The sequence below is a fragment of the Thioclava sp. JE_KL1 genome, from assembly GCF_009296265.1.
Classification (GTDB): Bacteria; Pseudomonadota; Alphaproteobacteria; order Rhodobacterales; family Rhodobacteraceae; genus Thioclava.
Map to the genome: position 1 here is coordinate 1 of NZ_WBJS01000011.1, position 56,566 is coordinate 56,566.

At 64.5% G+C, this 56,566-nt stretch carries 55 protein-coding genes (1 of these 55 cut by a window edge); 34 read left to right on the plus strand and 21 right to left on the minus strand.

From position 1 onward, the window contains the following. Positions 1-42 precede the first annotated feature (42 nt). On the minus strand, positions 43-228 hold the full coding sequence (locus tag F8R15_RS17490; RefSeq protein WP_083078016.1) for a DUF1674 domain-containing protein: 186 nt from the start codon (positions 226-228) through the stop codon (positions 43-45). 80 nt (positions 229-308) lie between these two features. On the opposite strand from F8R15_RS17490, the gene F8R15_RS17495 reads away from it, so the two are divergent. From F8R15_RS17495 to F8R15_RS17550, 12 genes are all read left to right on the plus strand, one after another. Continuing rightward, positions 309-1,580, plus strand: coding sequence for an RsmB/NOP family class I SAM-dependent RNA methyltransferase (locus F8R15_RS17495; RefSeq protein ID WP_152845436.1), 1,272 nt, complete (start codon positions 309-311; stop codon positions 1,578-1,580). Between the two features lie 86 nt (positions 1,581-1,666). Further along, positions 1,667-3,388: a heparinase II/III family protein gene (locus F8R15_RS17500; RefSeq protein WP_152845437.1), complete on the plus strand. Its 1,722-nt coding sequence runs from the start codon at positions 1,667-1,669 to the stop codon at positions 3,386-3,388. Positions 3,389-3,452: 64 nt separating this feature from the next. Continuing rightward, positions 3,453-5,039: a bifunctional phosphoribosylaminoimidazolecarboxamide formyltransferase/IMP cyclohydrolase gene (purH, locus tag F8R15_RS17505; RefSeq protein ID WP_368731090.1), complete on the plus strand. Its 1,587-nt coding sequence runs from the start codon at positions 3,453-3,455 to the stop codon at positions 5,037-5,039. 84 nt (positions 5,040-5,123) lie between these two features. Next, positions 5,124-5,603, plus strand: a complete 480-nt coding sequence (gene lspA / locus F8R15_RS17510) for a signal peptidase II (RefSeq protein ID WP_152845439.1) — start codon at positions 5,124-5,126, stop codon at positions 5,601-5,603. 71 nt (positions 5,604-5,674) lie between these two features. Then, the gene (locus tag F8R15_RS17515; protein ID WP_078542514.1) at positions 5,675-6,226 is read left to right on the plus strand and encodes a DUF3035 domain-containing protein; all 552 of its coding nucleotides are present in this window, start codon (positions 5,675-5,677) and stop codon (positions 6,224-6,226) included. Positions 6,227-6,319: 93 nt separating this feature from the next. Continuing rightward, the gene (locus tag F8R15_RS17520) at positions 6,320-7,702 is read left to right on the plus strand and encodes a pitrilysin family protein (protein WP_152845440.1); all 1,383 of its coding nucleotides are present in this window, start codon (positions 6,320-6,322) and stop codon (positions 7,700-7,702) included. Further along, positions 7,699-9,024, plus strand: coding sequence for a pitrilysin family protein (locus F8R15_RS17525; protein WP_152845441.1), 1,326 nt, complete (start codon positions 7,699-7,701; stop codon positions 9,022-9,024). Before F8R15_RS17520 ends, F8R15_RS17525 begins: the two co-directional genes overlap by 4 nt. Before the next feature lie 65 nt (positions 9,025-9,089). Then, on the plus strand, positions 9,090-10,988 hold the full coding sequence (mutL, locus tag F8R15_RS17530; RefSeq protein WP_152845442.1) for a DNA mismatch repair endonuclease MutL: 1,899 nt from the start codon (positions 9,090-9,092) through the stop codon (positions 10,986-10,988). After that, positions 10,985-12,163, plus strand: a complete 1,179-nt coding sequence (locus F8R15_RS17535) for a DNA recombination protein RmuC (RefSeq protein ID WP_152845443.1) — start codon at positions 10,985-10,987, stop codon at positions 12,161-12,163. The genes mutL and F8R15_RS17535 overlap by 4 nt, the downstream gene beginning before the upstream one ends. Positions 12,164-12,224: 61 nt before the next feature. Continuing rightward, positions 12,225-13,337 carry an aminodeoxychorismate synthase component I gene (locus tag F8R15_RS17540; protein ID WP_152845444.1) on the plus strand — a complete coding sequence of 371 codons (1,113 nt, stop codon included), beginning with the start codon at positions 12,225-12,227 and terminating at the stop codon, positions 13,335-13,337. Next, on the plus strand, positions 13,310-13,927 hold the full coding sequence (locus tag F8R15_RS17545; RefSeq protein WP_152845445.1) for an aminotransferase class IV family protein: 618 nt from the start codon (positions 13,310-13,312) through the stop codon (positions 13,925-13,927). The genes F8R15_RS17540 and F8R15_RS17545 overlap by 28 nt, the downstream gene beginning before the upstream one ends. Positions 13,928-13,994: 67 nt before the next feature. Beyond that, the gene (locus F8R15_RS17550) at positions 13,995-14,339 is read left to right on the plus strand and encodes a DUF3775 domain-containing protein (RefSeq protein ID WP_078549499.1); all 345 of its coding nucleotides are present in this window, start codon (positions 13,995-13,997) and stop codon (positions 14,337-14,339) included. Positions 14,340-14,449: 110 nt separating this feature from the next. On the opposite strand, the gene F8R15_RS17555 is transcribed toward F8R15_RS17550, so the two are convergent. Then, complete coding sequence (locus F8R15_RS17555) at positions 14,450-15,136, minus strand: response regulator transcription factor (RefSeq protein ID WP_078521549.1); 687 nt, start codon at positions 15,134-15,136, stop codon at positions 14,450-14,452. Positions 15,137-15,278: 142 nt separating this feature from the next. Between F8R15_RS17555 and ribA the strand changes: the two genes are divergently transcribed. Continuing rightward, entirely contained in the window at positions 15,279-16,355 is a 1,077-nt protein-coding gene (gene ribA, locus F8R15_RS17560) for a GTP cyclohydrolase II (RefSeq protein WP_152845446.1), read from the plus strand. Continuing rightward, positions 16,355-16,909 (plus strand): L,D-transpeptidase, encoded by a 555-nt coding sequence (locus F8R15_RS17565; protein WP_152845447.1) that lies wholly within the window; start codon positions 16,355-16,357, stop codon positions 16,907-16,909. Before ribA ends, F8R15_RS17565 begins: the two co-directional genes overlap by 1 nt. Here the strand turns inward: F8R15_RS17565 and F8R15_RS17570 are convergent. Both F8R15_RS17570 and F8R15_RS17575 read right to left on the minus strand, forming a co-directional pair. Continuing rightward, on the minus strand, positions 16,906-17,559 hold the full coding sequence (locus tag F8R15_RS17570; RefSeq protein WP_152845448.1) for a YggS family pyridoxal phosphate-dependent enzyme: 654 nt from the start codon (positions 17,557-17,559) through the stop codon (positions 16,906-16,908). The two genes, F8R15_RS17565 and F8R15_RS17570, sit on opposite strands and share 4 nt — an antisense overlap. Before the next feature lie 99 nt (positions 17,560-17,658). After that, positions 17,659-18,681, minus strand: a complete 1,023-nt coding sequence (locus tag F8R15_RS17575) for a porin (RefSeq protein ID WP_078600935.1) — start codon at positions 18,679-18,681, stop codon at positions 17,659-17,661. Between the two features lie 350 nt (positions 18,682-19,031). Here F8R15_RS17575 and F8R15_RS17580 point away from each other — a divergent pair, with 350 nt between their 5' ends. The 7 genes from F8R15_RS17580 (at position 19,032) to F8R15_RS17610 (ending at position 28,245) form a co-directional block, all read left to right on the plus strand. After that, positions 19,032-19,580, plus strand: coding sequence for a DUF3576 domain-containing protein (locus tag F8R15_RS17580; RefSeq protein ID WP_078549509.1), 549 nt, complete (start codon positions 19,032-19,034; stop codon positions 19,578-19,580). Between the two features lie 153 nt (positions 19,581-19,733). Then, positions 19,734-22,292, plus strand: coding sequence for a leucine--tRNA ligase (gene leuS / locus F8R15_RS17585; RefSeq protein WP_152845449.1), 2,559 nt, complete (start codon positions 19,734-19,736; stop codon positions 22,290-22,292). Next, positions 22,279-22,776, plus strand: coding sequence for an LPS assembly lipoprotein LptE (gene lptE, locus F8R15_RS17590; RefSeq protein WP_078549513.1), 498 nt, complete (start codon positions 22,279-22,281; stop codon positions 22,774-22,776). Before leuS ends, lptE begins: the two co-directional genes overlap by 14 nt. Beyond that, the gene (holA, locus tag F8R15_RS17595; protein ID WP_152845450.1) at positions 22,773-23,795 is read left to right on the plus strand and encodes a DNA polymerase III subunit delta; all 1,023 of its coding nucleotides are present in this window, start codon (positions 22,773-22,775) and stop codon (positions 23,793-23,795) included. The genes lptE and holA overlap by 4 nt, the downstream gene beginning before the upstream one ends. After that, positions 23,792-24,979, plus strand: coding sequence for a TIGR03862 family flavoprotein (locus tag F8R15_RS17600; protein ID WP_368731091.1), 1,188 nt, complete (start codon positions 23,792-23,794; stop codon positions 24,977-24,979). The genes holA and F8R15_RS17600 overlap by 4 nt, the downstream gene beginning before the upstream one ends. 247 nt (positions 24,980-25,226) lie before the next feature. Beyond that, entirely contained in the window at positions 25,227-26,861 is a 1,635-nt protein-coding gene (locus F8R15_RS17605; protein WP_152845451.1) for a phospholipase C, read from the plus strand. Between the two features lie 4 nt (positions 26,862-26,865). Then, complete coding sequence (locus F8R15_RS17610; RefSeq protein ID WP_152845452.1) at positions 26,866-28,245, plus strand: cytochrome c peroxidase; 1,380 nt, start codon at positions 26,866-26,868, stop codon at positions 28,243-28,245. Positions 28,246-28,297: 52 nt separating this feature from the next. On the opposite strand, the gene F8R15_RS17615 is transcribed toward F8R15_RS17610, so the two are convergent. Next, entirely contained in the window at positions 28,298-28,894 is a 597-nt protein-coding gene (locus F8R15_RS17615) for a glutathione S-transferase family protein (protein WP_078571154.1), read from the minus strand. Between the two features lie 172 nt (positions 28,895-29,066). Here F8R15_RS17615 and F8R15_RS17620 point away from each other — a divergent pair, with 172 nt between their 5' ends. Further along, on the plus strand, positions 29,067-30,302 hold the full coding sequence (locus F8R15_RS17620) for an MFS transporter (protein ID WP_152845453.1): 1,236 nt from the start codon (positions 29,067-29,069) through the stop codon (positions 30,300-30,302). Here F8R15_RS17620 and F8R15_RS17625 read toward each other — a convergent pair. Continuing rightward, on the minus strand, positions 30,290-31,141 hold the full coding sequence (locus F8R15_RS17625) for an SDR family oxidoreductase (protein WP_152845454.1): 852 nt from the start codon (positions 31,139-31,141) through the stop codon (positions 30,290-30,292). The genes F8R15_RS17620 and F8R15_RS17625 overlap by 13 nt on opposite strands. A gap of 101 nt (positions 31,142-31,242) precedes the next feature. Between F8R15_RS17625 and ade the strand changes: the two genes are divergently transcribed. The 4 genes from ade (at position 31,243) to F8R15_RS17645 (ending at position 35,899) form a co-directional block, all read left to right on the plus strand. Beyond that, a complete protein-coding gene (gene ade / locus F8R15_RS17630; RefSeq protein ID WP_152845455.1) occupies positions 31,243-33,045 on the plus strand; it encodes an adenine deaminase in 1,803 nt (600 codons plus the stop codon). Next, positions 33,042-34,517: an AMP nucleosidase gene (locus F8R15_RS17635; RefSeq protein ID WP_083078040.1), complete on the plus strand. Its 1,476-nt coding sequence runs from the start codon at positions 33,042-33,044 to the stop codon at positions 34,515-34,517. The genes ade and F8R15_RS17635 overlap by 4 nt, the downstream gene beginning before the upstream one ends. Positions 34,518-34,648: 131 nt before the next feature. Further along, positions 34,649-34,936 (plus strand): HU family DNA-binding protein, encoded by a 288-nt coding sequence (locus F8R15_RS17640; protein ID WP_075776797.1) that lies wholly within the window; start codon positions 34,649-34,651, stop codon positions 34,934-34,936. Between the two features lie 87 nt (positions 34,937-35,023). Then, positions 35,024-35,899 (plus strand): DMT family transporter, encoded by an 876-nt coding sequence (locus tag F8R15_RS17645; RefSeq protein ID WP_152845456.1) that lies wholly within the window; start codon positions 35,024-35,026, stop codon positions 35,897-35,899. 33 nt (positions 35,900-35,932) lie between these two features. Here the strand turns inward: F8R15_RS17645 and F8R15_RS17650 are convergent, their stop codons facing one another. From F8R15_RS17650 to dapD, 3 genes are all read right to left on the minus strand, one after another. After that, on the minus strand, positions 35,933-37,093 hold the full coding sequence (locus tag F8R15_RS17650) for a lytic murein transglycosylase (protein ID WP_368731092.1): 1,161 nt from the start codon (positions 37,091-37,093) through the stop codon (positions 35,933-35,935). A 198-nt stretch (positions 37,094-37,291) separates the two neighbouring features. Beyond that, positions 37,292-37,657: a hypothetical protein gene (locus F8R15_RS17655; protein ID WP_078605036.1), complete on the minus strand. Its 366-nt coding sequence runs from the start codon at positions 37,655-37,657 to the stop codon at positions 37,292-37,294. Continuing rightward, on the minus strand, positions 37,650-38,477 hold the full coding sequence (gene dapD / locus F8R15_RS17660; RefSeq protein WP_078521584.1) for a 2,3,4,5-tetrahydropyridine-2,6-dicarboxylate N-succinyltransferase: 828 nt from the start codon (positions 38,475-38,477) through the stop codon (positions 37,650-37,652). The genes F8R15_RS17655 and dapD overlap by 8 nt, the downstream gene beginning before the upstream one ends. Positions 38,478-38,558: 81 nt before the next feature. Here dapD and F8R15_RS17665 point away from each other — a divergent pair, with 81 nt between their 5' ends. Beyond that, a complete protein-coding gene (locus F8R15_RS17665) occupies positions 38,559-39,380 on the plus strand; it encodes an LOG family protein (protein WP_078521586.1) in 822 nt (273 codons plus the stop codon). Between the two features lie 10 nt (positions 39,381-39,390). Here the strand turns inward: F8R15_RS17665 and F8R15_RS17670 are convergent, their stop codons facing one another. From F8R15_RS17670 to F8R15_RS17685, 4 genes are all read right to left on the minus strand, one after another. Beyond that, positions 39,391-40,101, minus strand: a complete 711-nt coding sequence (locus tag F8R15_RS17670; RefSeq protein WP_152845458.1) for a gamma-glutamyl-gamma-aminobutyrate hydrolase family protein — start codon at positions 40,099-40,101, stop codon at positions 39,391-39,393. Beyond that, positions 40,098-41,057, minus strand: a complete 960-nt coding sequence (locus tag F8R15_RS17675; RefSeq protein ID WP_152845459.1) for an amidoligase family protein — start codon at positions 41,055-41,057, stop codon at positions 40,098-40,100. The genes F8R15_RS17670 and F8R15_RS17675 overlap by 4 nt, the downstream gene beginning before the upstream one ends. A gap of 59 nt (positions 41,058-41,116) precedes the next feature. Further along, complete coding sequence (rlmN, locus tag F8R15_RS17680) at positions 41,117-42,298, minus strand: 23S rRNA (adenine(2503)-C(2))-methyltransferase RlmN (protein ID WP_152845460.1); 1,182 nt, start codon at positions 42,296-42,298, stop codon at positions 41,117-41,119. 133 nt (positions 42,299-42,431) lie between these two features. After that, entirely contained in the window at positions 42,432-42,947 is a 516-nt protein-coding gene (locus F8R15_RS17685) for an invasion associated locus B family protein (RefSeq protein WP_078521682.1), read from the minus strand. 166 nt (positions 42,948-43,113) lie between these two features. On the opposite strand from F8R15_RS17685, the gene F8R15_RS17690 reads away from it, so the two are divergent. Further along, the gene (locus F8R15_RS17690) at positions 43,114-44,106 is read left to right on the plus strand and encodes an asparaginase (RefSeq protein WP_152845461.1); all 993 of its coding nucleotides are present in this window, start codon (positions 43,114-43,116) and stop codon (positions 44,104-44,106) included. Between the two features lie 3 nt (positions 44,107-44,109). Here F8R15_RS17690 and F8R15_RS17695 read toward each other — a convergent pair whose 3' ends face one another. The 6 genes from F8R15_RS17695 to F8R15_RS17720 form a co-directional block, all read right to left on the minus strand. Further along, complete coding sequence (locus F8R15_RS17695; protein ID WP_152845462.1) at positions 44,110-44,928, minus strand: DUF1217 domain-containing protein; 819 nt, start codon at positions 44,926-44,928, stop codon at positions 44,110-44,112. Further along, complete coding sequence (gene flbT / locus F8R15_RS17700; RefSeq protein WP_078542484.1) at positions 44,925-45,329, minus strand: flagellar biosynthesis repressor FlbT; 405 nt, start codon at positions 45,327-45,329, stop codon at positions 44,925-44,927. Before flbT ends, F8R15_RS17695 begins: the two co-directional genes overlap by 4 nt. Next, entirely contained in the window at positions 45,326-45,700 is a 375-nt protein-coding gene (flaF, locus tag F8R15_RS17705; protein ID WP_078521597.1) for a flagellar biosynthesis regulator FlaF, read from the minus strand. The genes flbT and flaF overlap by 4 nt, the downstream gene beginning before the upstream one ends. Positions 45,701-45,787: 87 nt before the next feature. Continuing rightward, positions 45,788-46,987: a flagellin gene (locus F8R15_RS17710; RefSeq protein WP_152845464.1), complete on the minus strand. Its 1,200-nt coding sequence runs from the start codon at positions 46,985-46,987 to the stop codon at positions 45,788-45,790. Between the two features lie 238 nt (positions 46,988-47,225). Continuing rightward, the gene (gene flgN, locus F8R15_RS17715; RefSeq protein WP_152845465.1) at positions 47,226-47,564 is read right to left on the minus strand and encodes a flagellar export chaperone FlgN; all 339 of its coding nucleotides are present in this window, start codon (positions 47,562-47,564) and stop codon (positions 47,226-47,228) included. Next, positions 47,557-47,841 (minus strand): rod-binding protein, encoded by a 285-nt coding sequence (locus tag F8R15_RS17720; protein WP_152845489.1) that lies wholly within the window; start codon positions 47,839-47,841, stop codon positions 47,557-47,559. The genes flgN and F8R15_RS17720 overlap by 8 nt, the downstream gene beginning before the upstream one ends. A gap of 1,480 nt (positions 47,842-49,321) precedes the next feature. On the opposite strand from F8R15_RS17720, the gene F8R15_RS21520 reads away from it, so the two are divergent. Further along, positions 49,322-50,068 (plus strand): flagellar hook-length control protein FliK, encoded by a 747-nt coding sequence (locus F8R15_RS21520; RefSeq protein WP_172976250.1) that lies wholly within the window; start codon positions 49,322-49,324, stop codon positions 50,066-50,068. Positions 50,069-50,077: 9 nt separating this feature from the next. Then, positions 50,078-50,761, plus strand: coding sequence for a flagellar hook capping FlgD N-terminal domain-containing protein (locus tag F8R15_RS17730; protein WP_152845467.1), 684 nt, complete (start codon positions 50,078-50,080; stop codon positions 50,759-50,761). Here the strand turns inward: F8R15_RS17730 and ubiB are convergent. Together ubiB and ubiE are read right to left on the minus strand one after the other, a co-directional pair. Further along, positions 50,758-52,287 carry a 2-polyprenylphenol 6-hydroxylase gene (gene ubiB / locus F8R15_RS17735; protein WP_152845468.1) on the minus strand — a complete coding sequence of 510 codons (1,530 nt, stop codon included), beginning with the start codon at positions 52,285-52,287 and terminating at the stop codon, positions 50,758-50,760. The two genes, F8R15_RS17730 and ubiB, sit on opposite strands and share 4 nt — an antisense overlap. 3 nt (positions 52,288-52,290) lie before the next feature. After that, positions 52,291-53,043, minus strand: coding sequence for a bifunctional demethylmenaquinone methyltransferase/2-methoxy-6-polyprenyl-1,4-benzoquinol methylase UbiE (gene ubiE / locus F8R15_RS17740; RefSeq protein ID WP_152845469.1), 753 nt, complete (start codon positions 53,041-53,043; stop codon positions 52,291-52,293). 76 nt (positions 53,044-53,119) lie between these two features. Here ubiE and mutM point away from each other — a divergent pair, with 76 nt between their 5' ends. From mutM to dnaA, 4 genes are all read left to right on the plus strand, one after another. Beyond that, the gene (gene mutM, locus F8R15_RS17745; RefSeq protein ID WP_152845470.1) at positions 53,120-53,965 is read left to right on the plus strand and encodes a bifunctional DNA-formamidopyrimidine glycosylase/DNA-(apurinic or apyrimidinic site) lyase; all 846 of its coding nucleotides are present in this window, start codon (positions 53,120-53,122) and stop codon (positions 53,963-53,965) included. A gap of 86 nt (positions 53,966-54,051) precedes the next feature. Further along, complete coding sequence (locus F8R15_RS17750; protein WP_075776776.1) at positions 54,052-54,828, plus strand: enoyl-CoA hydratase; 777 nt, start codon at positions 54,052-54,054, stop codon at positions 54,826-54,828. A gap of 209 nt (positions 54,829-55,037) precedes the next feature. Then, positions 55,038-55,304, plus strand: coding sequence for a 30S ribosomal protein S20 (gene rpsT / locus F8R15_RS17755; RefSeq protein WP_078521610.1), 267 nt, complete (start codon positions 55,038-55,040; stop codon positions 55,302-55,304). 497 nt (positions 55,305-55,801) lie between these two features. Continuing rightward, positions 55,802-56,566: the 5' portion of a chromosomal replication initiator protein DnaA gene (dnaA, locus tag F8R15_RS17760; protein ID WP_078521686.1), read on the plus strand. The gene runs 627 nt beyond the window's last position; the window shows 765 of its 1,392 coding nt (coding positions 1-765); its start codon is at positions 55,802-55,804; the stop codon falls past the right edge of the window.

The following is a 56,566-nucleotide window of genomic DNA, read 5'->3' on the forward strand; positions in this document are numbered from 1 at the left end:
GGTCCGGGGGCAGCGCCCCCGGCCTCTGAGACCGCGCCGCGATCAGAAGTCGATCGCGAGGCCCTTCTTCTCCCAATCGCCGTAGCGCACGGGCTCGGGTCCGTCGCGACCGCCAAGCTCGGTCGGCAGCTCCGCCGCCTGCGCAGTCTTGCGGCGTTCTTCGGCTTCGGCGAGCGCGCGGATCGCGGCGGGCGGCAGGTCGCGGGTCTCTTCGGGCTGATCGGACATGGCGCGTCCTTTCTTGTCTGTGGATCGGGGCATGATATAGGCCCGTGCTTAAGCCGCAACAAGCCAGGAAGCCGCAGCCCATGTCCAGACCCGACCCCGCGCGCCGCGCAGCCCTTGGCCTGATCGTGGGCGTTCTCGAGGATCGCGAGAGCCTCGCCGAACAGATCGGCGCGGAGGCGCTCGACGGGCTGGAGCCGTCGCAACGCGCTCGCGCCCAGCGCCTCGCGACGACGACGCTGCGCCATCTGGGCCGCGCCGACCGGATCATCAAACCGCATCTGCGCCGCCGCACGCCAACGGATGTGATGGCGATCCTGCGGCTGGCCACGGTCGAGCTGCTGGAAGAAAAGCAAGCCCCGCATGGCGTGGTCGATGCTGCCGTGACGCTGGTGAAATCGGCCGGACCGAAGCTGCAAAGCTTCTCGGGGCTGGTGAATGCCGTGCTGCGCAAGGTCTCCGAGGAAGGCGAGAAATGGGCCGCGACGCCCGCGCCGGAAATGCCGGGCTGGCTGCGCGGGCGCGTCATGTCGTCCTTTGGCAAGAAGGCCGCGCAGGCGATGGAGGTTGCGCATCTGGCGGGCGCGCCGCTCGATCTGAGCGTGAAAGACGATGCCGCAGGCTGGGCCGAGACGCTGGGGGCGACGCTTCTACCGACGGGCTCGCTGCGACTGACCGATCCGGGCAAAGTGTCCGAGCTGGCCGGTTTCGAAGACGGCGCTTGGTGGGTGCAGGATGCTGCCGCCGCGCTGCCCGCGAAGCTGCTGGCCCCGGCATCTGGCGCACGCGTGCTCGACCTGTGTGCAGCCCCCGGCGGCAAGACGCTGCAACTCGCTGCGATGGGCGCCGATGTCACCGCGCTGGACATTTCCGAGGCGCGGCTGGAACGGCTGGCGGAAAACCTCGACCGGACGCAGATGGAGGCCGAGATCGTCGCGGCCGACGCGCTCGAATGGGAGCCTGACGCGCCCTTCGATGCGATCCTGCTCGATGCGCCCTGCTCGGCCACCGGCACGATCCGCCGCCATCCCGACCTGCCCTTCATCAAGGACGGCGCGTCGATCAAGCCGCTTTTCGCGTTGCAGGAACAGCTTCTGGATCGCGCTTTGCAATGGCTCAAGCCCGGCGGCACGCTGGTCTATGCGACCTGCTCGCTTCTGCCCGAAGAGGGCGAGGCGCAGATCAAGGCCGCGCTTGCCCGGCATCCGGACCTTACCGTGATCTGTCCCGACCTGCCCGGCATAGAGCCAGACTGGATCACCGAGGAGGGCGGGCTGCGGCTGCGGCCCGATTTCTGGCCTGATCTCGGGGGGATGGACGGCTTCTACATGGCGCGACTGCAACGCTCTGCGTGAACCGACCGCCGAGGCGGTGACAGCGCGCCTGCCTCCCAGTAACGTGACCGCATTCCCCGACAGAAGGGCATGCAAGCGGCAACGGAATGGGTAAGGACAGAACCCGATCATCGGCAAAATTCGGCACGGCGCTGAACCGCCTTGCTGCTGCGCGCGCAGGCCGTGCGCAGACGGCGACCGGATTCGTCAGCCAGCCCGAGCCGCGCACGATCGGCTCTTACGCCAAGGGGCGGCAACTCGTGCAGGGCAACTTCCTGTTTGCGGGCTCTCTGATCGAAGGTCCCGGGGTCAACATCTGGGACCTGCCGATCCCCGGCCCGGCTTTCGAGGATGCGCTGCAGGGCTGCGGCTGGCTCGACGACCTTGCGGCGCTGGGCACCCGCGAGGCGCGCCTGCGCGCACAGGACTGGGTCTTCGGCTGGATCGACCGCTTCGGCGACGGCAGCGGGCCGGGCTGGACGCCCGACCTGACGGGCCGCCGCCTGATCCGCTGGATCAACCATGCGATCCTGCTTCTGAACGGACGCGAGCGCGAGGATGCCGACCGCTTCTTCCGCGCGCTGGGGCAACAGACGATCTTCCTGTCGAAACGCTGGGCGGGCGCGGCCTGCGGGCTGCCCCGTTTCGAAGCGCTAACCGGGCTTGTCTATGCGGGGCTCGCGCTGACCGGGATGGAGCGCCATGCCGACCCCGCGCTGGAGGCCCTGTCGCGCGATTGCGCGGCGGAGATCGACCCCGAGGGCGGGATCGCGACCCGAAATCCCGAGGAATTGCTGGAAATTCTGACGCTGCTGAACTGGGCAGCAGAGGCGCTGGAAACGGCAGGACGCACGCCGCCCGGTCCGATCCTCGATGCGATCGCGCGGATCGCGCCGACCCTGCGCGCGCTGCGCCACTCCGATGGGGCGCTCGCGCGATTTCACGGTGGCGGGCGCGGACCCGAAGGGCGACTCGAAACGGCGCTTTCGGCGACCGGTATCCGCAGCGTCCGGCGCGAGCCGATCGCGATGGGTTTCGTGCGGATGCAGGGCGGGCGCGGCTCGCTGATCATCGACGCAGCGCGACCGCCGCAGGGCGAGGCCTCGGCCAATGCCCATGCTTCGACGCTGGCCTTCGAACTGACCTCGGGCCGCCGCCCGCTGATCGTCAATTGCGGCTCGGGTGCGCAATTCGGCTCGGACTGGCACCGCGCAGGCCGCGCCACCGCCAGCCATTCGACCCTCTCGATCTACGGCTATTCCTCGTCCCGCCTCGGCCCCGAGCGTCTCTTCGGACGGGCCCCGCGCGCCTATCTCGACAAGACGCCGAAAACCGTCTGGTTCAAGCCCGACGATCTGTCCGAGACGGGGATGATCTTCGGCCATGACGGCTATGCCGAGACCCATGGCATGTCGCATATCCGCGAGCTGGACCTGTCCGTCGACGGGCGCGAATTGCGCGGCCGCGACACGCTCGGTGCGATGACCCCTGACGACATCGAGCGCTTCGACCAGATTTTCGAGCGTGAAGGCCTGCGCGGCATTCCCTTCGACATCCGCTTCCACCTGCATCCCGATTGCGACGCGGCGCTCGATCTGGGTGGCACCGCCGTCTCAGTTGCGCTGCGCACCGGGGAAATCTGGATTTTCCGCCATGACGGGGTCGCCGATCTGGCGCTGGAACCCTCGGTCTACCTCGAAAAAGGGCGCATTCGCCCGCGTCCTGCGCAACAGATCGTGCTTTCCAGCAAGGTTCTGGACCGGGCTTGCCAGATTGGCTGGACCTTTTCGCAAGCACGCGATAACTCCACGGCCATCGACGCGCCCTGACCTTGGGGCAGATCCCGAGGATGGCCCTGGGCGCCCCTGACCTGAGCCTTGCGAGGAGCTGCCCGTGACCCGCCCGATCCCCCTGACCCGTGCGCTGATTTCCGTTTCCGACAAGACCGGACTGGTCGACTTCGCCCAGGCGCTTGCCGCGCGCGGCGTCGAACTTCTCTCGACCGGCGGCACCGCCAAGACCCTGCGCGAAGCCGGTCTCAGCGTGCGCGACGTCGCCGATTTGACGGGCTTCCCGGAGATGATGGACGGCCGCGTGAAGACGCTGCACCCGAAGGTGCATGGCGGCCTGCTGGCGCTGCGCGACAACGAAGAACACCTCGCCGCGATGGAAGCGCATCAGATCGAGGCGATCGACCTGCTGGTGGTGAACCTCTACCCGTTCGAGGAAACGGTCGCGAAGGGCGCCGATTACGACACCTGCATCGAGAATATCGATATCGGTGGCCCGGCGATGATCCGGGCAGCGGCGAAGAACCACGCCTTTGTTTCGACCGTGGTGGATGTCGAAGATTACGCCGCCGTTCTGGAAGAGCTCGACGCGAATGACGGCGCGACCTCCTACCCGTTCCGCCAACGCCTCGCCCAGATCGCCTATGCGCGCACCGCGGCCTATGACGCCGCCGTCTCGACCTGGATGGCAGGCGCCATCGGCGAAGAGACCCCGCGCCGCCGCGCTTTCGCTGGTACGCTCGCGCAGACCCTGCGCTATGGCGAGAACCCGCATCAGTCGGCGGCCTTCTACCTCGACGGCACGAACCGTCCGGGCGTCGCGACCGCCAAGCAGCTTCAGGGCAAGGAACTGAGCTACAACAACATCAACGACACCGATGCCGCCTACGAGCTCGTCTCGGAATTCGGCACCGAGAAACCCGCCGTCGCGATCATCAAGCACGCCAACCCCTGCGGCGTTGCGACCGGCGAGACCGTGATCGAGGCCTATAAGCGCGCCTTCGACTGCGACCGCACCTCGGCCTTCGGCGGCATCATCGCGCTGAACCAGACGCTGGATGCGGCGACCGCCGAAGAGATCACCAAGATCTTCTCGGAAGTCATCATCGCGCCCTCGGTCGACGAGGCCGCCAAGGAAGTCATCGCGAAGAAGAAGAACGTGCGCCTGCTGGAAACCGGCGGCCTTCCCGACATCACCGCACCGATCACGACCTATCGTCAGGTCGCGGGCGGCTTCCTCGTGCAGGACAAGGACAATGGCGTGATCACGCTGGACGATCTGAAAGTCGTGACCGAGCGCCAGCCCTCCGAGCAGGAGCTCAAGGACCTGCTTTTCGCGTGGAAAGTCGCGAAACACGTCAAGTCGAACGCGATCATCTACGTCAAGGACGGCGCGACCGTCGGCGTCGGCGCGGGCCAGATGAGCCGTGTCGACTCGACCCGGATCGCGGCGCGAAAGGCTGAAGACATGATGGAAGCCGCTGGCCTGACCGAGACGCCCACCAAGGGATCGGTCGTGGCTTCGGACGCCTTCTTCCCCTTCGCTGACGGTCTGATCACCGCGGCTGAGGCCGGCGCCACCGCGATCATCCAGCCCGGCGGCTCGATGCGCGATCAGGAAGTGATCGACGCGGCGAACGAGCGCGGCCTCGCGATGGTCTTCACCGGAATGCGCCATTTCCGCCACTGATCTGCCGGTATCTTTGCGTAGCCCGGTAGATACCGGGCTGCGCTTTCTGGCATGAAGACGTGACGAGAAACAAACGAGGGCCAGATGCGGCTAGCAGCGAAAGTGACAGCGGGCGTCCTGCTCCTCGACCAGGTGTCGAAATATATCGTCGTACAGGGGATGCATCTCGATCAGCGCGGCGCGATCGACGTGGTGCCGCCCTATCTCAACTTTCGCATGGCATGGAATCGCGGCGTGAATTTCGGCCTGTTCTCCGGCGAAACCGACTGGATGCGCTGGGTGCTGATCGTCGTGGCGCTGGTGATTTCGCTCTGGGTCTGGGTCTGGATCGCGCGTGAGCCGCATTCGCGCCGGGTGAATATCTCGGCCGGGCTGCTAGTCGGTGGTGCGCTTGGCAACGTGGTCGACCGGCTCGTCTATGGCGCGGTGGCGGACTTTCTGAACATGTCGCTACCGGGTTGGCAGAACCCCTATTCTTTCAACGTCGCCGATGTGGCGATTTTCCTCGGCGCGGTCGGTCTGGTGCTGTTCACCGGCAAGGACCATCGCGCCAACGACGGCTAGCCTGTTTTTCGCAGGTGACGACGCTCCAATGTTGCGTTAAGACGGGGGCGGAACTGGCAAGGGAGTGGTTCATGCAGGCGAAGATCGGCACGCTCGGACTCGCGTTTACAGCGGTACTGACGCTGGCTGCCTGCGGCAATTCCCGCGACCCCAGCCTTATGAATCTGCGCTCTTCGCACCAAGGCCCGGACGAATTCGGCGTGATTCCGACGAAACCGTTGGAGATGCCGGAGAACCTCGATGCGCTGCCGCCGCCCACGCCGGGCGGCAAGAACATCACCGATCCCACGCCCGAAGCCGATGCCGTTGCAGCCCTTGGTGGCAATCCGCGCCGCCTCGACGAGACCGGTCAGGTCCCGACGTCGGATCGCGCGCTGGTCTCCGCCGCATCGCGCTACGGCAGCCAGTCGGGCATCCGCCAGACCCTCGCCGCCGAGGATTACCAGTGGCGCAAGGATCACGACGGCCGCCTGCTGGAGCGTCTGTTCCAGGTTTCGGTCTATTACAAAGCCTACAAGCCGATGGAGCTCGACCAGTCGGCAGAGCTCGAGCGCTGGCGTCGCCTCGGCGTCGTCACGCCCGGTGCCCCGCCCTCGGGCGAAGCGCAGCGCGCGGTCAAGTAATCCGAAAAATCATCACGAGAACGTCACCGGCGTTTGCACGTCGGGCGAGAGTGCTTATCTTCGCCCAAACTGTGTCTTGTGAGGAGTTGGGCATTGCGTGCATTTCTGTTCGCCCTGCTAACATTGGCAGGTCTGAGCCCGGCGGTGGCCGGTGACGTCTCTACCTTCGAGTTGGAAAATGGCCTGAAAGGCGTCGTGATCGAAGATCACCGTGCCCCGGTCGTGGTCCATATGGTCTGGTACAAGGCCGGATCGGCCGACGAGAAGCGCGGTAAATCCGGCATCGCCCATTACCTCGAACACCTGATGTTCAAGGGCACCGACACGATGGCGCCCGGTGAGCTGTCGAAGACGGTCGCGGCCAATGGCGGCTCGGACAACGCCTTCACCAGCTACGACTACACCGCCTATTTCCAGCGCATCGCGGCCGACCGGCTGCCGCTGGTGATGAAGATGGAAGCGGACCGGATGCGCAATCTGCGGATCTCGCCCGATGACGCGAAGACCGAGCTGCAGGTGATCCTCGAAGAACGCGCGCAGCGCACCGATTCCAACCCGCGGGCGCTGTTCAACGAACAGGAGCGCGCCGCCCAGTTCCTCAACTCGCCCTACGGCACGCCGGTCATCGGCTGGCGCAAGGAGATGGAAGGGCTGACCCGGCAGGACGCGCTCAACTGGTATCACGAATATTACGCACCCAATAACGCGATCCTCGTGGTCGCGGGCGATGTGAAGCCCGACGAGGTAAAGGCGCTCGCCGAGAAGTATTACGGCAAGCTGAAACCGACCGAGGACCTCAGCCCCCGCGCCCGACCGCAGGAGCCGCCGCAACGCGCCTCGCGGCACCTGACCTTCGAGGACCCGCAGATCGCCCAGCCCTATCTGGTACGCAGCTACCTCGCCCCCGAACGCAATCCGGGCGACCAGAAGCGCGCCGCCGCCCTGACAGTGCTGTCGGAGATTCTCGGCGGCAATCAGGCGACCTCCGTGCTGGGCCGCAAGCTGATCTATGGCGACGGCACCGCGATCTATGCGTCGAGCTATTATGACGGCATGTCGATCGATGCGACGACCTTCAACCTCTCGGTGATGCCCGCCAAGGATGTGAGCCTCCCCGAGGCCGAAAAGGCGCTCGATACGGCGCTTAAGCAATTCCTGAAGGAAGGCATCGACTCCGAGCAATTCGCCCGCATCAAGACGCAGGTGAAAGCCGCCGAAATCTATTCGCGCGACAACACGCAGGGCCTCGCGCGGCGCTATGGCGAGGCGCTGGCCTCAGGCTTCTCGGTAAAGGATGTGGAGGATTGGCCGGACGTGCTGACCTCGGTGACCGAAGAGGACGTGATGGCCGCGGCCCGCGACCTGTTCCAGAACAAATCCTCGGTGACGGGCTATGCCAAGCGTCCCGATGACGCCCCCGCCGAGGCTGCGGCCCCCGCCGCGCCGCCCGTGCCTGCGCAGGAGATCACGCAATGATCCACACCCGTTTCCCGATCACCGCGCGCCTCGTGATGGCGTCGCTCTTCGCCTGCATCCTGGCCCTGCCCGCTCGTGCGATCGACATTCAGCAGGTCACGTCGCCCGGCGGCATCAAGGCTTGGCTGGTGGAGAATCACGACATCCCCTTCACCGCGCTCGACATCGCCTTCCGCGGCGGGGCGAGCCTCGATGCGACCGGCAAACGCGGCGCGATCAACCTGATGACCGCCACGCTCGAAGAGGGCGCGGGCGAGAAGAATTCGCAGCAATTCGCCGAGGCCGAGGAAGCGCTGGCCGCGCAATTCGGCTTCGACGTGGGCGACGACTCGCTCGATATCTCGGCCCGGATGCTGACCGAGAACCGCGACAAATCCGTCGATCTGCTGCGCGAGGCGCTGGTCAATCCGCGCTTCGATCAAAGCGCGATCGAACGCGTCCGCCAGCAGGTGCTGGCCGTGATCGCATCGAGCAAGCAGGATCCGAACGACATCGCAGGCGAGAAATTCCGCGAGATCACCTATGGCGATCATCCCTATGGCAGCTCGCTCAACGGCACCGTCGAGAGCGTGAAGGGCCTCACGCGCGAGGACCTGTTCGAGGCCAAGGACCGCGTGATGAGCCGCGATCACTTGATAGTCTCCGCCGTGGGCGACATCACCCCGGAAGAGCTCGGGCCGATGCTCGACAAGCTGCTGGGCGATCTGCCCGCCAAGGGCGCCGACATGCCGCCCCCCGCCGACCCCAGCTTCAAGGGCGGCGTGACCACGGTCGATTTCGACAGCCCGCAATCGGTGGTGATGTTCGGCCAGAAGGGGATCGGCCTGAAAGACCCCGATTTCTTCGCGGCCTATGTGCTCAACCAGATCGTCGGCGCGGGCGGGTTCTCGTCGCGCCTGATGGACGAGGTACGCGAGAAGCGCGGCCTGACCTATGGCATCGCCTCCTATATCGTCGACAAGGATCTGGCAAAGACGTGGCAGGGCAGCTTCGCTTCCGCCAATGAGAAGGTCGCCGAGGCGATCTCGGTCGTCAAAGAGCAGTGGAAGAAAGCGGCGACCGGCCAGGTCACCGACAAGGAGCTGGAGGACGCCAAGACCTACCTCACCGGCGCCTATCCGCTGCGCTTCGACGGCAATGGCACGATCGCGGGCATCCTGACGGGCATGCAGCTCAACGACATGGCCCCGAGCTATATCGACACCCGCAACGACAAGGTGAACGCGGTCACGAAAGAAGATGTCCAGCGCGTGGCCAAGCGGATCCTGAACCCCGACAACCTGACCTTCGTGGTCGTCGGACGCCCGCAGGGCCTGAACTGATTTCGCTGGGGATAGCTGGCGCGAATCTCTTTAGATGAGCGCCGCGCCATGCTATCCCTAGTGGAATGAACCAGCACAACCGCAATATCGGCGCGTCTGAGCGCCCCGTGATCCGGCAGCTCGATGACGCTGCGGCAAACCGCATCGCAGCGGGCGAAGTGGTCGAACGTCCTGCCTCGGCGGTAAAAGAGCTGGTGGAGAACGCGCTGGATGCGGGCGCCGCGCGGGTCGCGGTGGAATATTGCGATGGCGGCAAGACGCTGATCCGCGTGACCGATGACGGCTGCGGGATGACCGCCGAGGATCTGCCGCTGGCGCTCTCGCGCCATGCCACTTCGAAGATCGACGGTTCGGACCTTCTGAACATCCACACTTTCGGCTTTCGCGGCGAGGCGCTGCCCTCGCTCGGCGCGGTCGGACGTCTGACGATCACCTCGCGCGTCGACGGTCTCGATGCCTTCCAGATCGGCGTGGCGGGCGGCCAGATCGGTCCGGTCAAACCGGCGGCGCTGAACCGCGGCACCGTGGTCGAGCTGCGCGACCTGTTCTTCGCCACGCCCGCGCGGCTGAAATTCATGCGCACCGATCGGGCCGAGGCGCAGGCAATCGCCGATGTGATGAAGCGGTTGGCGATGGCAGAGCCCTATGTCAGCTTCACACTCACCGATGTGTCCAACGGCAAATCGCGCGAGATCTTCCGCGCCGATGGTGAGCAAGGCGAGCTGTTCGACGCGCTCTCGGAACGTCTCGCCCGGGTGATCGGGCGCGCCTTTTCCGACAACGCGGTGCGGATCGAGGCCGAGCGCGAAGATATCCGCCTGACCGGCTACGCGGCGCTTCCCACCTATTCGCGCGGCGCGGCGGTGGAGCAGTTCCTGTTCGTCAATGGTCGCCCCGTGCGCGACAAGCAGCTGACCGGAGCGCTGCGCGCGGCTTACATGGATTTCCTCAGCCGCGAGCGTCACCCCGCCGCCTGCCTGTTCCTGACCTGCGAGCCCGAGCGCGTCGACGTCAACGTCCACCCCGCCAAGGCCGAGGTCCGCTTCCGCGAGGCCGCGACCGTGCGCGGGTTGATCGTGACCGGGCTGCGCCACGCGCTGGCGCAAGCCGGGCATCGGGCCTCCTCGACCGTCTCGGATGCGACGCTTGGCGCGATGCGCCCCGAACCCACCGCCGATCAGCCGCCGCGCATCTATCAGATGGATCGCCCGAGCCTCGGCGCGATGCGGTCGTCCTACTCCGCGCAGGCGCCGCTGCCCGATCCGGGCTATCAGCCCCTCTCCTACCAGCAGCCGTCCTTCCAGGAGGCCCCCGCGCCCAGCTTCGACTATGCGCCCTCGGCCCGCGCCGAGGCCCCCGCCCCGGCCGAACCTGCGCTGACCGAGAAGCCCTTGGGCGCGGCGCGCGCGCAGGTGCATGAGAATTACATCATCGCCCAGACCGAGCGCGGCATCGTCATCGTCGATCAGCACGCCGCGCATGAGCGGCTCGTCTATGAGAAGCTGAAAGGCCAGATGGCCGAGAATGGGGTGCCCGCGCAGGCGCTGCTGATCCCCGAGATCGTCGAACTCAGCCAAGGCGACGCCGCGCTGCTTTTGGAACATGCCGACGCGCTCGCCCGCCTTGGCCTCACCATCGAACCCTTCGGCGGCAGCGCGATCGCGGTGCGCGAAACCCCCGCCGTTCTGGGCGAGATCAATGCCGAAGGGCTGCTGCGCGACGTGCTCGACGAGCTGTCCGATCTCGGCGACAGCCAGTTGGTGCAGGCCAAGATCGAAGCGGTGCTCAGCCGCATGGCCTGCCACGGCTCGATCCGCTCGGGCCGCCAGATGCGCGCCGACGAAATGAACGCGCTGCTGCGCCAGATGGAGGCCACGCCCCATTCCGGCCAGTGCAACCATGGGCGTCCGACGTATGTCGAATTGAAGCTCAGCGATATTGAAAGACTGTTTGGCCGCACATGATCCAGCTTGGCGATATGACCCTGACCCTGAACGACCCGCTGACGCTCGGCCTTCTGCTCGGCAGCGCGGCACTTGTTATCCTGCTGATCCTGATGGTCGCCATGCTGCGCGCTGCGGGCCGTCAGACCCGTGCGATGGACCCGATGGTCGGCCAGATGAACCTTCTCGCTCAGCGGGTGCAAAACCTCTCGGACGGGCAGCAACAGCTGTCCGGCGGCCTGCATCACGTCTCCGAGGCGCAGGCCGCGAGCCAGACCAAGGTGCTCGCCCTGATGGAAAGGCGTCTGGCCGAGGTTTCTCGCGGCATGTCGGAAAGCCTGCATGGCACCGCGACCCGCACGGCGCGCTCGCTGGGAGACCTGCATCAGCGACTGGAGGCGATCGACAAGGCGCAGGCCAATATCGAGAAGCTTTCCGGCAATGTGCTGGGCCTGCAGGACATCCTGTCGAACAAGCAGACCCGTGGTGCTTTCGGGGAGATTCAGCTGCACGATATCGTCGGCAAGGCGCTGCCCTCGGACAGTTTCACGATGCAGGCGACCCTTTCGAACGGGAAGCGCGCGGATTGCCTGATCCATCTGCCGAACCCGCCCGGACCCATCGTGATCGATAGCAAATTCCCGCTGGAAGCCTATGAGGCGCTGCGCCGCGCCGACACGCAATGGGAGCGCCAGGAGGCCAGCCGCGCGATGAAAACCGCCGTGCGCGCCCATATCAAGGCGATCTCGGAGAAATACATCCTCGAAGGCGAGACCGCCGACGGCGCGCTGATGTTCCTGCCCTCCGAGGCGGTCTATGCCGAGCTGCACGCGAATTTCCCGGAACTGGTGCGCGAAGGCTTTGCCGCGAAGGTCTGGATCGTCTCACCCACGACCTGCATGGCGACGCTGAACACGATGCGCGCCGTGTTGAAAGATGCACGGATGCGCGAACAGGCGGGCGCGATCCGCAAGGAACTGGCCGCGCTTTATTCCGATGTCGACCGGCTCGGCACCCGTGTCGAAAACCTCGACCGGCATTTCGGGCAAGCTGCGAAAGACATCTCCGAGATCAAGATCTCTGCCGAGAAGGCCGGGAAACGCGCGCGGCGCCTCGACAATTTCGATTTCGAGGAACTGGCCCCCGATACGGCCGCACAGCCGCTGCTTGTCTCGACCGCCGAAAAGAAGGCCTAAGCGGCGCCAAGCGTCGCTTTTCGGCTGCGCGCCCCTTCGGAGATTGGCATAGAGTGCGCCCATGAGTGACGAGGTCCGTTTCGACAGGGGGCCGGACGGTCGGCCCTGCCGCTTCCGCGACCCCCATGAGGTCATCCGCGCCGATGCGCCGGAGGATCTGCCCGCAGCTTTCGCGGCGATCACGCGCGCGCAGGCCGAGGGGCGATGGCTGGCGGGGTTCGCGTCCTACGAGCTGGGCTATTGTCTGAGCGAACGCCTAGCACCGCTCCTGCCCGAGAACCGCGATTTGCCGCTGCTGGCCTTCGGGGTTTTCGACGCGCCCGAGGATGTCCCGCCGCCGGTCTCGGAGAACGCGCCGCAGATCGAGCTGGCCGAGCCGCGCTGGTCGGAGGCACGCTATGCCGAGGCCTTCCAGACGGTCCACGATTATATCGGCGCGGGTGATTGCTATCAGGTGAACCTGACCTTCCCGATCCCCGTGACGAGCGGTGCCGCGCCCGAGGCGCTATATGCGGCCCTGTCCAGCGCGGGCCAAGTGCCGCACGGGGCCGATGTCGCGCTTGCCGGGGTGCGCTTGCTGTCGCGCTCGCCCGAACTGTTTTTCCGGGTCGAAGGCGGCAAGATCGTCACCCGGCCGATGAAAGGCACCCGCCCGCGCGGGGCGACGCCCGATGAGGACGCCGCTCTGAAATCCGATCTGATGGGGGCCGAGAAAGACCGCGCCGAAAACCTGATGATCGTCGATCTGCTGCGCAACGACATCTCGCGGATCTGCACGCCGGGCTCGGTCAAGGTGCCGCGCCTTTTCGAGGTCGAGACCTATCGCTCGGTTCACCAGATGGTCTCGGAGATCGAGGGCGAACTGGTCCCCGGCACCGACCTGCCCGAGATCCTGCGCGCGATGTTCCCCTGCGGCTCTGTCACCGGCGCGCCGAAGATCCGCGCGATGGAGATCATCCATGAGCTGGAACCCGACCCGCGCGGCATCTATTGCGGCGCGATCGGCTGGGCGGCGCCCGATGGCCGGATGGAGTTCAACGTCGCGATCCGCACGCTGATGCAGACGGGCCCCGGCCAATGGCGGGTGAATGTCGGCGGCGGGCTGGTCTATGATTCCACCGCCCATGGTGAATATGAGGAAGCGCTTTGGAAAACCCGGTTCCTGCAGATCTGAAACTGATCGAGACCTTCGGCTGGCAGCCCGGCGAAGGCATCCGCCGCCGCGCCCGCCATGTCGCCCGGCTGACCCGCGGCGCCGAACAGCTTGGCTATCCGCTCGACGGAGAGAAACTGACGGCGGCCCTCGCGACAGTTTCCGGCGACAGCCCGCTGCGGGTACGCCTGACCCTCGACGCGAAGGGCACGATCGAGATCACCTCCGCGCCCCTGACCCCGACAACCGCGTGGCGCCTCCATATCTCGGGCATCACCCTCGACAGCAACGACCCGATGCTGCGCCTCAAGACCACGGCGCGCGCGCCCTATGATGCCGCCCGCGCCGCCCTGCCCGAGGGCGTGGACGAGGCGATCCTGCTCAACGAGCGCGGCGAGATCTGCGAAGGAACGATCACCAATCTCTTCCTGAAACGCGACGGCATCTACCTGACCCCGCCACGCGCCTGCGGCTTGCTGCCGGGCATCCTGCGCGAGGAGATGCTGGAGACAGGGGCCGCCCGCGAAGCCGTCCTTCGGCCCGAAGATCTGGCGCAAGGCGAGGTCTTCATGGGCAACTCCCTGCGCGGCCTGATCCCCGCGCAGTTGTGATGCGACACGCAAACGCTTGCGCAGGTCGTGCAATGGCGAGATGATGAACCCAAGAACGGAGGCAGCCATGCTCACCATCAGCCCGGCGAAAATCGCCCATGTCATCATCCGCGCGCGCAAGTTCGACGCGGACGTGCCCGGCTCCGGTCAAGCCCGCGAGCTGCGCGCCTTCATCGCGGCGCTGAACGAGGATGAAAAGGCATCGCTGACCGCGGTGATGTGGATCGGGCGCGACACCTATGACGCGTCGGAACTCGACGAGGCGATCGCCACCGCCAAAGCCGAGGCTACCGCGCCGACCGAGGATTACCTGCTGGGCAATCCGATGCTGGCCGATCATCTCGAAGACGGGCTGAATGCGCTCGGCATCTCGCTCGAAGAGGCCGAGGAAGACATCTACCCCACGGTCTGAGCCGCGCTCCGACCATCGGAAACGACAAAGGCGGCCCCCGCAGGAGCCGCCTTCCTCATTTCCAACCTTGGCGCGCGTCACGCGGCACATGCCGCGCGAAACGCCTCGGATCAGGCCACCAGACGATAGCCGCCCGATTCCGTCACCAGCAGGCGCGCATTCGAGGGATCGGGCTCGATTTTCTGACGCAGGCGATAGATATGCGTCTCGAGCGTATGGGTGGTGACGCCCGCATTGTAGCCCCAGACCTCGTGCAGCAGCACATCGCGCGGCACGACGCCGTCGGTCGCACGATAGAGGAACTTGAGGATGTTGGTTTCCTTCTCGGTCAGGCGAACCTTGCGGTCCTTGTCGTCCACCAGCATCTTCATCGCGGGCTTGAACGTATACGGGCCGAGCTGGAAGACGGCGTCTTCGGACTGTTCATGCGTGCGCAGCTGGGCGCGCAGACGGGCCAGAAGCACCGGGAACTTGAAGGGTTTGGTAACGTAGTCGTTGGCGCCGGAGTCGAGGCCAAGGATCGTGTCGGCATCGGTGTCATGGCCGGTCAGCATCACGACCGGGCATTTCACGCCGCTCTTGCGCAGCTTCTTGCACAGCTCGCGGCCATCGGTATCGGGAAGGCCCACATCCAGAACGACAAGGTCGTAAAGCGTCGATTTCGCCTTATCTACCGCTTCGTGACCATTGCTGGCCTCGAAGACCTCGAAATCGTCGGTCGCGACGAGCTGCTCGGCGAGCGCCTCGCGCAGATCGTTGTCATCGTCAACCAAAAGGACCTTCTTCAATGATGCCATGTCCTGAGCCTCCATTTACATTTGACGAATAGCTGTTGTCCTTTCACAGCGATGGCAAGGGTGGTGAAACCTATCTCACGCTGACGTGTCGAATCACCGGCAGATATTTCAATTTGTTACAGTCGAGGCTATCTCAGAGCGCATGACCGGTACCTATTCCCTCGGGCCGAGCCCGGCTGAACGACTGAATCGCGCCCGCGCCGATCTGCGCATGGGGCTGCCCGTTTTGCTGTCCGATCACCTCACGGTGGCGGTCGAGACGCTCTCGCCCGAGCGGTTGGCCGCGTTGCGCGCGCTGGGGCCGCTGACGCTGGTCCTGACCGCGCGCCGGGCCGAGACGCTCAAAGCGCGCGTCTATGACGCCGATATCGCCCGGATCGAGGTTCCCGCTGACGCGGATCTGCTATGGCTGCGTGCGCTCGCCGATCCGGCAGACGATTTGCGCGTGCCGATGAAAGGCCCGCTCAAAGCACTGCGCGGCGGAGATGCGGATCTCGCCCGTGCCGCGATCCGGCTGGCGAAATCCGCGCAGCTTCTGCCCGCAGCGCTGATGGTCGCAGCGCCCGACCCTGCGCCGACGGAGCTGACCTGCATCACCGCCGAGGAGGCGCTTGCCGCCGCCGACATCCCGCAGGCGTTCGCCCCGGTCTCCGCCGCGCGCGTGCCGATGCGCGCCGCCGAAGCCGGTCGGCTGCACATCTTCCGCCCCGACAATGGCGCGGAGGAGCATTACGCGATCGAGATCGGCCGTCCGGATCGCTCCAAACCCGTTCTCGCGCGGCTGCATTCGGCCTGCTTTACCGGCGACGTGCTGGGCTCGCTGAAATGCGATTGCGGCCCGCAGCTGGACGCGGCGCTGACGCTGATGGGACATGAGGGCGCGGGCATCCTGCTCTATCTCAATCAGGAAGGGCGCGGGATCGGGCTTGCCAACAAGATGCGCGCCTATTCGCTGCAGGATCAGGGATTCGACACGGTGGAGGCGAACCACCGCCTCGGTTTCGAGGATGACGAACGCGATTTCCGCATCGGCGCGGCGCTACTGCGCAAGCTCGGGTTTTCGCAGGTGCGGCTGTTGACCAACAACCCCGCCAAAGTCGCCATGCTGGAGGCCAACGGCATCGACGTGACCGAGCGCGTGCCGCTGAAGGTCGGCATGAGCCGCCATAACGAGGGCTACCTCGCCACCAAGGCCGCGAAATCGGGGCATATCCTGTGATGCGCCTCACGCCCTCCGGGCTGCTATTTCGCGGCCGCCGCTTTCCGGTCGAGATCGGCCGCGGCGGCATCACCGGCACCAAGCAGGAGGGCGACGGCGCGACTCCTTCGGGGCGGCTGCATATCCTGCGGATGTTCTACCGCGCGGATCGGATCGTCGCGCCTCAGGACTGGGCCGAGCCGATCGGCCCACGCGATCTGTGGTGCGATGCGTCCGGGGATTCGGCCTATAATCATCTGGTCCGCGCGCCCTACCCCGCATCGCATGAGGCGATGCGGCGCGCCGATCCCCTCTATGACATCGTGCTGGTAACCGACTGGAATTATCCGCAGGCAGAGCCAGGCAAAGGCTCAGCCATCTTCCTGCATCAGCGCCGCCGCGCGGGCTACCCGACTGCGGGTTGCCTCGCCTTGCGCCGCGATCACCTGATCTGGATTGCACAGCGCATCGCACCGGGCGAGCCGCTGGAGATTCCCCTTCGGCTTGGCGGAAATATCCTCCGGGGGTCCGGAGGCGGAAAGCCCCCGGCGCTCAACGCCCGCGACAAAGCCTAGGAATAGTCGCGCGCACCGAAGATCGCCGAGCCTACGCGCACATGGGTCGCACCGGCGGCAATCGCTTTCTCGAAATCGGAACTCATCCCCATCGACAGACCCTCGAGCCCGTTGCGCGCGGCCATCTCACCCAGCATCGCGAAATGCGGGGCGGGGTCTTCGGATTCGGGGGGAATGCACATCAACCCGACCACGGGCAGGTCTTTGCCGCGCATATCCGCGACGAAAGCGTCGAGATCATCGGGCAGCACGCCCGCCTTTTGCGGCTCGCACCCGGTATTGACCTGAATGAAGAGATCGGGCGAGGCCCCGCGGGCCTGTGCCAGATTGGCGAGCTTCTTGCCCAGCGAGGGCCGGTCGAGGGTGTGAATCGCCTCGAACAGATCCACGGCGAGCTTCGCCTTGTTCGATTGCAGCGGTCCGATCATATGGACCTCGCAGCCGGGAAACTCCTCGCGCCAGGCGGGCCATTTGCCCTGCGCTTCCTGCACGTAGTTCTCGCCGAACAGCCGATGGCCTTCGCGCAGAACCGCCTCGACTCGCTCGGCGGGCTGAACTTTCGACACGGCGATCAGCTTCACCGATCCCTGCTCGCGCCCTGCCTCTGCTTCCGCTTTCGCGATCCGCGCCTGAATCTCGCTCAGTCCCATCTGGCCCTCCCTCGTCAGCGCGCCCAAGAAACACCGAAGGGCCCAAAAAGAAAAGAGCGGGCGCAAGGCCCGCTCTTCCCATCGTTCTGTCCCGAAGGATTAGAACGAGAACTTCACGCCGAGGTCAGCAACCGCGTCCGAACCCGAAACGTCGGAGTCAGCGATACCGCCTTTGATCGACGCGCCGCCGCCGAGGTCGTACTCAGCGCCGAGACCGTACCAGGTCACGTCGGTGTTGGCGTTGTTGTCTTCAGCGTACTGGATGTAGCCGCCAACGGTGGTTGCGCCGAAGACCGACGAAGCACCGATGCCGTACCAATCAACGTCAGCATCCTGACCGCGGTGAGCGATCACGGCTTTGACCGAGGTGTTGCCGAACTGACCGACGCCAGCGAGCGAGATCATGTCGACGTCCATGTCGGTGCCCGAGAGCTGGTTGCGGCCGTTCGAGTACTCGTAGCCCATGCCAACGGTGTAGTTGCCGAAGGTGTAAGCGCCAGCGATGGCGTACTCTTGGGTGACCGAGGTCTCGGTGGTGAGCGTAGCAACGGTGCTGTTGCCGACCGCGACCGGAACGCCGAGACCGCCGATGGTTGCGCCGTTCAGCTTGCCGTCCGACATCGAGGCTGCGACCGAGAACGCACCGAAGGTGCCGGTGTACAGCAGGTTCGGGCCGGAGTTGGCGCAAGCGCTGATGCCCGGACCAACGCTGGTGCAGTCGACGTTGCCGCCGTTGTCAGCCGTCAGGTAGCCGATGTCGTTCGAACCGCCAGCCGACGACAGGTCGGTGTAGCCAACTTCGTAGAAGTCGCCGAACAGAGCTTCCGGAGCGCCGACAACGTCGCCCATCGAGAGCTTGCCGAACGCGCCCGAGATGTAGACCGAAGCCGAGGTGCCGCGGGTAGCAGCGATAGCTTGGTCAGCACGGACGGAGCCGCCGAACTCGAGGCCACCGTCGGTGGTGCCCGAAGCGGTGAACGAGACGCGGATGCGGCTCGAGAAATTCCAGTCGTCGCCGTTGTAGACGACACCCATGCGGCCGTCGCCGCCAACCGAGACCTCAGCGGCAGCGATGCCAGCCGAGAACACGAGCGCGGTCGTCGCGAAGAGAACCTTTTTCATCGTTTTCCCTCATTGTCTTACAGGTAACCCCCAACCTGGGGAATCCGAAGTTGGGTATGACGGTGTTTTCTCTCCCCACCCCTTTCATTGCAACTCAAAGCGCCCGCCCGGGTCGAATAGGGTGTTTGATGGTGCAGACATGTCACAGTAACGTCAGCGTGCAATTGCGGTTGGCCTCTGACACCGCCCTACAGAGCCCCTTACACGCGCGTATAGCGGCATCGGGTGGCATTCCCCCGAGGTGCCGGTCGGTCGAAATCCGGGGGCAAAGGGGAAAAACCTTGTCGGGCTGGGGGCCATGAGCTAGAGAAAAGGCAATCAATGACGCAGGCCGACGGGGACAGCTTCGCATGACTTCCAGAACCCTTTTGAAACGCACGGCAATTCTGGGCGTGTGCCTCGTGCTCGCAGGCTGCGGCAAGGGTATCTCGAGCGGCAACATCTTCTCGGGTGGCAGCGGGGCTACCGCTTCACAGCGCGAAGCCAATCAGCTCGACCACACCCCCGGCTCGAACGAAGCCGTGATCGACGGCCCGACGCGCCGCGTTCAGAAGAAATCGACCGTTTGGGATATTTTCGGCGGAAATGGCGATCCGAACATCACCGTCGAGGTAAACAAGTATCTCTGGCAGGCTTCGCTCGAAGTGCTCGACTTCCTGCCGATTCAAGAGGTTGACCCCTTCTCCGGCGTCATCGTGACCGGCTACGGCACCCCGCCGGGCGGCGGTCGCGCCTATAAGGCCACGGTTTACGTGACCGACCCGGCGCTCGATGCGCGTTCGCTCAAGGTGTCGATCCGCACGCAGGGTGGCGCGGTCTCCGCCGATACGCAGCGCGCCGTGGAGAACGCGATTCTCACCCGTGCACGTCAGCTGCGGGTCCGCGACTCGCAACTCTGATTCCCGCAAGGCGACCGCAGGACGCATTCAGATCCCAGCCCGAGCCAGCCTCCGGCGGGGATATTTCTGTCCAAATGAGCGCGGCGGCTGGACCTCGCCCCCAAGGCCAGTGTAGCAAGCTCGCGCAGAATTCGACGTGATGAGGGGCCCGACATGGCACGCTACGAACCGAGCCAGAGCGAGACGAAATGGCAAGAGGCTTGGAACAAGGCGGATCTCTTCGCCGCGCGCCGTGATCCGGCCAAACCGAAATATTACGTCCTCGAGATGTTCCCCTACCCGTCGGGCCGCATCCATATGGGCCATGTGCGCAACTACACGATGGGCGACGTCGTCGCGCGCTATAAGATGGCCAAGGGCTTTTCCGTGCTGCATCCGATGGGCTGGGATGCCTTCGGGATGCCCGCCGAAAACGCCGCGATGGACAATAACGGCCACCCGAAGGACTGGACCTACGGCAATATCGCCGTGATGAAGGACCAAATGAAGCCGCTGGGCCTCTCGATCGACTGGTCGCGCGAATTCGCGACCTGCGACCCGGACTATTACGGCCAGCAGCAGGCGATGTTCATCGACATGCTCGAGGCCGGTCTCGTCTATCGCAAGAATGCGGTGGTGAACTGGGACCCGGTCGACATGACCGTGCTCGCCAATGAGCAGGTGATCGACGGCAAGGGCTGGCGCTCGGGTGCGGAAGTCGAACGCCGAGAGCTGACGCAGTGGTTCTTCAAGATCTCCGACTATGCCGAGGAACTGCTCGACGCGCTCGACAACCTGAAAGACTGGCCCGAGAAGGTGCGCCTGATGCAGGCCAACTGGATCGGCAAGTCGCGCGGCCTGCAATTCGCCTTCTCGACCGTCGATGCGCCGGAAGGCTTCGACCGGCTCGAGGTCTACACGACCCGCCCCGACACGCTGCGCGGCGCGAGCTTCGCGGCGATCTCGCCCGATCATCCGCTTGCCAAGCATCTGGAGCGGCACGATCCCAAGGTTGTGGAATTCGTCGCGAAATGCCGCGCAGGCGGCACGACCGAGGAAGCCATCGAGACCGCCGAGAAGCTGGGGATGGATACCGGCATCAAGGTCCGCCACCCGCTCGACACGAGCTGGGAACTGCCGGTCTATATCGCGAACTTCATCCTGATGGATTACGGCACTGGCGCGATCTTCGGCTGCCCGGCGCATGACGCGCGCGACTTCGAATTCGCGACGAAATACGAGCTGCCGATCACGCCCGTCTTCGAGCCGGTCGAGGGCGACTATCCCGAGGCCGAATACGTTCCTCTGAAATCCGAAAAAGTCCGCTACATCCGTGGCTTCGCGGGCGACGAGGTGCAGACCGGCGAAGAGGGCGTCGCGAGTGCCATCGCCTTCTGCGAGGAAAACGGCATCGGTCAGGGCGTGACCAAGTTCCGCCTGCGCGACTGGGGCCTGAGCCGCCAGCGCTATTGGGGCTGCCCGATCCCGGTCGTCCATTGCGAGACCTGCGGCGTCGTCCCCGAAAAGAAGGAAAACCTCCCCGTCGAGCTGCCTTACGACGAGGACGGCCAGAAGATCGACTTCTCGATCCCCGGCAATCCGCTGGATCGTCATCCCAGCTGGCGCGACTGCACCTGCCCGAACTGCGGCGGGCCGGGTCAGCGCGAGACCGACACGATGGATACTTTCGTCGATTCGAGCTGGTATTACGCCCGCTTCACCTCGCCCGGTGCCGCCACGCCGACCGATCCGGCCGAGGCCGAGTACTGGATGAATGTCGATCAATATATCGGCGGCATCGAGCACGCGATTCTGCACCTGCTCTATTCGCGCTTCTATGCCCGCGCGATGCACAAGACCGGCCACCTGCCCGCGAAAGCGATTGAACCTTTCGACGCGCTGTTTACCCAAGGCATGGTGACGCACGAGATCTACCTCACGCGTGACGCGAAGAACCGCCCCGTCTACCACCTCCCCGAAGAGGTCGAGGACGGCAAGCTGAAGGCCACCGGCGAAGCGGTCGAGACCATCCCCTCGGCCAAAATGTCGAAATCGAAGAAGAACGTCGTCGATCCGATGAACATCATCGCCGAGTTCGGGGCCGATACCGCGCGCTTCTTCGTGATGTCCGACAGCCCGCCCGAGCGCGACGTCGAGTGGACCGCCGCCGGCGCCGAAGCGACCTCGAAATTCCTCGCCCGCGTGCACCGCATTGCCGACGATATCGCCAATTCAGATTCGCCCGCGAATGAGGCCGAGGACACGGCGCTGCTGAAGGCCACCCATAAGGCGATCGACGAAGTCACCAAGTCGATCGAGGGCTTCACCTTCAACAAGGCGGTCGCCACGCTTTACGGCCTGACCAACACGATGTCGAAATCGAAGGCCGGGGCCGAGACCAAGCGCGACGCGATGAAGCTGATGGCGCAGTTGCTGGCGCCGATGGTGCCGCACCTCTCCGAAGAGGTCTGGTCGATGCTGGGCGGCGAGGGCTTCGTGATCGCGGCGCGTTGGCCCGAGGCGGACCCGGCGCTGCTGGTCGAAGATTCGGTCACCCTGCCGATCCAGATCAACGGCAAGCGCCGCGCCGAGATTTCGGTGCCCAAGGACATGCCGAAGGAAGAGGTTGAAAAGCTGGTTCTGGCCGACGAAGCTGTCGTGAAGGCGCTGGCCGGTGGCCAGCCCAAGAAGCTGATCGTTGTGCCGGGGCGGATCGTCAATGTGGTCATCTGACAGACGCGGATTTCTGGGGCTCGCGGGGGCAGCTGGCCTGCTCGCAGGCTGCGGCTTCACCCCGGCCTACGGGCCTCAGGGTGGGGCTGCGAAACTGCTCGAAGGGGTCGAACCGGCTGCGCCCACGACACGCGACGCCTTCGCCCTCGTGCAGCAGCTGAACGCCCGGTTGGGGGCCTCGCAGGTCACCCGCTACCGGCTCGACTACAAGATCGACACCGAGTCGCTGGGTCAGGGCATCTCGCCCGACAATGCGACGACGCGCTACCAGCTCAACGGCACGGTGGATTACACGCTGCGCGATGCGGCGGATAACGCCGTGCTGCTGACCGGGCGCGTGACCTCCTTCACCTCGTGGTCCGCGACCGGCACCGTTGTCGCCTCGCAGGCCGCGCAGGAAGACGCCCATCGCCGCCTGATGGTGATCCTCGCCGATCAGATCGTGACGCGACTTCTGTCACAAGCGCCGGGTCTGCCGGAATGAAGCTGACCGGCGTAGCAGCGACCCGCTATTTCGCCAAACCCGAGCCCGAGCGCACCGGCCTGCTGATCTTCGGCGGCGATGCGATGCGCGTGGCCCTGCGGCGGCAGGAAGTCATCGCCGCGCTGATCGGCCCGAAGGGCGAAGAAGAGATGCGCCTGAGCCGGATCGCGGGCGGCGATCTGCGCAAGCAACCCTCGCTGCTGCTCGATGCGATCAAGGAGGTCGGCTTCTTCCCCGGCCCGCGCGTGGCCTTCGTCGAGGATGCGACCGATGCGGTCTCGGACGCGGTGAAGACCGCGCTCGACGCATGGCGCGAGGGCGACGCGCAGATCGTGATCACCGCAGGCTCGCTCGCCGCGAAATCGAAGCTGCGCAAGGCGTTCGAGGGCCACAACAACGCCTATTCCGTCGGGATTTACGACGACCCGCCGAGCCGCGAGGAGATCGAGGATATCCTGCGTCGCGCCGGTCTGCGCGATATCTCGAACGATGCGATGACCGATCTCGTGGCGCTATCGCGGGCACTCGATCCGGGCGATTTCCGCCAGACCGTCGAGAAGATCGCGCTCTACAAATTCGGCGACACCACGCCACTTGGCCCCGCCGATGTGGCCGCCTGCGCGCCGTCTTCGGTCGAGGCGGGCGTCGATGACGTGCTCTCCATCGTGGCCGAGGGCCGCGCGCCCGAGCTTGGACCGGTGATGCGGCGGCTGGAGAGCCAAGGGGTGCAGCCCGTGCAGCTCGCCATCGCCGCGATGCGCCATTTCCGCGCACTGCATGCCGCGGCCTCCGACCCGCAAGGCCCCGGTGCAGGCATCGCGCGGATGCGCCCGCCGATCTTCGGGCCGCGCCGCGACCGGATGCAGCGGCAGGCGCAAAGCTGGGGCATGTTCAAGCTGGAGACCGCGCTGAAGGAACTGGTCGAGACCGATCTGACCCTGCGCTCCGCCAGCCGCGCGCCGCAAATGGCGGTGATGGAGCGCGCGCTGATGCGGCTCGCGATGCTGGCCCGGCGGTGAGCGCGGCGGCGAAATCCGCGCTCGTCATCGGTGGCGGCCCGGCGGGGCTGATGGCAGCCGAGGAACTGGCGCGGGCCGGCGTCTCCGTGACATTGGCAGAGGCCAAGCCGACGCTTGCGCGCAAATTCCTGATGGCGGGAAAATCCGGGCTGAACCTGACGAGGGACGAACCGCTCGACAGCTTCCTGTCCCACTATTCCCACCCGCAGATCGCCGCGATCACCCGCGAATTCGGCCCAGAAGCCGCCCAGAGTTTCGCCCGCGATCTGGGTGTCGAGCTGTTCACCGGCTCCACCGGTCGGGTCTTCCCGACCGTGATGAAAGCCTCGCCGATGCTGCGCGCCTGGATCGCGCGGCTCGAATCTCTTGGCGTCACGATCCGCACGCGCTGGCGCTGGCAGGGCTTCGACGGCGACGCGCTGATCTTTGACACGCCCGAAGGCCGTCAGAGCCTGAGGCCCCACGCCACGGTCCTCGCGCTTGGCGGCGCAAGCTGGCCGCGGCTTGGCTCGGATGCGGCCTGGGTGCCGTGGCTGAGCGCGAAAGGCGTGGAGATCGCCCCCTTCGCCCCCGCCAATATGGGGTTCGAGATCGACTGGTCGGCGCATATGGCGAACCAGCTTGGCCAGCCCGTGAAAGGTGCAGCGCTGATTACGCCGACGCGGCGCACGCGCGGCGAATTCGTAATCTCGGAGCGCGGGCTCGAAGGCGGCGGCATCTATGAACTCTCCGCCGAGTTGCGCGAGGGCGCGCCGCTGAACCTCGATCTCGCCCCGGATCAAAGCACCGAAGACCTCGCCGCGCGGCTCTCGAAAATCCCGCCGAAACAGAGCCTGACGAACCGCCTGCGCAAAGGCGCAAAGCTGGACCCGGTGAAGCTCGCGCTCGCGCTGGAATGGGGGCGCCTGCTGCCCAAGGACCCGGCGCAGCTTGCAGCGACGCTCAAATCCCTGCCCGTCCCGCTCGGCCCACAGCGCCCGATCGCCGAGGCGATCTCCAGCGCAGGCGGCATCGCGTGGAGCAGTCTCACCGACGATCTGGAACTGACCGCCCTGCCCGGCGTCTTCGCCGCAGGCGAGATGCTCGACTGGGAGGCCCCGACGGGCGGCTATCTGCTGACCGCCTGCCTCGCCTCCGGCCGCCATGCCGGACGCGCCTCGGCCCAACGGCTCTCTTCCCCTTGATGTAAATATCCCGGGGGAGGTCCGTAGGACCAGGGGCAGAGCCCCCTCACCCGTCGCGCATCGCCACCGCCCAGGCCGATCACCGAACGCTCACGCTGCATCCCATCCGCGTGCATCCGCGGGGGTCTCACCCAGTGGTGATGGTGCGTGAGCGGGACTGTCACCAAATTGCCAAACGCCGTTCCTAGCGAGATGCCACGCGCCCCGTAGCTCACGGGGAAGCTGCCATTTGAATGAGGGACTTTAGATGACCGACACGCTCCGCCTCACCGGTGCCGTCAGCGTACTCGCGCTGACTTGCGCCGCCGCGACCGCCCAAGCGGGCACCACCGCCGCCGCCGACACCCAGACCGCCACCCCGATCAAGCATCTCGTGGTAATCTTTCAGGAGAACGTCTCCTTCGACCACTACTTCGCGACCTACCCGAAGGCCGCGAACCCCAAAGGCGAGCCGCAATTCACCGCCGCGAAGGACACCCCCAAGGCCGATACGCTCGCAAGCGCCGGTCTGCTGAAGAACAACCCCAACAAGACCAATTCCGCCAATGGCGCGAATGCCGCCGCCCCGTTCCGGCTCGACCGGACGCAGGCCGCGACTGCGGACCAGAACCACGGCTACACCGCCGAGCAGGCCGCGTTCCACGGCGGCAAGATGGATGCCTTCCCGGCCAATACCGGCAAGGGCACCAAGGGCGGCACGGGCGCCTTCGGCACCAAGGGTCAGGTGATGGGCTATTATGACGGCAACACCGTCACCGCGCTGTGGAACTACGCGCAGGCCTACGCGATGAACGACAACGCCTTCTCGAGCACTTTCGGCCCCTCGACGCCGGGCGCGATCAACCTCGTCTCGGGGCAGACCAATGGCGCGGTACTGCCCAAGGGCTACAAACTCGCGGCCGATGGCACCTATGACAAGGGGCGCGTCGTGCCCGACGGCAATGGCGGCTGGACGATGATCTCGGATCTCGACCCGACCGGCGATGTCTGCTCGAACCCGAAATACCCGACCACGCTGATGGGCGGCAAGAATATCGGCGATCTGCTGAACGTGAAAAACGTCACCTGGGGCTGGTTCGAGGGCGGCTTCGATCTGACCGCAGTGAACGGCAACGGCACCACCGGCTGCGACCGCTCGTCGCTCTCGCAGGTGACCGGCGAGACCTCGAAGGACTACATCCCCCACCACGAGCCCTTCCAGTATTATAAATCGACCCAGAACCTCGATCACACCCGGCCCGCCTCGGTCGATGCGATCGGCACCTCTGACGATGGCGGCGCGAACCACCAATATGACAGCAAGGATTTCTACGCTGCGCTGAAGAACGGCAACCTGCCGGCGGTGACGTTCCTGAAAGCGTCCGCCTATCAGGACGGCCATGCGGGCTATTCCGACCCGCTCGACGGGCAGGAGTTCATCGTTGACGCGGTCAACGCGCTGCAGAAGTCGAAGGACTGGAAGGACACGGCGATCGTCGTGACCTATGACGACTCCGATGGCTGGTATGACCACGCGATGGCGGTTGTGAACGGCTCGAACATCCCGGTCGCGGGCTATGACGTGCTCAATGGCGGCAACTGCGCCAGCGACAAGACGCTGCCCGGTCTCGACGGCAAGCCGGCGCAGGGCCGCTGCGGCTACGGCACCCGCATCCCGATGCTGGTGATCTCGCCCTATGCGAAGAAGAACGCGGTCGATCATACGCTGGTCGATCAATCCTCGGTCACCAAGTTCATCGAGGATAACTGGCTGAACGGGCAGCGCATCGGTCAGGGCTCCTTCGACGCACAGGCGGGCAAGCTGAACGGCATGTTCGACTTCTCGAAAGCAGCCAATGGCAAGCTGATCCTCGACCCGGCCACCGGCACCCCGAAGGGCTGAGGCGATGAGATTGCCGAACCTACGATTGATCACTCCCAAGACGATCCGTTCGGCAGAGGGGGCCGCGAGCATCACGCTCGCGGCCTTCCTTTCGGCCGCCTCCGTCGGAGCGGCGTCCGGCCCTGCGCCGGATGCGCCCCCTCAGGGCGATCCCGATCTGAGCGCCGTGGCCGCTATCGGCAAGGCGCTGTTTTCCGACCCCACGCTGTCAGCCAGTGGCCAGATGAGCTGCGCGAGCTGCCACGACCCGAAAAATCACTTCGCCCCCGCCAACGCCCGCGCGGTGCAGCTTGGCGGGCGGCATCTCGACCTGCCCGGGCTACGCGCGGTGCCCTCGCTCACCTATAAGCGCCAGACGCCGCCCTTCACCTTCGGCGTGCTCGACCCGACCTCGGAGGCGGGAGAAGCCGCGCCGCTGGCGGTCGCACAGCAAGGTGCAGGCGCGAAAGAGACGGCAGGGCCAAGCGCCTCCACGCAGCCCGCGCCCCAAAAAACCGCTGGCGCGCCCTCTGCCGCGAGCCCGGTGCCGCGCGGCGGTCTGTTCTGGGACGGGCGCGCGGATACGCTGCAAGAGCAGGCGCTGGTGGTCCTATTCACCCATTTCGAGATGGCAGAGCCTGACCGCGCAACCCTCGCCGCGACCTTACGAGCGCGCTACGGCGACCGCTTCGCGCAGCTCTTCGGCGCTTCGGTGCGGGACGACGACAAGATGCTGATCGACGAGGCAGCCTTCGCGCTGTCGCGCTACCAGACCGAGGCGGTGGAATTTCGCCCCTATACCAGCAAATACGATGCCGTTCTCGCGGGCGAGGCGCAGCTGTCGCCCGCAGAGGCACGCGGACGGGCGCTTTTCGACGATCCGAAGAAAGGCAATTGCGCGGCCTGCCATATCGACACGCGGTCTGCCGACGGTCGCCCGCCGCAATTCACGGATTACGAATACGAGGCGCTAGGCGTGCCGCGCAACCCGGCGATCCCGGCCAATGCCGATCCGCATTATGTCGATCTCGGTCTCTGCGGCCCGCTGCGCCACGATGCGATTTCGACGCAGCCCGGCAATTGCGGGATGTTCAAGACCCCGAGCCTGCGCAACGTCGCGACCCGGCACGTCTTTTTTCACAACGGCGTCTATACGAGCCTGAAACAGGTCCTGCGTTTCTACGCCAAGCGCGACAGTGACCCGCGTGCGATCTACCCCATACGCGACGATCAGGTGGAGCGGTTCGACGATCTGCCCGCCCGCTATCAGGGAAATATCGACCGCGCCGATGCGCCGTTCGGACGCGCGCCCGAGGATGGCGACGCGCTGACCGAGGCCGAACAGGCGGATATCATCGCCTTCCTGCAAACCCTCACCGACGGCTACTCACCCTCAGATGAATGACTTGGGTCAAGGCTGATTGCCGGTGCGGAGTGGGGGCTCGCAGGCCGCCCCCTCACCCGTCGCGCATCGCCACCGCGCGTTTGTAGGCGGGCCGCGCCCGCATCCGGTCGTGATATTCGCTCAGCCGATGCTCGACGATCGGGAATTTCGCCATCAGCGCCCAGTCGAGGCAGTGCGCCAGGATGATATCGGGCACGGTCATTTCATCGCCCATCACGAACTCGCCCTCGCCCATCCGATGGATCAGCGTGCGCTGCGACCGCTCGAACTCCCAGCGCAGGGAATTCTTGATGCCCGACAGCCGCAACTCCTCCGGCAGGATGAAGCTGTGCCGCGCCGCCGTCCAAAGATTCGCGTCGAATTCATCGAGCAGGAATTGCGTCAGGCTGTCCTGCCGCGCGCGTTCCAGCGTGCCCGCCTCATGGGTAAATTTCCCATGCGCATCCGCGAGATAGGTGAGGATCGCCGTGGAATCGGTGATCGGCGTGCCGTCGATGACCAGCACCGGCACCTTGCCCGCCGGGTTGAAAGCGACGACATCGTCCGAGCGCGGCGCGGCCCGCACATGCTGATACTCCGCGCCCAGTTCCTCCAGCATCCACAGCACGCGCAGCGTCCGCGAGCCGACCGTTCCGATAACCGTATACATCCTGCCTCCCGTCGAAAGTCGCGGCATTGGGCCACGGCTGCGGGGGAGGTTCAAGGGCACCGCACAATCATCTCCGCGCGATTGTGACCCGGACAAGCCCAAGATTGACGCGCTGCAGCATACATGTCGATATGCGGCCCGCGCGGAGGGGAGATCCGCCGGGAGATGTAAAATGACGCAAGCCAAACTGTTCACGCCGGTTCTGATCGGCGGTGCCGTGATCCTGATGCTGAGCTTCGCCATCCGGGCGAGCTTCGGCGTTTTCCAGATTCCGATCGCCAGCGAGTTCAACTGGCCACGCGCCGAATTCTCGCTCGCCATCGCGGTGCAGAACCTTGCCTGGGGGATCGGGCAGCCGATCTTCGGTGCGATTGCCGAGCGCTGGGGCGACCGGCTCGCGATCATCCTCGGCGCGCTGGTCTATGCGCTTGGCCTCGTGCTTTCGGCCTTCGCGGTGGAGCCGGGGCAGCATCAGCTTCTGGAAATCCTCGTGGGCTTCGGCATCGCGGGCACGGGCTTCGGCGTGATCCTCGCCGTGGTGGGCCGCGCGACCTCGGACGAGAACCGCTCGCTCGCGCTGGGTATAGCGACGGCGGCAGGCTCGGCCGGGCAGGTCTTCGGCGCCCCGATGGCGGAGCTTCTGCTCGGCCATTTCCCGTGGCAGACGGTCTTCGTGATCTTCGCCGCCGTGATCCTCGCCTCGCTGACCTTCCTGCCGCTGATCCGGGCGCCCGAACGCGCCAGCCGCGAGGACTTGGCCGAGAGCATGGGTAGTGTCCTGATGCGCGCCTTCCGCGATCCGTCTTACACGCTGATCTTCCTCGGCTTCTTCTCCTGTGGCTATCAGCTGGGTTTCATCACGGCGCATTTCCCCGCGATGGTGACTGAGATGTGCGGCGCGGTGCCGCCCGGATCGCTGCTCGCCGGGATCGGGATCGAGACCACCTCGGCGCTCGGCGCTGCCGCGATTTCCGTGATCGGCCTCGCGAATATCGCGGGCACGATCTTCGCGGGTTGGGCGGGCAAGCGCTATTCGAAGAAATACCTTCTGGCGGGGGTGTATCTGCTGCGGACCTTCGTCGCCGGCGCCTTCATCCTGACGCCGATGACGCCCGCGACGGTGCTGATCTTCTCGCTCGCGATGGGGGCGCTATGGCTCGCGACGGTGCCGCTGACCTCGGGGCTGGTCGCGCATATCTACGGGCTTCGTTACATGGGCACGCTCTACGGGATCGTCTTCTTCTCGCATCAGGTGGGCGCCTTCCTCGGCGTCTGGCTGGGCGGTAAGCTCTACGACATCTACGGCGATTACACGCTGGTCTGGTGGGTCGGCGTGGGCGTCGGCGCGTTCTCGGCCATCGTGCATCTGCCGGTGCGCGAGAAACGGGTGGAGCTTCAGCCCGCCTGATCGAGCAGCGCGCGCAGCCCTGCGCGGTAATCGGGGTAGCGGAGCGTGACGCCAAGGTCGCGTTTGATCTTGTCGTTCCGCACCCGCTTGCTCTCGGCATAGAAGCTGCGCGCCATCGGGCTGAGATCGGCCTCGTCGAACGGCACCTCGGGCGGCAGCGGCAGGTCGAGCAGCTCCGCGGCATAGGCGATCACATCCTGCGGCGGGGCGGGATCGTCGTCGCAGACATTATAGACCGCGCCGGGATCGGGATGCTCGATCGAGGCCAGCAGCACCTGCGCGATATCCTCGACATGGATGCGCGAGAAGACCTGCCCCTCCTTGATGATCCGCCGGGCCTTGCCTTGCCGCACTTTCTCGAAGGGCCCGCGCCCGGGGCCGTAGATCCCCGCGAGCCGGAAGATATGCAGCGGCAGATCATGGGCTGCCGCCAGCGCACCCCAAGCCGCCTCGGCCTCCACCCGCGCCTGTCCGCGCTTGGTCGAGAGCGTCAGCGGCGTCGCCTCATCGACCCAGCCGCCCGCGTGATCGCCATAGACGCCGACCGTTGAAAGATAGCCGATCCACTCCAGATGCTGCGCTGCAGCAATTTCGGAATGCTGCGCAGCGAGAACCGGGTCTCCCTCCGGTCCCGGCGCCACCGAACTCAGCAGATGCGTCGCCTGATCGAGCGGCAGAGGCCCACCTTCCCAGATCAGCGGCTCCACCCCTTCGCTGCGCAGCATTTCCGCCTTCTCGGCGCTGCGCGTGGTGCCGACCACCCGCCAGCCGCGCGCCAGAAGAAGCGGCGCGAGGGCACGGGCGGAATAGCCATGTCCGATGGAAAGAAGCGTCGGCATCACGGCCCCCTTTGCGTTTCTGTCATCCGTCATAGGTAGAGGCTGTGTGAAGGCATAACAACGTCTCTTGAACCTTCCCGCACGCAATGACAGGCTTGGACATGGAACAGAAGAACAAGATCAAATCCTGGCCCGAAGCCGCACCGCGATTGATTGCCGTGGCTGCCGGGCGCGAACCCGCCGACCTCGTGATCCGGGGTGGCAAATGGGTCAATGTCCACACACGTGAGGTTCTCGAGGGCTACGATATTTCCGTTGTCGAGGGGCGATTTGCCGCCGTGGCCCCCGATCTGTCGGACAGTATCGGCCCCGACACCGAAGTGATCGAGGCCGAGGGGCGCTACATGGTGCCGGGCCTGTGCGATGCGCATATGCATATCGAGAGCGGGATGCTCACGCCCGCCGAATTCGCCGCCGCGGTGATCCCGCATGGCACGACGAGCATGTTCACCGATCCGCATGAGATCGCCAACGTGCTGGGGCTCGACGGCGTGCGGATGATGCATGACGAGGCGCTGATGCAGCCGGTCAACATCTTCACCCAGATGCCCTCCTGCGCGCCCTCTGCGCCGGGGCTGGAGACCACGGGTTTCGAGATCACCCCCGAGGATGTGGCCGAGGCGATGACATGGCCCGGCATCATCGGTCTGGGCGAGATGATGAACTTCCCCGGCGTGATCAATGCCGACCCGAAGATGCTGGCCGAGATCGCCGCGACGCAGAACGCGCATAAGACCGTGGGCGGGCATTACGCCTCCCCCGATCTGGGCGCGCCGTTCCGCGCCTATGTCGCGGGCGGGCCCGCCGACGATCACGAGGGCACCTGCGAGGCCGACGCGATCGCGCGGGTGCGCAACGGGATGCGCTCGATGATGCGGCTGGGCTCGGCTTGGTATGACGTGGAGACGCAGATCACCGCCGTCACCGAGAAGGGCCTCGATCCGCGCAACTTCATCCTGTGCACCGATGACTGCCATTCCGGCACGCTGGTGAATGACGGGCATATGAACCGGGTCTTCCGCCATGCGGTGGACTGCGGGGCCGATCCTCTGGTCGCGCTGCAGATGTGCACGATCAACACCGCGACCCATTTCGGGCTGGAGCGCGAGCTGGGCTCGATCACGCCGGGCAGGCGCGCCGATCTGATCCTGACCTCGGATCTGGCGACCCTGCCGGTCGAGCATGTGATCGCGCGGGGCAAGACCGTCGCGAAGGATGGCGAGCTGCTGGCCGAGTGCCCGCATTACGACTGGCCCGAAAGCGCGCGCAACACGGTGCATCTGGGCAAGACCCTGACGGCGGCGGATTTCGAGATCGAAGCCCCCGAGGGCGCCAACACCGTCACCGCCCGCGTGATCGGTGTGGTCGAGAACCAGGCGCCCACCAAGGCGCTGACGGCGGAGCTGGACGTGACCGACGGGCTCGCCCAGCCCGACACCGGCAAGGACATCGCGCAGATCGCGCTGGTGGAGCGCCATCAGGGTACGGGCGCGGTCACCAATGGCTTCGTCTCGGGCTTCGGCTACAAGGGCCGCATGGCGATGGGCTCGACCGTGGCCCATGACAGCCACCACATGATCGTCGTCGGCACCGACCGCGAGATGATGGCCGCCTGCGCCAACGCGCTTGGCGAGATGGGCGGCGGGGTCTCCGTCTGGAAGGACGGGAAAGAGATCGCCGCCGTGCCGCTGCCGATCGCAGGGCTGATGTCGGACGATCCGGCCCAAACGGTGGCCGCGCGCGCCGCCAAGATGGTCGAGGCGATGGGCGCCTGCGGCTGCACTTTGAACAACGCTTACATGCAGCATTCGCTGCTCGCGCTCGTCGTCATTCCCGAGATCCGCATTTCGGATCTGGGCCTCGTCGACGTGACGCGTTTTGAACTGACGGATCTTTTTGAATGAACGAAACACTTGAACTTATCATCCCCGACGCAGCCCCTGCGGAGACCTTCACCGATGCCGCCGAGGCCGTCGCCCGGCTCGAGGCGCTTTATGACGAGGCGACCGCCTTCCTCCTCGAGAAATTCAACGAGACGCTGGAGAGCAAAACCGCGCGGAACCGCTTTCGTGCTTTCTACCCGGAAGTGCGCATCTCCGTCTCCTCGCATATCAAGGCCGATAGCCGCTTGAGCTTCGGTCATGTGGCGCTGCCGGGCACCTACACGGCGACGATCACGCGGCCCGACCTGTTCCGCAACTACCTGACGCAGCAGCTGGGCCTGCTGATCAAGAACCACAACATCCCGGTCACGATCGGCCCCTCGGACACGCCGATCCCGGTGCATTTCGCCGTGGCAGCGCATCCGGAAGTGACCGTGCCGCAGGAAGGCGTGCTCGACTTCTCGCTGCGGGACGTATTCGACGTGCCGGATCTTGCGGGGATGAACGACGATATCGTCAACGGCATGGCGGGACCGAACCCGGATGGCTCGGGGCACCTCGCGCCGTTCACCGCGCAGCGGGTGGATTACTCGCTGGCGCGCCTGTCGCATTACACCGCGACCAAGGCGGAGCATTTCCAGAACCACGTGCTGTTCACGAACTACCAGTTCTACGTGGACGAGTTCGAGGCCGTTGCGCGCCGTCTGCTGGGCGACAAGGACTCGGGCTACACGAGCTTCGTGGCTCCCGGAAATCAGGAGATCACCGACCCGCAGGATGAGATTCCGGGCCTCGCGAAACTGCCGCAGATGCCCGCCTATCACCTCAAGCGCGCCGATGGCGGCGGGATCACGCTGGTCAATATCGGCGTCGGCCCGTCCAACGCGAAGACCGCGACGGACCATATCGCCGTGCTACGCCCGCATGCCTGGCTGATGGTCGGTCACTGCGCGGGTCTGCGCAATTCGCAGCAGCTGGGCGACTTCGTCCTCGCCCATGCCTATCTGCGCGAAGACCATGTACTGGACGACGATCTGCCCGTCTGGGTGCCGATCCCGGCGCTGGCCGAGATCCAGATCGCGCTGCAGGAAGCAGTGGCCGAAGTGACGAAACTCGAAGGCTACGAGCTGAAGCGGATCATGCGGACCGGTACCGTCGCCACCATCGACAACCGCAACTGGGAGTTGAGAGACCAATCCGGCCCGGTCCATCGCCTGAGCCAGTCACGCGCGGTTGCGCTCGACATGGAAAGCGCCACGATCGCGGCGAACGGCTTTCGGTTCCGGGTGCCCTACGGCACGCTTCTGTGCGTGTCCGACAAACCGCTGCATGGCGAGCTGAAGCTGCCGGGCATGGCCACCGAATTCTACCGTACCCAGGTCGCGAGCCATTTGCTGATCGGCATCCTCGCGATGGAGAAACTTCGCGAGATGCCTCTGGATCGGATTCACAGCAGGAAATTGCGTAGCTTCGAGGAAACAGCTTTTCTGTGACGTGGGAAAAACCCGCCCATTCTGGGAAAAGGGCTTGCCATGCTCAATAAAAACGTGTGGAACATGGCCCACCAACCGTGCAACGCGGACGAAATTGACCCTGGATTACCGGGGCGGAGAGAGGAACGAATATGTCGAAACCGATGACCAAGACCCAGCTGGTGGCAGCCCTCGCCGAGGCGATGGACGCCGACAAGAAGACGGCTTCGGCCGCACTCGACGCGATCACCGACGTCGTCACCAAAGAAGTGTCGAACGGCGGCGCCGTTACCCTGCCGGGCATTGGCAAAGTCTACTGCCGCGAGCGCCCCGAGCGCATGGTCCGCAACCCGGCCACCGGCGAGCAGATGCAGAAGCCGGCTGACAAGCAGGTCAAAGTGACCGTGGCGAAAGCGCTCAAGGACAGCGTTAACTCCTGATCGCAGGACTCTCTCAATCGAGGGACAGCCAATTTTTTAGGGCGCTCGCGAGCAATCGGGGCGCCCTTTTTCAGGCCCGGAGGAAAGATGGATCTGCGCGCGATCGGAATGGGGCTCGCCTTTGCCCTGATGTGGTCTTCGGCTTTCACGTCCACGCATATCATCGTGGCAGAGGCTCCGCCCCTTGCAGCCCTTGCCCTGCGCTTCGCGCTGTCCGGGGGGATCGGCATCGCGCTGGCACTGGCCTTCGGCCAAAGCTGGCGGCTGAGCCGGGCGCAATGGCGCGCCACGATCATCTTCGGAATTTGCCAAAACGCGCTCTACCTAGGGTTTAACTGGGTCGCGATGACCACGGTCGAAGCCTCGGTCGCGGCGATCATCGCCTCGACCATGCCGCTGATCGTCGGCGCGCTTGGCTGGATCGTCTTTCGCGACCGGATTCCGCCCCTCGGCATCGCCGGGCTGGTGGCAGGTTTCGCGGGCGTCGGCATCATCATGGGTGCGCGGCTGCAGGGCGGGATCGACCCGTTCGGGCTGGGCCTTTGCGTCGCGGGCGCGCTGGCGCTGGCGGTGGCGACGCTCACCGTACGCGGCGCGAGCGGCGGCGGTGGCGGCGTGCTGATGATCGTCGGCCTGCAGATGCTGGTGGGGGCTGTGAGCCTCGCCGTCGTCTCCGCCTTCACCGAGCATCTCTCTGTCGAGGTGACGCCGACACTGGCCTTCGCCTTCACCTACACGGTGATCGTGCCGGGGTTGATGGCGACCTGGGTCTGGTTCCGCCTCGTGGGGTGCATCGGCGCGGTGCGCGCGGCGACCTTCCACTTCCTGACGCCCGTCTTCGGCGTTGCGATCGCCTGGGCGGTGCTGGGCGAGCATGTCGACTGGCACGACGCGCTTGGCGTTCTGGTGATCGCAGGCGGCATTCTGGCAGTGCAGATCTCAAAGCAAGAGGCGCGGAGGTAACCCCCCGCGCCCCAGCAATTCACGCCTAGCATTTCACGAACCGCGCAGCACCTGCAGCAGCTCCAGCGTCGCGTAACCATCTGGCGGCAGACCGCGCGATTTCTGGAAGGCCACGATCGCCTTCGAGGTATTCGCGCCGATCTTGCCATCGGTGCCGTCCGTATCGAAGCCCGCCGCGGTCAGACGTTCCTGCAGCTCGACCTTCTGCTTGGAACTGAGCGGTTTTCCCGTGCGGGGCCAATCCTGCACGAAGGGCCCCTTCCCTTTCAGACGATCCGACAGATGCCCGACGCCAATCACGTAGCTGTCGGCGGAGTTGTAGCGCGAGATCGCGCGGAAGTTGCCGAAGATCATGAAGGCCGGACCCTTCGCTCCCGCGGGCACGAGGATCGACGCCGCGCCGTAATTCGGCACCGTGCCGCCCGTGGCTGAGCGCACGCCAAGCGCTGCCCAGTCGGCGGGGCTCTTCTTCGTGCCCTTGCCGGTGAGGCCGTAGTTGAAGCCTGAGGGCAGGATGACCTCGACGCCCCAGGGCTGCCCCTTCGACCAGCCCGAGCGCGCCAGATAGGCCGCCGTGGAGGCCAGCGCATCGGTCGGATCTTCCGACCAGATGTCGCGCCGACCATCGCCGGTGAAATCGACCGCATAGGACAGGTAGGAGGTTGGGATGAACTGCGTGTGGCCCATCGCCCCGGCCCAAGAGCCGGTCATGTGCCGCTCGTCCACATCGCCCGACTGGATGATCTTGAGCGCCGCGATCAGCTGCTTGGCGAAGAACTCGCCGCGCCGTCCGTCATAGGCCAGCGTCGCGAGTGCCGGGATGATCGCCGTCTTGCCACGATAGGCGCCGTAGCGGCTCTCCATACCCCAGATCGCGACGACGACCTCTTTGTCGACGCCGTATTTGCGCTCGATCGCGTTCAGCTGCCGGTCGTATTGGCGCAGCATCTGCTTACCGGTTGCGACGCGCTCATCCGAAACCGCGCTGTCGAGGTAATCCCAGATCGACTTGGTGAATTCCGATTGGTAACGGTCGCGCTCGATCACCTTGGGATTGTAGCGCACATCGGCCATCGCGCGGTTCCAGGTGTATTCGGTGATGCCGTTGGCCAGCGCACGCGATTTGAACCCCGCGAGGAAGGACTCGAAACGCGCTTCCGTCGCGGCGTCCGTAGGCGGGATCGGGTCCGCCACGGGCGCGCTGCCCCGCGCCAGCGGCCGGGGCGAGGATTCGGGAGGCCCCGCACAGGCCGAAAGCGCAGAAAACGCTATGAATGTCAGTGGGATAATCTTTCCGGGGATTGCCATGTCGCCTGCTCGCTGTTTTGCTCTTTGAACCAGTGTATCAACGGTTCGTGAGGTTTCAACGGGCGTCACATGACACTCTAAGGCTTACTGGAGCGGCTTCTTGTCGTTGCCGAAAAACGGCTCCATCTGAGCGATGATCACGGAGTTCTCGTCGAGCGCGCGTTGCATCAATTCACGTTCCGCATCGTCGATCTCATGGCCCTGTTTCTCGCGCTCCGCGAGCGTCCCGTAACCCGTGACGTCAAGCGGCGCCATCTCGGCCTGCTTGAGGATCGCCACGGTCTCGCGCACGGCCTCTGCCTCGTCCACGCCCGAGGCGTAACACAACAGCCCCGCCCCGGACGCGCCTTTCGGCAGACCGTCATTGGGCGAGCGACCAACCTCGACCAGCAGGGTAAAGACCTGCTGGCGCGAGGGTTTCTTCTGCGGCTTTTCCGGCTTCTCAGTCACGCAGCAGCTCGTTGATGCCGGTCTTCGACCGGGTTTGCGCATCGACGCGCTTCACGATCACCGCGCAATACAGGTTGATGCCGTTCTTGGACGGCATCGAGCCCGACACGACGACCGAGTAGGGCGGCACTTCGCCATACATCACGTCGCCGGTCTCGCGGTCGACGATCTTGGTCGACTTGCCAATGTAGACGCCCATGCCCAGCACCGAGCCTTCGCGGACGATGCAGCCTTCGACGACTTCCGAGCGCGCGCCGATGAAGCAGTTGTCTTCGATGATGGTCGGGCCGGCCTGCATCGGCTCCAGCACGCCGCCGATACCGACGCCGCCCGAGAGGTGCACGCCCTTGCCGATCTGCGCGCAGCTGCCGACGGTGGCCCAGGTGTCGACCATCGTGCCCTCGTCGACATAGGCGCCGAGGTTCACGAAGGAGGGCATCAGCACCACGCCCGGCGCGATATAGGCCGATTTGCGCACGATGCAGTTCGGCACGGCGCGGAAGCCGCCGGCTTTCCATTCTTTGTCGCCCCAGCCTTTGAACTTGCTGTCGACCTTGTCCCACCAGTGGCCGCCCTGCGGGCCGCCATCCTGCTGTTCCATGTCCTTCAGACGGAAGCCCAGCAGAACCGCCTTCTTGGCCCATTGGTTCACATGCCAGTCGCCGTTCTCGCGTTTCTCCGCAACACGCAGCTCGCCGCGATCCAGCGCGTTGAGTGTATCTTCGATGGCCTCGCGGGTCTCACCGCCGGTCGAGGGCGTGATGGTGTCGCGGGCTTCCCAAGCGGCTTCGATTGCAGTTTCGAGCGCGGCGTTCGACATGGGCAAATCCTCTTTCAGGTGGCCTTTACAGCGTTCACGCTATAGTTGGTCAAAGCGAAACGCGCAATGAGCAGGTGCCCCATGAAGGACGACACGACGCATTCGTTCCGCCACTCGCGGGACGACGCGCAGACCGCAAAGAACATTCCCGACACGCCACAGACCCGCGCGCCCGCCTATCGGCTGGCCTATACGGATGTGGATTTCATGCTGCGCGACGAGCTGCGCCCAGTACGGCTGCAGCTCGAATTGCTCAAGCCGCAGCTGATCATGGACGAGCGCGGCATCGAGTCGACCATCGTCATGTTCGGCGGCGCGCGCATCCCCGCGCCCGAGAACAAGGCCAACGCGAAGACCGAATATCTCGCGGAACTGTCGGGTTACTACGAAGAGGCGCGCATCTTCGCGCGCGAGATGACCGAACGCTCGATGCAGGAATACGGCCGGGAGAACGTGATCTGCACCGGCGGTGGCCCCGGCGTGATGGAGGCGGGCAATCGCGGCGCGCATGAGGCGGGCGGTCAGTCGATCGGCCTCAATATCGTGCTGCCGCATGAGCAGGCGCCGAACGAATATGTCACGCCCGATCTGACCTTCAACTTCCACTATTTCGCGATCCGGAAGATGCATTTCCTGATGCGCGCCCGCGCCGTGTGCGTCTTCCCCGGCGGCTTCGGCACGCTCGACGAGATGTTCGAGGCGCTGACCCTGATCCAGACGGGCCGGATGTCGAGAATCCCCTTCATCCTGTTCGGGCGCCAGTTCTGGGAAGAGATCATCAACTGGGATCGGCTGGCCGAGGCCGGGACGATCTCGCCCGAGGATCTCGATCTGGTGAGCTTCGTCGAGAGCGCCAAGGACGCGGTCGCGATCATCGACAATTGGAATTACGAGAACTGCTGAGGCGCGGCGCTCAGGCCTTCGCCTCGGCGCTGACCTCGGGCAATTGCGCGCGGTGCTCATGGCTTGCGCGCGCTGCCGCTACCAGCGCCCGGAACAGCGCACGCTGCCGATGGGCATAGGTGAGGTATTCCGGGTGCCACTGAACACCGAGGGCGAAAGGCTCCTCGACCCGCTCGACCGCCTGCACCATCCCCGAGCCGTCGCGCGCCGCGACCCGTAGCCCGTCGCCCAAGCGATCCACGGCCTGACTGTGCAGCGCGTTGACCCGCATCGGCGCGAGCCCCGCCAGCGCACCGAGCCGCGAACCGGGTTCGACCCGCACATCCTTCTTCGGCAGAAGCGTCGTGTGTTTATGCGCGTTGTAATGATCGTAAGCGTCCTGATGCAGATCGCCGCCCAGCGCGACATTGATCATCTGCGCGCCGCGGCAAATCCCCAGCACCGGCTTGCCCTGCGCCATCGCTTCCTCGACGAGGCATTTCTCCAGCTCGTCCCGGGCCGGGTCGAGCACCGCGCTCGCGATAAGATCGCCGTCATAGAGTTCGGGTGAAATGTCATCGCCGCCGCCCACGATCACTCCGTCGACATGCTGCACCTCGGCGCGCTTGCCCGCGACCCAGCGGACCGAGCGCCCGCCCGCCAGCCAGACGCCAAAGGCGATGAACGGGTAGACCCGCCACCCGGTGCGACGCGATGTCGATATGCCGATCAGGGGCTTCATCTATGCCCGGCAAGCCTCAGAATTTTCTCGCAGGTCTCAACCCATTTCCCACCCAGCAGATGGAATTCGGTCTTCGCCGTCAACCATTCGCGGCACATCAGGCCCAACAGTTCGGGCTCCGCCGCGAGCGTCTCCACGAACCACCAGCGCCGCCACTCGCTGTCGAGCGACCAAGTCTCATCGTCGATGCGACAATCGGGCAGACGGAAATGGAAGGCGGGACGCGGCGAAACGGTGCCGCCCTTCCCTTCCTCCGGCGCGATCAGATCGGGCCGGAGCTCGCAGAAGATCGGCAGCATATCGAGCCCGTGGTTCCGCGACAGCGTGTGCCTGCGATAGGTGACGATCACCTCGTCGAGCGCGGCATCCGGGCCGAGCCGCGCCAGATCCTCGATCAGCTTTTTCGGATAGGGCGCGGTGAAAGGCAGCACTTCGCGCGTTCTCTCGATCGGCCACGTCTCGCGCATCCACTCCTCGATCAGCGCGAAGGCCAGAAGCGGGCGGACGATATCCTCAGCCTTACTGGATGCGATCTCGGGGTTGAGGTGAAGGCCGAACCCATAGAGCAGAGACCGCCCCGTGCCTTGCGCACCTTCGCTGCGCAGCAATTCAATAAAATCAGAGAGTTGCAGAAGGCCTTCGCGGTCCAGCGGCTCGGTCACGATCTCGACCGGAATGACCTCGCGCCCGATGCGTAGACCAAGCTCCTTGAGCGCGCCGTCGGTTTGCTTGCGCACCGAAATGTCGAGATAGACCTGCAGATCGCCGAGCTTCGTACCGGTGACTTCCCAGTCCTGACCGTCGCTACGCCGCGCCTCGCCCCCCAGAGCCTGCGCGGCGATTTGCGCGATGCGCGCCTCGGTCAGCCCGGCAAACTCGATCTCCACGCCAGTGCGGCGCGGCTTTCCCTCGGCATTACAGGGCTTTGGAAGCGGGGCGATGGCCTCTCGCGTCATGACGTCTCCGGTTACTTCCCACACGCAGCGTCAATGCAGAAGCGGCGAAGCGGGTTCCCTTAAAGCCCCGCCTCAGCCTGAATCTGCGCCCGCGATTTGCGCGCCCGCTCGGTCGCCGATTTCAGCTGACCGCAGGCGGCCATGATGTCCTCGCCGCGCGGCGTCCGGATCGGCGAGGCATAACCCGCCTTGTAGATGATGTCGGCGAAGCTCTCGATCCGCTCCCAATCGCTGCGCTCATAGGGCGCGCCCGGCCATTCGTTGAACGGGATCAGGTTGATCTTCGCGGGGATGCCGCGGATCAGCTTCACCAGACGGCGCGCGTCTTCGTCGCTGTCGTTCACACCCTTGAGCATGACGTATTCGAACGTGATCCGCTCCGAATTCGACAGGCGCGGATATTCCCGCAGCGCGTTCAGCAGTGTCTCGATATTCCAGCGCTTGTTGATCGGCACCAGCTTGTCGCGCACCTCGTCGGTCGTGGCGTGGAAGGACACCGCCAGCAGACAGCCGATCTCCTCGGCGGTCTTCGCGATCTCCGGCACGACGCCCGAGGTCGACAGCGTGATCCGGCGGCGGCTGAGGCTGATGCCTTCACCATCCATCACGACCTGCATCGCGTCGCGGACATTCTCGAAGTTATAAAGCGGCTCGCCCATCCCCATCAGAACGACGTTCGACACCAGACGGGTCTCGTTCTTCGGGCTGTTCTTCTCAGGCCATTCGCCCAGATCGTCACGTGCGAGCATCACCTGCCCCACGATCTCGCCGGGCGTCAGGTTGCGCACGAGTTTCTGCGTGCCGGTGTGGCAGAACGAACAGGTCAGCGTGCAGCCTACCTGGCTCGAGATGCACAGCGTGCCGCGGCTTTCCTCGGGGATGTAGACCGCCTCGACCTCGTGGCCGCCCGCGATCTTCAGCAGGTATTTCCGCGTGCCGTCCTCGGAGACCTGCTTCGACACGATCTCGGGCAGGGTAATCTCGAACTTCTCGTCCAGCATCGCCCGGTAATCCTTGGCGAGGTTGGTCATCGCCGCGAAATCGCGCACGCCCCAGTAATAGAGCCACTGCCAGATCTGGCCGACGCGCATCTTCGCCTGCTTCTCAGGCGTGCCCGCCTCGATCAGCGCCGCGCGCAGCTGGTCACGGGTGAGGCCGATGAGGTTCACCTTGCCGCCTTCGGGCAGCTTGCGCGGGATCGTGTGCACGTCTTGCGTGATCGGAGCCTGAGACTGGGTCATCGCATGTTTCCTTGAAATGAGGCGCCTCATATAGGGGATTCGCCCCTGCATTAACAGGGGGCGTCGCGCTTTTGGCTCGAACGCGAAAACCCCGGCGCATGGCCGGGGCTCCAATGTCAGGCGCGAGGGTCGCTTACTGGCAGCGCTGCTCGGCTTCGGTGGTCGCGGCGGTGAAGCCCATCAGCGAGAACGTGTCCTCGGTCTGGGTGCCACGGCTCGAACGACCGGTCAGCTTCACGTCGGACCCGGCCTTGAGCGCGCCGATGATCTTCGCGTCCTCTTCCGGCGATCCGGCCCAAGCGCCGCCGCCATCGGTGAAGAGCGTGTATTTCTGACCGCCGACTTCGAGATCGACCGTCGAGCCATCCGCGAAAGGATAGCCGCCCATGAACGAAATCTCGGGCTTCTTGCCCGGACGGTAGGTCACGAACAGCAGGATATCCCCGCGGTTCACCTGCACGACCTTGCCGCCTTTGGTGTTGACCGTCTTCTTCGGTTTCGACACGCCCCAGCACTCTTTCGGATCGTTATCGACGAAGACGCTCCAATCGGTATTCGCCGCGACGCGGTTGGTGCTCTCCTGCGCCATTGCGCCATGCCCCGCCCCGATCATGAGCGCGGCGACCGCCGCGATCCGCAGACCCTTCATCATCATGCTTACAGCCTCCAGCTGTCAGGTTGCCTCTGCATCGCCCGGGCCGGTCACCCTGTTTTCGGTGGCGAATGCGTTTTCCTCTCGATAACACTCATTTAACCTAAAAAAGCCTAGGGGTAAAACCCCGCGATGGCGAGATTTCGCGCATAGGAGGCAGGCGATGACGGCACCGGAGGCAATGATCGAGCTGTGGCGCGGGGGGATGTGTGAATCCGTCCACCACGGCCATGCGGTGATCTTCGGCCCGGAGGGGATCGAAGCCTCCTGGGGCGATCCCGAAGCCGTTATTTTTCCGCGCTCATCCGTGAAGATGATCCAGGCTCTGCCGCTGCTGGAAAGCGGTGCGGCGGAGGCCGCCGGGCTGACGACGCGCCAGCTGGCCCTCTCCTGCGCGAGCCATTCGGGCGCGCAGATGCACCGCGCGGCGGTCGAAGACTGGCTCGCGACACTTGGGCTGGACGATGACGACCTGCGATGCGGGGCGCATCTGCCGCGCGACAAGGCCGAGAAGAAACATCTGATCTGCTCGGATCACGCGCCTTGCCAAGCGCATAACAATTGCTCGGGAAAACATGCCGGGTTCCTGACACTGAACAAGCATCTGGGCAGCGGCCCTCACTATGTAGAGATCGATCACCCGGTGCAGCAGGCCGTGAAATCCGCCTTTGAAGAGGTGACCGAAGAGACCTCGCCGCGCTACGGGATCGACGGATGCTCGGCCCCGAATTTCGCGACCAGCCTCGCCGGTCTCGGCCGCGCCATGCAATTCTTCGCGGCGGCGACCTCCGACGGCGATCTGCGGGCGCGCGCTGCGACCCGTCTGGTCGACGCGATGATGGAGCATCCGGAACTCGTCGCGGGCGAAGGCCGCGCCTGCACCGAGATCATGCGAGAGGCGAACGGGCGCGTCGCCGTCAAAACCGGTGCGGAAGGCGTCTATGTCGCCATGCTTCCGGATCAGAAGCGCGGCGTCGCCCTGAAGATCACTGATGGCGCGACCCGGGCCTCGGAAGCGGCTATGATCGCGCTGCTGATCCGCCTCGGTGCGCTCGATGCCAACGCGCCCGTGGTGCATCGCAGATTGACCGGCCCGATCACCAATTGGCGCGGCCTGAAAACGGGCGAGCTGCGCCGTGCCGCGCAGTTTCCCTAAAGCCTAGAGCCGAAGGGACAGGCCCTGCGCCCCCACGTTCCGCAACAGGCTGAGCGCGACATTCTGCGACGAAACGCTTGTCATGCTCGAGAGCTGCGCACGAAGCAAATAATCCCGCGTCAGGACCTCCAGCTTGTCAGGTCTGGAAAGCTCCGCGGGGTCGGAGGTGCCATAGACGCGTTGCGCCTTCGACATATAGATTTCGCGTTGCTGATCGACATCAAGCGCGCCGACGCTGGGTGGCAGGTTGAGCGCAGTCTGGAACACCCGGCTCAGGGATGGCGATCCGATAATCGTGTACCACTTCGCAGTTTCGGACATATCCTTCACCGCGAGCTCAGGAAGGTCGCGCTGCAATGACATCGCCATGCGCAGGTCATTATCGACTTCGCCAACCGCGACCTCGAATTCTCGGGTTTGAAATTTCGTCAGTATCTCATCCGCGAAAGTCGAAAGCTTCGTTCGCGGAACGGAGTAATCTCCGAAACCGAAAGCCGTGGTCAGCGCGAGATAGCTCTTATCTGACAGCTTGTTGGCCAGCGCCGTTCTGTCCAAAGAGCCTTCCTCGAGTACTTTCCGGATGAAGTATTTATTGTCGATATCCGCATCGAGACCGAATGCACCGAGCGCCACCCCGAGCAGACGTCGATCATCTACCAAAGCCTTCGCCGTATCGATCTGTCCGATCGTCTCCCGGAAATAGCTGTCGAGGCGTTGGTTTTCCGTCGACGCCGCGAAAGCGGCTTGCTGCGTCTCCATCGTGCGCGAGAGAAACCGCCACCCCGCAAACCCGGAGAAAGGGACGACCGGCTGATACGTCATGACGCGCCTGCGGCGAGGAGGCGTTCCTCCCGTGGAAGAAGCGTGCGCAGTGCTTTCAGCGCTTGGTAATGCTGGTTCTCGATCACGGCGAGCGTGGCTGCATTGAGCTGCGCACGGCTATCTTGATCCTTGAGAACTTGACTGAGCTGCTCAATCCCCCGAAGCAACTGCATCTTCGCCTCTTGCGGATCGGTATCACCGGAGAGTACGAGCTGCGCGATATAGCAAACCCGACGGACCGGGGTGTTGACCTCTTCGGGATGGATCGCGTCGCGCAGCCGAAGAATGTTTGCGTTCGGCGTCATGATCGCGAGTCGCGATCGGCGATCCCCATTTTCGATGACGGCACCGTTGATCAGCACTCTCTCTTTCGGGGCGAGTTTCAGAACGAGGCCGCTCATTGCTTTGCCCCGTCTTGTCGCAACCCGCGCATGATGGCGGTGTTCACGTCGATCAGCGCATCGACCGACCGGTCTTGCGAAAGCACGAGGCGGCTATGCGCCTGCGTGAACTCGTGCAGGAAAAAGATGCGGGCGCGAAGATCTTGCGGCAAGCCATTCTCCGGATCGGCGACATCCGCCGCAAGCGCGGTCCAGAGGCGGCGGTTTTCGAAGATCGCTTCTGCCAGCGCGGCAAAAGGGGCACCTTGCGAAGAGACCTGTTTGAGGCGGCGCGTGATCCGGGCGAAGAGTTCGAATTCGAGCCCTCGCGGCGTGCGCATCGGCTGGCTGGGATTGGAATAGGCCGTTTTGGCCAAAGTCGTCGCGTACACGGGAAATCCTTCCGGTGACTGAAACTGATCATGCGCGCAGCACATGAGGGAAGCGGGGGCGCCAAGGCAGGCGCCCCTACCCGAGCCTTAGCGGAACAGCGAGAGAATGTTCTGCGGCTGCTGGTTGGCGATCGAGAGCGCCTGGATGCCCAACTGCTGCTGCGTCTGCTGCGTCTGCAGCGCCTGAAGACGGGCCGAGGCCTCTTCCATGTCCGCATCGACGAGCGTGCCGATCCCCGCCTTGAGCGAGTCACTCAGCTTCGAGATGAAATCGGCCTGAGTCTGGATGCGGCCCTCGGCCGAACCGAAGGCCGAAGCGGCATCGGTCGCAACCTGGATGAGCGTCTCGATATTGGTGAGCGCGAGTGCCGGATCCCCGCCATTGCCAGCGTCGACATTGATCGAGCTGAGCAGGCCGAGGCCGCCCGCACCGGCGTTTTCATACTGGCCGGTGATGGTCAGCGAGTCCGCGCCGCCATTGGTGATCACGATCGTGCCGGCATTGGCGATATTGTAGTCGACCGTGACATTGGCGCCGGAATTCTCAATCGCCGATTTCAGACCGACAGCCACGACATCCGCCGTCGTGGTGGAGGCGATGTCTTCCGCCGTCACGGTGTAGGACACCGCGTAGTCGCCGAGCGTCATGTTGATCGTGTCGCCCGCCGCGAGGTTGGTATCGACGATCACCACGGTGCCGTCATCATCCGAGCCGCCGTTCGCATCGCGCGAGAAAGAGAAGGCATCATCGGTCGTCGCGGTGACGCCATCGGTGCCGGTGAAGACATCGGCACCGACGTAACCGCCAACCGACAGATCCTGCGCCGCAACGCCGATATGCTTGGCGGCCACCGAGCCGTCGGACGCACGATCGAGCGAAGAGAGCACGTTCACGGTCGCGGCCGAAGAGCCGTCGACGAGGTTGAGCCCGTTGAACTGAGCGGCCCCGACCACCGATTTGATCTGCTCGCGCAGCGCGTCGACGTCGGTCTGCAGCTTCGCCTGATCGACGTTCTGCTCTTGCGCGGCGACGATCTTGCCTTTCATCTCGGTCAGAAGGTCGGTCACGGTTTCCGCCGCCTGGCGGGCGACGGCGACCGTCGATTCGCCGAGGGCGAGGCTATCGGAAATCCCCGAGAAGCCTTTCACATCGGACTCCATGACTTTCGAAATCGCCCAGACCGCCGCGTTGTCCTTCGCCGAGCCGACGGCTTTGCCGGTCGAGATTTCGGACTGCGTGGTGGCGAGGCCGGAATTGATCCCCTTGAGGGTCTGTAGCGCAACCATCGCGCTGGTATTCGTCAGAATGCTGGATATGATTTATCCTTTTAGTGTCGACGCTTTGCGTCACTCGATTGCAAAGCCGCGTGTTCGACGCGGCACTCAAGGCTTTCTGACCAATGCGCCTCCTGAGCTGTGAGGCGCGCCATCGCTTGGATGCGTCGCCACCATGGCCCTCCAAAGGCTAACAATCTGCTAAATCCCTCCCCCGACCTCTCAACAAATTCCCTTCATGATTAACAGCTTATGCACGACGCTCGAAATCTCCGCTGCCGCGGCGGATGGGCCGCGGTCGCCCTTCCTTGTCATAGGACTCGAAGCCTTTCGCCGCCGTCACAATCGTTTTCAAACGCGCCTGCGCCGCGCGAACACCCGCAAGTGCCGAGGCCAATAGCGTCTGATTCTCGCGTGCAAGCGCACGGATTTTCTCGACCGTGTCGCCATCAAGTTTCGTCAGCGCAGCCATCGCGCGCTCCTTTCGGTCGCTCAGCCCGACAAGGTCGGAAAAATCCGCCGAACGGATCGCTTCCCGTTCGAGCCGCAGCAGCGAGATCAGCTCTTCCGCAGCATTCGTATCAGGCATCCTGCCCTCCGTTCTTGAGCGATTCGAAGATGATTTCCGCAAGGCCAATTCCCCCGGCCTCGACCATGGCCTTGGACTGTTCGGCTCTCAGGAAGGACGCGAATTGCTCCTCGCCAATTCCGCCCCCGAAAGCGCCGCTTGCGGCTTCCATGCCCACCTCTTTAAGCATTTCCGACAGGAACCCGGCTTCTAGTGCCTTCGCTTGCTCAAGCAGCTTGGCATCATGCGAAGAGAGACCAGCCGCGTGCGGCAGCGGTGATACGATCGGACTGTGCATCGAACTCTCCAGTTGCAGATAATTTTCTGCACTCTGCCAGTCGGGCGTAAAGAATCGGTAAGTTCCTGCGGCGATAGTGGCCTCGACACAGACAGAAGTCGTGAGGACCATGTTTCCCTTTCCGATTCCAGAAACGCCGAAAGGCCCGAGCGGCCATCTCAAGGCAGCAGCGAGAGCTACCGATACGGCGGAGTCGCCGGGCGGGACCTTTACGCTTGAAGAAGAGGCCGCGCCAAAAACCGTCGCAACCCCTCGTGGCGTTAACTCGGTTGAGGAGCCGGAGGGTGGCGCGGACCCGTTGGCCGACAAGGGCCCGCAGTGTGAGGCTGAAGATGCTCAGCTGGCGCCGACGAGCGGATCAGGCGCTCGAGACTTGGCTGGCAGCGTTTCGGACATTGTGCTGCCCGGTCCGCAGGGCCCGTTCGGCCCGACGCGGTCGGCTCTCAGAGTCGCCCCGGACCATCCCACAAAGCTCGATGGTCAAAAGAAGCCCGTGGAGCGCATTGTCTCGCATGATGGCCGCGCGACGTCTCGACTGAACGAAAAAGGAGACCGGGAGAGGGTTTCGCTCGCTCACACGGAGACGGACAAAATAGAGGCGAATATCCCTGACACGGCTTCGGAAAGCTCATTGCGTTCTGTGCAACTCTCGAACGTGATGACCGTCCAGCCGCAGATCAGCGCACAAAACGCTGGCTTCGTGAAAGATGGAACGCTCTCAATACTCGTTAGAAATGATGCGGCGATCGTTGCGCCTCACGACGCGAGCGGTCGGGTGCAAAGGTCTGCTGAAACTGGCGGAAATTCGGCGGTAGTTGTGTCGTCAAAACCCGTGGTGTTTGTCCCCGGGATTGATAGCGCTCAAAGTGCAGAGCCCGCATTGAAAGTTCCGACGCTCACAGCATCCGATGCAGAGGGGACAAAGGCAGGAAGCGTTGAAACCAAAAGCACACCGCAGAAGAACGCAACTAGCTCGGGACCTCTTCGTCCCGACGATCGTTCAGAAATGGCGCTTCTACGGGGCCCGAATGCCGCGCCTTCTTTCCATTCACCTGCTGCAACACATAACCCTCTGGCAGGCAAACAACCTGAAACTGCGCTCGTCTCGGGGCAAAATAGTGCCCAAACCCAACCGACCGAAGCGTCAACTGGGGCTGCGCGCACTGATGCTCCAGAAACTGATCCGACGCTGACCGGGATGAAGAGACGCGTAGGAGACCAGGCAGCGCCAGCCTTCTCTCCACTGCCCTCCACGCTCGCCGAGCCGCCCGGTGCGAAAATGCGAGCATCAAGGGCTTCAGACGTCAAGTTGAGCGCGAAGGAAGCGCCGCCGCCCGTCGAGGCAAGCGTTGTCTCTTCGAGACTGCAGCAGGTCGCGAACGCAAATGCCCCACAGCACGAGTTTGCGACCGAGGCCTCCGCCCCCCCGTCAACTGTCGGCGCCTCTGGAGCGGTTGCGCGCCCTCAGCCTCAGCAGAACATGTCACCGATACTGAGCGTCGCGCAAAGCGATGCGCCGCAGCATGAAAAGGCCGAGGCGCCCGAGAGGTCGACCCGGCTGGAGGCCGCACCGCTCCCTTCGGGTGCCATACCCTATGCGTCACCCGCGCCCACCCTCAAACGCATAGATCATGCACGGACAACCTATCTCACGACGGCGGAACTGGGCACGGCCAAAACCAATATGGACGACCCCGAGCTGACCGCCACGCGGGCCCATGTCGGTGAGACCGCAGAGACATGGGCCGCGGGCTCCGCCCCTCTGATCACCGCGTCGGGTGGGTCCGGGCAGACAAGCGTGGCGGTGCCCCCCGCGCCCGCTTCTATCGCGCAGTCGATCGCCCATCAGATCGGGATCTCACTGCCACGGATGCCCGATCGACCGGTGGAGATTGCGCTTTCACCGGAGGAACTGGGGCATGTGCGCATGACCCTCCATGCGAGCCAGAATGGCATGACGGTGGCGATACAGGCTGACCGCGCCGAGACGCTCGACCTCATGCGCCGCCATATCGACACACTCGCGCGCGAGATGCACGACATGGGGTATGGCGCGCTCGATTTTCAGTTCAGCCAGCGCGACGAGCGTCCGCAGCAACGGCCCGACATGCTCGACGGCTTGGGCGCTGGCCCGGACCTAGACCCAATTGAGACACCGATTGCCCCGGCCCCACGCGCAACCGTGCGGCTCGCCCCCCCCCAAAGCGGGCTCGATCTGCGGATGTAGGAGACGACCATGACCACCACTTCCCCCATCACCTCGCCTGCCACCGCCACGTCGGCCGTTACCGCCACGGAGAACGGCACCGGCACCAAAGCGCCCTCGGCGCTGAGTTCGGATTTCGAGACCTTTCTGACGATGCTGACCGTTCAGATGAAGAACCAGGACCCGCTCAACCCGATCGAAAGCGCGGATTTCGCGGTGCAGCTCGCGACCTTTTCGGGCGTCGAACAGCAGGTGAAGACCAACGACCTTCTGACCGCTCTGTCTGGTCAGATCGGGCTCGGCGGGTTGAGCGAACTGGCGGGCTGGGTCGGGATGCAGGCGCGTGCCGAGGCGCCAAGCTACTTCGACGGCGCGACTCCCGTGGATCTCGCGCCAGCAGCGCAATCGGGGGCCGATGCCGCTGTTCTGGTGGTCACGGATTCCACCGGGCGTCAGGTTGCGCAGAAACCCATCTCTCCCGCACTCGACAGCTATTCCTGGGACGGGACAAACGACGCAGGTCAGGTCCTGGGCGCAGGGCGATACAGTTTCGCGCTGCAAAGCTACGCCTCTGGAAGCTTGATCGGCACCGACCCGGTTGCGGCCTACACGCGTGTAACCGAGGTGCAATCAGGCGCGGAAGGCGCGCTGCTGACGCTTGAAGGCGGCGCCACGATCGCCGCGGACACGGTCACCGCGTTGCGAGAGAGTTAAAGCAACTCACCCAGCACGACGCCGAGCAAAAGCAGGGCCGTACTCGCAGAGATCAGCGCAGCATAGCGCCAGCGGGTTACCGTCACGGGGGGCGGCGTCGGTTCGGTCTGTTTGCGGATCGCCGCTTTCACGAGGTCGGGGAGTTTCGGCCCGAAGCGGCCCAGCACCTGCACAGTCTTGCGCAGGTCATTCGCGATGGCGCGCGGCCCAAGGCTCTCGCGGATGTATTTCTCCACGACCGGCTTGGCGACTTCCCACATATTGATCGACGGGTTCAGCGAGCGGGCGACCCCCTCGACAACCACCATCGTGCGCTGCAGCAAGATCAGCTGCGTCTGGGTCTGCATCCCGAACCGCTCGGTCACCTCGAAGAGATAGGCCAGAAGCCGCGCCATCGAGATATGCGTCGCGTCCATCCCGAAGATCGGCTCGCCGACAGCGCGCAGCGCCAGAGCGAACTCGTCGACATCGCGATCGGCGGGGACGTACCCGGCCTCGAAATGCACCTCGGCCACGCGTTTATAGTCGCGCTGGATGAAGCCCATGAGAATCTCGGCATAGACCCGGCGGGTATATTCGTCGATCTGCCCCATGATCCCGAAATCATAAGCGAGGATATCGCCGTTCCCGGCCACCTTGAGATTGCCGTGATGCATGTCGGCATGAAAAAAACCGTCGCGTAGCGCATGGCTGAGAAACAGCTGCAAGACGCGTTCGCCAATGCCGGAAACATCATGGCCCGCCCCGCGCAGACCGTCCGGGTCGCCCATCGGCAGCCCCTCGGCCCAGTCGAGCACCATCACCCGCTTGGCCGAGAGGTTCCAGACCGGCTGCGGCACCACGAAACCGGCATCGCCTTCAGTATTCGCGCCGAATTGCGAGGCCGAGGCCGCTTCCAGACGCAAGTCCAGCTCGCCCATAACGACGGATTCGAAATGCTTGATCACCTCGCTCGGGCGCAAACGACGCGAGGCGGGCGAAATCCGTTCGATCATCGCGGCGGCGAAGTGGAAGGCGTCGAGATCGCGGCGGAAAGCGCGCTCGATCCCCGGACGCAGCACCTTCACCGCGACGCGCTCGCCCGTATCGGCGCGGCGCGCGGAATGGACCTGCGCGATCGAGGCGGCGGCGACAGGCTCGGAAAACTCCATGAACAGCTGATCGGCGGGCGCGCCCAGTTCTTCCTCGACCATGCGTTTGGCTACGGAAGTCTCAAAGGGCGGCAGTTTGTCCTGCAGCACACGCAGCTGATCTGCCAGCTCCGAGCCGACCACATCGGGCCGTGTCGATAGGACCTGACCGAACTTGATATAGGCCGGGCCCAGCGCGGTGATCGCGCGCGTCACCGGCGGCAGCTCCGGATCGCCCTTGTAGCCGAGCCACGCAAACGGCGCGCTGATCGCATAGGCCACGGCGCGCAGCCGCGGCGGCGCGTCCATCGCTTCGAGCGCCTGATGCATCGCACCCGTGCGGATGAAGGTCGCGCCCGTCCGGATCAGGCGCCAGATATTATGGGGTCCGCGCATCGGTTAAAGTTTCCAGCCCGAATGCAGCGCCGCGATCCCCATCGAGAGGTTCCGGTAGGAGACATTCTCGAACCCGGCCTCGCGGATCATCTGCGCGAATGTCTCCTGCGTCGGGAATTTGCGGATCGATTCGACCAGATACTGATAGCTGTCGCGGTCATTCGCGACGATCTCGCCCATCTTCGGGATCACGTTGAAGGAATAGAGATCATAGGCCTTCTGCATCATCTCGTTCGGGATCTGGCTGAATTCGAGCACCATCAGCCGCCCGCCGGGCTTGAGCACCCGGTAGGCTTCCTTGAGCGCATCAGGAATGCGCGTCACGTTCCGGATGCCGAAAGAGATCGTGTAGACGTCGAAGGAATTATCCGCGAAGGGCAGCGCCATCGCATCGCCCACGACCCAGTCGAGACTGTCGGCCATGCTTTCGGCCTCGGCGCGCTTGCGGCCTTCGACCAGCATCGATTCGGTCATGTCGCAGACCGTCGCGTGGCCCGAGCCTGCGCGCTTGAGGAAGCGGAAGGAGACGTCGCCGGTCCCGCCCGCCACATCGAGCAGCTTCTGACCCGGTCGCGGCGCGAGCCAATCCATCATCGCATCTTTCCAGACGCGGTGGATGCCCATGCTCATCAGGTCGTTCATGATGTCGTATTTCGATGCCACCCGCGAAAACACGCCGTGAACCATGCCTGCCTTGGCATCTTCGTCCACGGTCTGAAAACCGAAATGCGTGGTCTTTGATTGCTCTGCGCTCATGGGCCCTTGCCGTTCCTCATTTCACCCCCTTCTTATAGGGGCCCTTTGCCCCAAGACAATGCGATGAGGAGGAACAATGCCCGAATTGCCCGAGGTCGAGACGGTTCGCCGCGGCTTGGTCCCGGCCATGGAAGGCCATCGGATCGAGCGCGCCGAGGTCAATCGGCCCGACCTGCGCTGGCCCCTGCCCGAGCGGATGGCGGAGCGGTTGCAAGGTGCCCGCATCGACCGTCTGCGGCGACGGTCGAAATACATCCTCGCCGATCTCGACAGCGGGGAGAGCCTGCTGATCCATCTGGGCATGTCCGGGCGGATGCTGGTGTCGGGCGTGACGCTCGGCGAATTTTATCTCGATCATCCGGCGCCTGCCAAGCACGATCACGTTGTTTTGCACATGTCCGGCGGCGGGCGCGTGACCTTCAACGACGCGCGCCGTTTCGGGGCGATGGATCTGGTGCTGACCGAACGCGAGCAGGCGCATTGGCTGCTGGCGGGGCTGGGCCCAGAGCCCTTCGGCAACGACTTCCACGAAGACTATCTGGTCGAGGCGCTCAAACGGCGCGCGACGCCGATCAAATCCGCGCTGCTCGATCAGCATGTCGTGGCGGGTCTGGGCAACATCTATGTCTGCGAAGTGCTGCATCGAGCAGGTATCGATCCGCGCCGTCAGGCGAAGCGGATTTCGAACCTGCGGCTCGCTTCGCTCGTGCCGATCATCCGCGAGGTGCTGACCGAGGCGATCTCGGCCGGCGGCTCGTCCCTGCGCGACCATCGTCAGGCGGATGGGGAGCTGGGGTATTTCCAGCACAGCTTCCATGTCTACGACCGCGAGGACACGCCCTGCACCACCTGCGCCACCCCGATCCGGCGCATCGTTCAGTCGGGACGTTCGACCTTTTTCTGCCCGTCTTGCCAGAAATGACGCAGCGCCCTCGCATCATAAGACGCTTGATCTGATTTGATGCTCTGCTAGGAGTCCCGTTCAGAGACAAGGAAAGGCAAGACCGAATGGCCTACCAGACCCTGATCGTCGAGATCGAGGATTACGTTGCCCTGATCCGGCTCAACCGCCCCGACGCACTGAACGCCCTGAACTCCCAATTGCTGGGGGAACTGGCCGAGGCGCTGAAATCGGCGGAAGAGAATGACAAGGTGCGTTGCATCGTCATCACCGGTTCGGAAAAGGCCTTCGCGGCTGGCGCAGACATCAAGGAAATGTCGGAAAAGAGCTTCGTGGACATGTTCACGAGCGACTTCTTCGGCAAGGAAGCGGATGCCATCAACCGCATCCGCAAACCGATCATCGCTGCAGTAGCGGGCTACGCGCTCGGCGGCGGTTGCGAACTGGCAATGATGTGCGATTTCATCATCTGCGCGGAGAATGCCAAGTTCGGCCAGCCCGAGATCAATCTCGGCGTGATTGCCGGGATCGGCGGCACCCAGCGCCTGACGCGCTTCGTGGGCAAGTCCAAAGCGATGGACATGCACCTCACGGGTCGTTTCATGGATGCGGGCGAGGCTGAACGCTCGGGGCTCGTCAGCCGGGTCGTCCCGAACGCCAAGCTGATCCCCGAGACGATGGCCGCGGCGCAGAAGATCGCCGAGAAGTCGATGCTCGCGACCCGCGCGGCGAAAGAAGCGGTGAACCGCTCCTACGAGACGACGATGAACGAGGGCATCCTGTTCGAGCGTCGTCTGTTCCACGGGCTGTTTGCGACCGACGACCAGAAAGAGGGCATGGCCGCCTTCCTCGAAAAGCGCGAGCCGCAATTCCGCGACAAGTGAGCCCCTTTGGGCTACCAACGCGACAGCAGATGGCGGGGCTTCGGCCCCGCTTTTCATTATTCCCTTTCCCTTTCACGCATTTTGGCTTATGAGGCCGCCTCACATGCGCGTGGAGCCCGCTTAGGCTAGAATCATCTAGGTTCGCTGGAGCCCGGGGTCTGTCGTGCGATTGAAAGATTTGAACAGACCCGGAAAGTGGGAAGATACACATGGCTAACACGCCCCAGTCCAAGAAACGCGCCCGTCAGAACGAGCGCCGCCAAGACGTCAACAAAGCACGTCGTTCGCGCATCCGTACCTTCATCCGCAAAGTCGAAGAAGCCATCACTTCGGGCGACTACGAAGCGGCAACCAACGCCCTGCGCGCGGCTCAGCCCGAACTGGCTCGCGGCGTCACCAAAGGCGTTCTGCACAAGAACACCGCATCGCGCAAAGTCTCGCGTCTCGCTTCGCGCGTGAAGGCCCTCAAGGCCTGATCTGCGTCCCGGAGCGAACTGGCTCGTGAATACGCTGGATTCCTTAAGAAAAACGCGTCTGCCTATCTGGCAGGCGCGTTTTTTCTTGGACAATCAACGCCTTGACACAAAACTGTTGCAGTTTTGCGCAGCCCCCTCAGATTCGTTTCGGGGAATCTCACGTCAAGCGCAAAGGTCGGTTGCCTGCGGGCTCACCAGCTTGCTAGCTTCTACCTGCGATTCACGTCGCCTTGGGGGACATGACGCATTTATCTGGCCGTCGAGGGCAAATAAGTCTGCCACGACAAATGAAAAAGCCTGGCGGCGACCAGCGAAATGCGATTCCGATTCTCGAGGGGGTATAACCCCTCACTTTCGGCAACTCTGCCTGACACCGGGTTTTAGCCCCGGCAGGTAGGTCGTGTCTGTTTGTATTCGAGTTTGGCCTGCCAGCCGGACTCACCGCAAAGCCAAGGGACGAAGACGCACCTGATTTGTGTTTGGCGATGGGCGGAAAAATGACGGACGACACTTGGGGGCAGGTCTGCAATGAGCTTCAAAAAGCTGTTGGGCAAAACAACTACACGACCTGGATCGCTCCGCTCGAGCTGATCGACCTCGAGGACGGTATCGCCTCGTTTCAAGCACCGACGAAATTCATGTGCGACTGGGTCTCGCGCAACTTCGCGGAACCGATCCTGAGCGAATTGCGCCGGGCGGGTGTCTCCGCCGAGCGCGTCAATATCTCGGTCCCGTCGCGCCGCCCCATGAACGGCTCTGCGAATGGCGCCACGCGCCCGACCGTTCCGGCCCCTGCCCCGGCCGCTCCTGTCGCGAAGCCGCGTAAGACCCCGCGCCCCGACGAGCCGCTTCCCGGCGCGCCGCTGGATTCGCGCTTCACCTTCGACAGCTTCGTCGTCGGCAAGCCGAACGAGCTGGCCCATGCCGCCGCCAAGCGCGTCGCCGAAGGCGGCCCCGTCACCTTCAACCCGCTGTTCCTCTATGGTGGCGTCGGCCTTGGTAAGACGCACCTCATGCACGCCATCGCGCATGACCTTCAGCACCAGCGCCCCGATCTGCGCGTGCTCTACCTCTCGGCCGAGCAGTTCATGTATCGCTTCGTGCAGGCGCTGCGCGAAAAGCAGATCATGGACTTCAAGGAGATGTTCCGCTCGATCGACGTTCTCATGGTCGATGACGTGCAGTTCATCGCCGGCAAGGATTCCACGCAGGAAGAGTTCTTCCACACGTTCAACGCGCTGGTCGATCAGGGCAAACAGATC

Bases quoted from the DNA above. Each gene is read 5' to 3' on its own strand.
- F8R15_RS17490 (WP_083078016.1), bottom strand. From the start codon at position 228: ATGTCCGATCAGCCCGAAGAGACCCGCGACCTGCCGCCCGCCGCGATC.
- F8R15_RS17495 (WP_152845436.1), top strand. From the start codon at position 309: ATGTCCAGACCCGACCCCGCGCGCCGCGCAGCCCTTGGCCTGATCGTG.
- F8R15_RS17500 (WP_152845437.1), top strand. From the start codon at position 1,667: ATGGGTAAGGACAGAACCCGATCATCGGCAAAATTCGGCACGGCGCTG.
- lspA (WP_152845439.1), top strand. From the start codon at position 5,124: ATGCGGCTAGCAGCGAAAGTGACAGCGGGCGTCCTGCTCCTCGACCAG.
- F8R15_RS17515 (WP_078542514.1), top strand. From the start codon at position 5,675: ATGCAGGCGAAGATCGGCACGCTCGGACTCGCGTTTACAGCGGTACTG.
- F8R15_RS17525 (WP_152845441.1), top strand. From the start codon at position 7,699: ATGATCCACACCCGTTTCCCGATCACCGCGCGCCTCGTGATGGCGTCG.
- mutL (WP_152845442.1), top strand. From the start codon at position 9,090: ATGAACCAGCACAACCGCAATATCGGCGCGTCTGAGCGCCCCGTGATC.
- F8R15_RS17535 (WP_152845443.1), top strand. From the start codon at position 10,985: ATGATCCAGCTTGGCGATATGACCCTGACCCTGAACGACCCGCTGACG.
- F8R15_RS17540 (WP_152845444.1), top strand. From the start codon at position 12,225: ATGAGTGACGAGGTCCGTTTCGACAGGGGGCCGGACGGTCGGCCCTGC.
- F8R15_RS17550 (WP_078549499.1), top strand. From the start codon at position 13,995: ATGCTCACCATCAGCCCGGCGAAAATCGCCCATGTCATCATCCGCGCG.
- F8R15_RS17555 (WP_078521549.1), bottom strand. From the start codon at position 15,136: ATGGCATCATTGAAGAAGGTCCTTTTGGTTGACGATGACAACGATCTG.
- ribA (WP_152845446.1), top strand. From the start codon at position 15,279: ATGACCGGTACCTATTCCCTCGGGCCGAGCCCGGCTGAACGACTGAAT.
- F8R15_RS17565 (WP_152845447.1), top strand. From the start codon at position 16,355: ATGCGCCTCACGCCCTCCGGGCTGCTATTTCGCGGCCGCCGCTTTCCG.
- F8R15_RS17570 (WP_152845448.1), bottom strand. From the start codon at position 17,559: ATGGGACTGAGCGAGATTCAGGCGCGGATCGCGAAAGCGGAAGCAGAG.
- F8R15_RS17575 (WP_078600935.1), bottom strand. From the start codon at position 18,681: ATGAAAAAGGTTCTCTTCGCGACGACCGCGCTCGTGTTCTCGGCTGGC.
- F8R15_RS17580 (WP_078549509.1), top strand. From the start codon at position 19,032: ATGACTTCCAGAACCCTTTTGAAACGCACGGCAATTCTGGGCGTGTGC.
- leuS (WP_152845449.1), top strand. From the start codon at position 19,734: ATGGCACGCTACGAACCGAGCCAGAGCGAGACGAAATGGCAAGAGGCT.
- lptE (WP_078549513.1), top strand. From the start codon at position 22,279: ATGTGGTCATCTGACAGACGCGGATTTCTGGGGCTCGCGGGGGCAGCT.
- holA (WP_152845450.1), top strand. From the start codon at position 22,773: ATGAAGCTGACCGGCGTAGCAGCGACCCGCTATTTCGCCAAACCCGAG.
- F8R15_RS17605 (WP_152845451.1), top strand. From the start codon at position 25,227: ATGACCGACACGCTCCGCCTCACCGGTGCCGTCAGCGTACTCGCGCTG.
- F8R15_RS17610 (WP_152845452.1), top strand. From the start codon at position 26,866: ATGAGATTGCCGAACCTACGATTGATCACTCCCAAGACGATCCGTTCG.
- F8R15_RS17615 (WP_078571154.1), bottom strand. From the start codon at position 28,894: ATGTATACGGTTATCGGAACGGTCGGCTCGCGGACGCTGCGCGTGCTG.
- F8R15_RS17620 (WP_152845453.1), top strand. From the start codon at position 29,067: ATGACGCAAGCCAAACTGTTCACGCCGGTTCTGATCGGCGGTGCCGTG.
- F8R15_RS17625 (WP_152845454.1), bottom strand. From the start codon at position 31,141: ATGCCGACGCTTCTTTCCATCGGACATGGCTATTCCGCCCGTGCCCTC.
- ade (WP_152845455.1), top strand. From the start codon at position 31,243: ATGGAACAGAAGAACAAGATCAAATCCTGGCCCGAAGCCGCACCGCGA.
- F8R15_RS17635 (WP_083078040.1), top strand. From the start codon at position 33,042: ATGAACGAAACACTTGAACTTATCATCCCCGACGCAGCCCCTGCGGAG.
- F8R15_RS17640 (WP_075776797.1), top strand. From the start codon at position 34,649: ATGTCGAAACCGATGACCAAGACCCAGCTGGTGGCAGCCCTCGCCGAG.
- F8R15_RS17645 (WP_152845456.1), top strand. From the start codon at position 35,024: ATGGATCTGCGCGCGATCGGAATGGGGCTCGCCTTTGCCCTGATGTGG.
- dapD (WP_078521584.1), bottom strand. From the start codon at position 38,477: ATGTCGAACGCCGCGCTCGAAACTGCAATCGAAGCCGCTTGGGAAGCC.
- F8R15_RS17665 (WP_078521586.1), top strand. From the start codon at position 38,559: ATGAAGGACGACACGACGCATTCGTTCCGCCACTCGCGGGACGACGCG.
- F8R15_RS17670 (WP_152845458.1), bottom strand. From the start codon at position 40,101: ATGAAGCCCCTGATCGGCATATCGACATCGCGTCGCACCGGGTGGCGG.
- F8R15_RS17675 (WP_152845459.1), bottom strand. From the start codon at position 41,057: ATGACGCGAGAGGCCATCGCCCCGCTTCCAAAGCCCTGTAATGCCGAG.
- rlmN (WP_152845460.1), bottom strand. From the start codon at position 42,298: ATGACCCAGTCTCAGGCTCCGATCACGCAAGACGTGCACACGATCCCG.
- F8R15_RS17685 (WP_078521682.1), bottom strand. From the start codon at position 42,947: ATGAAGGGTCTGCGGATCGCGGCGGTCGCCGCGCTCATGATCGGGGCG.
- F8R15_RS17690 (WP_152845461.1), top strand. From the start codon at position 43,114: ATGACGGCACCGGAGGCAATGATCGAGCTGTGGCGCGGGGGGATGTGT.
- F8R15_RS17695 (WP_152845462.1), bottom strand. From the start codon at position 44,928: ATGACGTATCAGCCGGTCGTCCCTTTCTCCGGGTTTGCGGGGTGGCGG.
- flbT (WP_078542484.1), bottom strand. From the start codon at position 45,329: ATGAGCGGCCTCGTTCTGAAACTCGCCCCGAAAGAGAGAGTGCTGATC.
- F8R15_RS17710 (WP_152845464.1), bottom strand. From the start codon at position 46,987: ATGGTTGCGCTACAGACCCTCAAGGGGATCAATTCCGGCCTCGCCACC.
- flgN (WP_152845465.1), bottom strand. From the start codon at position 47,564: ATGCCTGATACGAATGCTGCGGAAGAGCTGATCTCGCTGCTGCGGCTC.
- F8R15_RS17720 (WP_152845489.1), bottom strand. From the start codon at position 47,841: ATGCACAGTCCGATCGTATCACCGCTGCCGCACGCGGCTGGTCTCTCT.
- F8R15_RS21520 (WP_172976250.1), top strand. From the start codon at position 49,322: ATGTCACCGATACTGAGCGTCGCGCAAAGCGATGCGCCGCAGCATGAA.
- F8R15_RS17730 (WP_152845467.1), top strand. From the start codon at position 50,078: ATGACCACCACTTCCCCCATCACCTCGCCTGCCACCGCCACGTCGGCC.
- ubiB (WP_152845468.1), bottom strand. From the start codon at position 52,287: ATGCGCGGACCCCATAATATCTGGCGCCTGATCCGGACGGGCGCGACC.
- ubiE (WP_152845469.1), bottom strand. From the start codon at position 53,043: ATGAGCGCAGAGCAATCAAAGACCACGCATTTCGGTTTTCAGACCGTG.
- mutM (WP_152845470.1), top strand. From the start codon at position 53,120: ATGCCCGAATTGCCCGAGGTCGAGACGGTTCGCCGCGGCTTGGTCCCG.
- F8R15_RS17750 (WP_075776776.1), top strand. From the start codon at position 54,052: ATGGCCTACCAGACCCTGATCGTCGAGATCGAGGATTACGTTGCCCTG.
- rpsT (WP_078521610.1), top strand. From the start codon at position 55,038: ATGGCTAACACGCCCCAGTCCAAGAAACGCGCCCGTCAGAACGAGCGC.